This window comes from Maribacter sp. 2-571, from assembly GCF_050589625.1.
GTDB lineage: Bacteria > Bacteroidota > Bacteroidia > Flavobacteriales > Flavobacteriaceae > Pelagihabitans.
In genome coordinates, this window is sequence record NZ_JBNGOP010000004.1 from 173,014 (window position 1) to 230,684 (window position 57,671).

At 44.1% G+C, this 57,671-nt stretch carries 56 protein-coding genes and 1 tRNA gene (2 of these 57 only partly in view); 33 read left to right on the forward strand and 24 right to left on the reverse strand.

Annotated elements, in window-relative coordinates; translation table 11 throughout:
* Positions 1-172, reverse strand: partial view of a YeeE/YedE family protein gene (locus tag ACRD7P_RS04670; protein ID WP_430906345.1) — the beginning only. The gene continues 386 nt to the left of window position 1, outside the view; only the first 172 of its 558 coding nucleotides appear in the window; it begins with the start codon at positions 170-172; the stop codon falls past the left edge of the window.
* 306 nt (positions 173-478) lie between these two features.
* Between ACRD7P_RS04670 and ACRD7P_RS04675 the strand changes: the two genes are divergently transcribed.
* Complete coding sequence (locus ACRD7P_RS04675; protein WP_430906346.1) at positions 479-2,782, forward strand: T9SS type B sorting domain-containing protein; 2,304 nt, start codon at positions 479-481, stop codon at positions 2,780-2,782.
* 251 nt (positions 2,783-3,033) lie between these two features.
* Here the strand turns inward: ACRD7P_RS04675 and ACRD7P_RS04680 are convergent, their stop codons facing one another.
* The 3 genes from ACRD7P_RS04680 to ACRD7P_RS04690 all read right to left on the reverse strand — a co-directional run bounded on the left by ACRD7P_RS04680 (position 3,034) and on the right by ACRD7P_RS04690 (position 5,251).
* Entirely contained in the window at positions 3,034-3,822 is a 789-nt protein-coding gene (locus ACRD7P_RS04680) for a polysaccharide deacetylase family protein (RefSeq protein ID WP_430906347.1), read from the reverse strand.
* Positions 3,823-3,974: 152 nt separating this feature from the next.
* The gene (locus ACRD7P_RS04685; RefSeq protein ID WP_430906348.1) at positions 3,975-4,937 is read right to left on the reverse strand and encodes a sodium-dependent bicarbonate transport family permease; all 963 of its coding nucleotides are present in this window, start codon (positions 4,935-4,937) and stop codon (positions 3,975-3,977) included.
* A 20-nt stretch (positions 4,938-4,957) separates the two neighbouring features.
* Positions 4,958-5,251 carry a hypothetical protein gene (locus ACRD7P_RS04690; RefSeq protein ID WP_430906349.1) on the reverse strand — a complete coding sequence of 98 codons (294 nt, stop codon included), beginning with the start codon at positions 5,249-5,251 and terminating at the stop codon, positions 4,958-4,960.
* Between the two features lie 371 nt (positions 5,252-5,622).
* On the opposite strand from ACRD7P_RS04690, the gene ACRD7P_RS04695 reads away from it, so the two are divergent.
* A complete protein-coding gene (locus ACRD7P_RS04695; RefSeq protein WP_430906350.1) occupies positions 5,623-6,543 on the forward strand; it encodes a LysR family transcriptional regulator in 921 nt (306 codons plus the stop codon).
* Positions 6,544-6,856: 313 nt separating this feature from the next.
* Here the strand turns inward: ACRD7P_RS04695 and ACRD7P_RS04700 are convergent, their stop codons facing one another.
* Both ACRD7P_RS04700 and ACRD7P_RS04705 read right to left on the reverse strand, forming a co-directional pair.
* On the reverse strand, positions 6,857-8,050 hold the full coding sequence (locus ACRD7P_RS04700; RefSeq protein WP_430906351.1) for a hypothetical protein: 1,194 nt from the start codon (positions 8,048-8,050) through the stop codon (positions 6,857-6,859).
* A gap of 165 nt (positions 8,051-8,215) precedes the next feature.
* Positions 8,216-8,890: an NUDIX hydrolase gene (locus ACRD7P_RS04705; RefSeq protein WP_430906352.1), complete on the reverse strand. Its 675-nt coding sequence runs from the start codon at positions 8,888-8,890 to the stop codon at positions 8,216-8,218.
* Between the two features lie 148 nt (positions 8,891-9,038).
* Between ACRD7P_RS04705 and ACRD7P_RS04710 the strand changes: the two genes are divergently transcribed.
* From ACRD7P_RS04710 to ACRD7P_RS04755, 10 genes are read left to right on the forward strand one after another with little or no spacing between them, the layout of a single operon-like run.
* Complete coding sequence (locus tag ACRD7P_RS04710; RefSeq protein ID WP_430906353.1) at positions 9,039-9,857, forward strand: SDR family oxidoreductase; 819 nt, start codon at positions 9,039-9,041, stop codon at positions 9,855-9,857.
* Between the two features lie 19 nt (positions 9,858-9,876).
* Complete coding sequence (uxuA, locus tag ACRD7P_RS04715; RefSeq protein ID WP_430906354.1) at positions 9,877-11,076, forward strand: mannonate dehydratase; 1,200 nt, start codon at positions 9,877-9,879, stop codon at positions 11,074-11,076.
* Positions 11,073-12,482, forward strand: a complete 1,410-nt coding sequence (gene uxaC, locus ACRD7P_RS04720) for a glucuronate isomerase (protein WP_430906355.1) — start codon at positions 11,073-11,075, stop codon at positions 12,480-12,482. Before uxuA ends, uxaC begins: the two co-directional genes overlap by 4 nt.
* A 2-nt stretch (positions 12,483-12,484) precedes the next feature.
* A complete protein-coding gene (locus ACRD7P_RS04725; RefSeq protein WP_430906356.1) occupies positions 12,485-13,525 on the forward strand; it encodes a PfkB family carbohydrate kinase in 1,041 nt (346 codons plus the stop codon).
* A gap of 56 nt (positions 13,526-13,581) precedes the next feature.
* Complete coding sequence (locus tag ACRD7P_RS04730; RefSeq protein WP_430906357.1) at positions 13,582-14,259, forward strand: bifunctional 4-hydroxy-2-oxoglutarate aldolase/2-dehydro-3-deoxy-phosphogluconate aldolase; 678 nt, start codon at positions 13,582-13,584, stop codon at positions 14,257-14,259.
* Positions 14,256-15,224: a TRAP transporter substrate-binding protein gene (locus ACRD7P_RS04735; protein ID WP_430906358.1), complete on the forward strand. Its 969-nt coding sequence runs from the start codon at positions 14,256-14,258 to the stop codon at positions 15,222-15,224. The genes ACRD7P_RS04730 and ACRD7P_RS04735 overlap by 4 nt, the downstream gene beginning before the upstream one ends.
* A gap of 3 nt (positions 15,225-15,227) precedes the next feature.
* Entirely contained in the window at positions 15,228-15,689 is a 462-nt protein-coding gene (locus tag ACRD7P_RS04740; RefSeq protein ID WP_430906359.1) for a TRAP transporter small permease, read from the forward strand.
* 1 nt (position 15,690) lies between these two features.
* On the forward strand, positions 15,691-16,986 hold the full coding sequence (locus ACRD7P_RS04745; RefSeq protein WP_430906360.1) for a TRAP transporter large permease: 1,296 nt from the start codon (positions 15,691-15,693) through the stop codon (positions 16,984-16,986).
* A gap of 23 nt (positions 16,987-17,009) precedes the next feature.
* On the forward strand, positions 17,010-18,392 hold the full coding sequence (locus tag ACRD7P_RS04750) for a 3-keto-disaccharide hydrolase (RefSeq protein ID WP_430906361.1): 1,383 nt from the start codon (positions 17,010-17,012) through the stop codon (positions 18,390-18,392).
* 4 nt (positions 18,393-18,396) lie between these two features.
* On the forward strand, positions 18,397-19,725 hold the full coding sequence (locus ACRD7P_RS04755) for a Gfo/Idh/MocA family oxidoreductase (RefSeq protein WP_430906363.1): 1,329 nt from the start codon (positions 18,397-18,399) through the stop codon (positions 19,723-19,725).
* A gap of 410 nt (positions 19,726-20,135) precedes the next feature.
* Here the strand turns inward: ACRD7P_RS04755 and ACRD7P_RS04760 are convergent, their stop codons facing one another.
* From ACRD7P_RS04760 to ACRD7P_RS04780, 5 genes are all read right to left on the reverse strand, one after another.
* Positions 20,136-20,999, reverse strand: a complete 864-nt coding sequence (locus ACRD7P_RS04760; protein ID WP_430906364.1) for a helix-turn-helix domain-containing protein — start codon at positions 20,997-20,999, stop codon at positions 20,136-20,138.
* Positions 21,000-21,131: 132 nt separating this feature from the next.
* The gene (locus tag ACRD7P_RS04765) at positions 21,132-21,251 is read right to left on the reverse strand and encodes an SDR family NAD(P)-dependent oxidoreductase (protein ID WP_430906365.1); all 120 of its coding nucleotides are present in this window, start codon (positions 21,249-21,251) and stop codon (positions 21,132-21,134) included.
* A gap of 21 nt (positions 21,252-21,272) precedes the next feature.
* Complete coding sequence (locus ACRD7P_RS04770; RefSeq protein WP_430906366.1) at positions 21,273-21,701, reverse strand: SRPBCC family protein; 429 nt, start codon at positions 21,699-21,701, stop codon at positions 21,273-21,275.
* Positions 21,702-21,856: 155 nt separating this feature from the next.
* Positions 21,857-22,294 (reverse strand): DinB family protein, encoded by a 438-nt coding sequence (locus tag ACRD7P_RS04775; protein WP_430906367.1) that lies wholly within the window; start codon positions 22,292-22,294, stop codon positions 21,857-21,859.
* A gap of 3 nt (positions 22,295-22,297) precedes the next feature.
* On the reverse strand, positions 22,298-22,879 hold the full coding sequence (locus ACRD7P_RS04780; RefSeq protein ID WP_430906368.1) for a TetR/AcrR family transcriptional regulator: 582 nt from the start codon (positions 22,877-22,879) through the stop codon (positions 22,298-22,300).
* A gap of 186 nt (positions 22,880-23,065) precedes the next feature.
* On the opposite strand from ACRD7P_RS04780, the gene ACRD7P_RS04785 reads away from it, so the two are divergent.
* Together ACRD7P_RS04785 and ACRD7P_RS04790 are read left to right on the forward strand one after the other, a co-directional pair.
* Positions 23,066-23,434, forward strand: a complete 369-nt coding sequence (locus ACRD7P_RS04785; RefSeq protein WP_430906369.1) for a hypothetical protein — start codon at positions 23,066-23,068, stop codon at positions 23,432-23,434.
* Between the two features lie 238 nt (positions 23,435-23,672).
* Positions 23,673-24,251 (forward strand): hypothetical protein, encoded by a 579-nt coding sequence (locus ACRD7P_RS04790; RefSeq protein ID WP_430906370.1) that lies wholly within the window; start codon positions 23,673-23,675, stop codon positions 24,249-24,251.
* 577 nt (positions 24,252-24,828) lie between these two features.
* On the opposite strand, the gene ACRD7P_RS04795 is transcribed toward ACRD7P_RS04790, so the two are convergent.
* Positions 24,829-24,902, reverse strand: a tRNA-Arg gene (locus ACRD7P_RS04795).
* A 160-nt stretch (positions 24,903-25,062) separates the two neighbouring features.
* Here ACRD7P_RS04795 and ACRD7P_RS04800 point away from each other — a divergent pair.
* A complete protein-coding gene (locus ACRD7P_RS04800; RefSeq protein ID WP_430906371.1) occupies positions 25,063-25,575 on the forward strand; it encodes an adenine phosphoribosyltransferase in 513 nt (170 codons plus the stop codon).
* Here the strand turns inward: ACRD7P_RS04800 and ACRD7P_RS04805 are convergent.
* Positions 25,572-25,724 carry an SsrA-binding protein gene (locus ACRD7P_RS04805; protein ID WP_430906372.1) on the reverse strand — a complete coding sequence of 51 codons (153 nt, stop codon included), beginning with the start codon at positions 25,722-25,724 and terminating at the stop codon, positions 25,572-25,574. The genes ACRD7P_RS04800 and ACRD7P_RS04805 overlap by 4 nt on opposite strands.
* A 925-nt stretch (positions 25,725-26,649) precedes the next feature.
* Between ACRD7P_RS04805 and ACRD7P_RS04810 the strand changes: the two genes are divergently transcribed.
* Both ACRD7P_RS04810 and ACRD7P_RS04815 read left to right on the forward strand, forming a co-directional pair.
* Positions 26,650-27,588 carry a calcium/sodium antiporter gene (locus ACRD7P_RS04810; protein ID WP_430906373.1) on the forward strand — a complete coding sequence of 313 codons (939 nt, stop codon included), beginning with the start codon at positions 26,650-26,652 and terminating at the stop codon, positions 27,586-27,588.
* Positions 27,589-27,756: 168 nt separating this feature from the next.
* A complete protein-coding gene (locus tag ACRD7P_RS04815; protein WP_430906374.1) occupies positions 27,757-29,358 on the forward strand; it encodes a carboxypeptidase-like regulatory domain-containing protein in 1,602 nt (533 codons plus the stop codon).
* A 158-nt stretch (positions 29,359-29,516) separates the two neighbouring features.
* Here ACRD7P_RS04815 and ACRD7P_RS04820 read toward each other — a convergent pair whose 3' ends face one another.
* Positions 29,517-30,533, reverse strand: coding sequence for a glutamine synthetase beta-grasp domain-containing protein (locus tag ACRD7P_RS04820; protein ID WP_430906376.1), 1,017 nt, complete (start codon positions 30,531-30,533; stop codon positions 29,517-29,519).
* Positions 30,534-30,740: 207 nt separating this feature from the next.
* Between ACRD7P_RS04820 and ACRD7P_RS04825 the strand changes: the two genes are divergently transcribed.
* From ACRD7P_RS04825 to pyrF, 7 genes are all read left to right on the forward strand, one after another.
* Positions 30,741-32,927 (forward strand): glutamine synthetase III, encoded by a 2,187-nt coding sequence (locus tag ACRD7P_RS04825; protein WP_430906377.1) that lies wholly within the window; start codon positions 30,741-30,743, stop codon positions 32,925-32,927.
* Positions 32,928-33,076: 149 nt separating this feature from the next.
* Positions 33,077-34,258, forward strand: coding sequence for an AIR synthase related protein (locus ACRD7P_RS04830; RefSeq protein ID WP_430906378.1), 1,182 nt, complete (start codon positions 33,077-33,079; stop codon positions 34,256-34,258).
* Between the two features lie 122 nt (positions 34,259-34,380).
* Positions 34,381-34,827 (forward strand): ubiquinol-cytochrome c reductase iron-sulfur subunit, encoded by a 447-nt coding sequence (locus ACRD7P_RS04835; protein ID WP_430906379.1) that lies wholly within the window; start codon positions 34,381-34,383, stop codon positions 34,825-34,827.
* 18 nt (positions 34,828-34,845) lie between these two features.
* Positions 34,846-35,295: a thioredoxin family protein gene (locus ACRD7P_RS04840; protein ID WP_430906380.1), complete on the forward strand. Its 450-nt coding sequence runs from the start codon at positions 34,846-34,848 to the stop codon at positions 35,293-35,295.
* The gene (locus ACRD7P_RS04845; RefSeq protein ID WP_430906381.1) at positions 35,292-36,287 is read left to right on the forward strand and encodes an FAD:protein FMN transferase; all 996 of its coding nucleotides are present in this window, start codon (positions 35,292-35,294) and stop codon (positions 36,285-36,287) included. The genes ACRD7P_RS04840 and ACRD7P_RS04845 overlap by 4 nt, the downstream gene beginning before the upstream one ends.
* Positions 36,288-36,457: 170 nt before the next feature.
* Positions 36,458-37,534 (forward strand): peptide chain release factor 1, encoded by a 1,077-nt coding sequence (gene prfA, locus ACRD7P_RS04850; RefSeq protein WP_430906383.1) that lies wholly within the window; start codon positions 36,458-36,460, stop codon positions 37,532-37,534.
* A gap of 271 nt (positions 37,535-37,805) precedes the next feature.
* Complete coding sequence (gene pyrF, locus ACRD7P_RS04855; protein ID WP_430906384.1) at positions 37,806-38,630, forward strand: orotidine-5'-phosphate decarboxylase; 825 nt, start codon at positions 37,806-37,808, stop codon at positions 38,628-38,630.
* On the opposite strand, the gene ACRD7P_RS04860 is transcribed toward pyrF, so the two are convergent.
* The gene (locus ACRD7P_RS04860) at positions 38,627-38,824 is read right to left on the reverse strand and encodes a hypothetical protein (RefSeq protein WP_430906385.1); all 198 of its coding nucleotides are present in this window, start codon (positions 38,822-38,824) and stop codon (positions 38,627-38,629) included. The two genes, pyrF and ACRD7P_RS04860, sit on opposite strands and share 4 nt — an antisense overlap.
* Positions 38,825-39,635: 811 nt before the next feature.
* Between ACRD7P_RS04860 and ACRD7P_RS04865 the strand changes: the two genes are divergently transcribed.
* Positions 39,636-40,445 carry an alpha/beta fold hydrolase gene (locus ACRD7P_RS04865; protein WP_430906386.1) on the forward strand — a complete coding sequence of 270 codons (810 nt, stop codon included), beginning with the start codon at positions 39,636-39,638 and terminating at the stop codon, positions 40,443-40,445.
* Between the two features lie 110 nt (positions 40,446-40,555).
* Here the strand turns inward: ACRD7P_RS04865 and ACRD7P_RS04870 are convergent, their stop codons facing one another.
* Complete coding sequence (locus tag ACRD7P_RS04870; protein WP_430906387.1) at positions 40,556-42,490, reverse strand: histidine kinase; 1,935 nt, start codon at positions 42,488-42,490, stop codon at positions 40,556-40,558.
* A 209-nt stretch (positions 42,491-42,699) separates the two neighbouring features.
* On the opposite strand from ACRD7P_RS04870, the gene ACRD7P_RS04875 reads away from it, so the two are divergent.
* Positions 42,700-43,446: a LytR/AlgR family response regulator transcription factor gene (locus ACRD7P_RS04875; protein ID WP_430906388.1), complete on the forward strand. Its 747-nt coding sequence runs from the start codon at positions 42,700-42,702 to the stop codon at positions 43,444-43,446.
* A 181-nt stretch (positions 43,447-43,627) separates the two neighbouring features.
* Positions 43,628-43,936, forward strand: coding sequence for a hypothetical protein (locus ACRD7P_RS04880; protein WP_430906389.1), 309 nt, complete (start codon positions 43,628-43,630; stop codon positions 43,934-43,936).
* Positions 43,937-44,346: 410 nt separating this feature from the next.
* On the opposite strand, the gene ACRD7P_RS04885 is transcribed toward ACRD7P_RS04880, so the two are convergent.
* From ACRD7P_RS04885 to ACRD7P_RS04895, 3 genes are all read right to left on the reverse strand, one after another.
* Complete coding sequence (locus tag ACRD7P_RS04885) at positions 44,347-45,057, reverse strand: DUF4197 domain-containing protein (protein WP_430906390.1); 711 nt, start codon at positions 45,055-45,057, stop codon at positions 44,347-44,349.
* Positions 45,058-45,079: 22 nt separating this feature from the next.
* The gene (purU, locus tag ACRD7P_RS04890; RefSeq protein WP_430906391.1) at positions 45,080-45,931 is read right to left on the reverse strand and encodes a formyltetrahydrofolate deformylase; all 852 of its coding nucleotides are present in this window, start codon (positions 45,929-45,931) and stop codon (positions 45,080-45,082) included.
* Between the two features lie 196 nt (positions 45,932-46,127).
* Complete coding sequence (locus ACRD7P_RS04895; protein WP_430906392.1) at positions 46,128-46,532, reverse strand: hypothetical protein; 405 nt, start codon at positions 46,530-46,532, stop codon at positions 46,128-46,130.
* A gap of 119 nt (positions 46,533-46,651) precedes the next feature.
* Between ACRD7P_RS04895 and ACRD7P_RS04900 the strand changes: the two genes are divergently transcribed.
* The 5 genes from ACRD7P_RS04900 to ACRD7P_RS04920 all read left to right on the forward strand — a co-directional run bounded on the left by ACRD7P_RS04900 (position 46,652) and on the right by ACRD7P_RS04920 (position 52,891).
* Positions 46,652-47,110, forward strand: a complete 459-nt coding sequence (locus ACRD7P_RS04900) for an Lrp/AsnC family transcriptional regulator (protein ID WP_430906393.1) — start codon at positions 46,652-46,654, stop codon at positions 47,108-47,110.
* A gap of 352 nt (positions 47,111-47,462) precedes the next feature.
* Complete coding sequence (locus tag ACRD7P_RS04905) at positions 47,463-48,542, forward strand: hypothetical protein (RefSeq protein ID WP_430906394.1); 1,080 nt, start codon at positions 47,463-47,465, stop codon at positions 48,540-48,542.
* Positions 48,543-48,693: 151 nt separating this feature from the next.
* A complete protein-coding gene (locus ACRD7P_RS04910; RefSeq protein ID WP_430906395.1) occupies positions 48,694-50,274 on the forward strand; it encodes an alanine/glycine:cation symporter family protein in 1,581 nt (526 codons plus the stop codon).
* Between the two features lie 198 nt (positions 50,275-50,472).
* Positions 50,473-51,297, forward strand: coding sequence for a mechanosensitive ion channel family protein (locus tag ACRD7P_RS04915; protein ID WP_430906396.1), 825 nt, complete (start codon positions 50,473-50,475; stop codon positions 51,295-51,297).
* A 181-nt stretch (positions 51,298-51,478) separates the two neighbouring features.
* Positions 51,479-52,891, forward strand: coding sequence for an alpha/beta hydrolase (locus tag ACRD7P_RS04920; protein WP_430906397.1), 1,413 nt, complete (start codon positions 51,479-51,481; stop codon positions 52,889-52,891).
* Positions 52,892-52,953: 62 nt separating this feature from the next.
* Here the strand turns inward: ACRD7P_RS04920 and ACRD7P_RS04925 are convergent, their stop codons facing one another.
* Positions 52,954-53,691, reverse strand: a complete 738-nt coding sequence (locus tag ACRD7P_RS04925; RefSeq protein ID WP_430906398.1) for a DJ-1/PfpI family protein — start codon at positions 53,689-53,691, stop codon at positions 52,954-52,956.
* 97 nt (positions 53,692-53,788) lie between these two features.
* On the opposite strand from ACRD7P_RS04925, the gene ACRD7P_RS04930 reads away from it, so the two are divergent.
* Positions 53,789-54,436 carry a DUF1684 domain-containing protein gene (locus tag ACRD7P_RS04930; protein WP_430906399.1) on the forward strand — a complete coding sequence of 216 codons (648 nt, stop codon included), beginning with the start codon at positions 53,789-53,791 and terminating at the stop codon, positions 54,434-54,436.
* Positions 54,437-54,501: 65 nt separating this feature from the next.
* Here ACRD7P_RS04930 and ACRD7P_RS04935 read toward each other — a convergent pair whose 3' ends face one another.
* The 4 genes from ACRD7P_RS04935 to crcB form a co-directional block, all read right to left on the reverse strand.
* Complete coding sequence (locus ACRD7P_RS04935) at positions 54,502-55,572, reverse strand: outer membrane beta-barrel protein (RefSeq protein ID WP_430906400.1); 1,071 nt, start codon at positions 55,570-55,572, stop codon at positions 54,502-54,504.
* A 128-nt stretch (positions 55,573-55,700) separates the two neighbouring features.
* Positions 55,701-56,933, reverse strand: a complete 1,233-nt coding sequence (locus ACRD7P_RS04940) for an ammonium transporter (protein ID WP_430906401.1) — start codon at positions 56,931-56,933, stop codon at positions 55,701-55,703.
* A 31-nt stretch (positions 56,934-56,964) separates the two neighbouring features.
* A complete protein-coding gene (locus ACRD7P_RS04945; RefSeq protein ID WP_430906402.1) occupies positions 56,965-57,303 on the reverse strand; it encodes a P-II family nitrogen regulator in 339 nt (112 codons plus the stop codon).
* A 294-nt stretch (positions 57,304-57,597) separates the two neighbouring features.
* Positions 57,598-57,671 carry the 3' portion of a fluoride efflux transporter CrcB gene (gene crcB, locus ACRD7P_RS04950; RefSeq protein ID WP_430906403.1) on the reverse strand. It continues 298 nt past the right edge of the window, so only the last 74 of its 372 coding nucleotides appear in the window; its start codon lies off the right edge, out of view — the gene reads right to left on this strand; its stop codon occupies positions 57,598-57,600.

The window sequence follows — 57,671 nt, forward strand, 5'->3', positions numbered from 1 at the left end:
TCCAATCAAAGGCGAAGAAATCGGCATATTTGCCGGCACCACCCATAGCACAAAGGGTACGCAGGTTGGACGACATTCCGAATGTCTTACCAAAAAAAACCAACAGCAGCATCACTATGGCAATCAAAGGGCCGGATACATACCACGGCCAAGGGTCTAGAATGAAATCCATACTTTTTTTGATAAAGATACTCAGAATCCGCTTCGAGCTAGGTAACGAATGTTATCCTAGGGTTCAGAAGTTATGCCATTTCAAAGTTTAAATGGCACGAGCTTTCCATAACTGCGGAGCGGAACGGAAACCAAGACGGACGGAAACGGTCCGGAAAAGGCTATCAAAGGGCCGGTGACACAAAACTTTAACAGTATGATCGGTATAGAATGGAGGTATGGAATGTACTTAAACGATATTTTGTGCGTTTGGTTCTCATAGATATTGCCAATCCCAAATCGGCCCTATCATTAACCTACTAGTGTTTTGAAAAGAGTATATATCGTACTGTTCTTTACGGTGTTGTTGCAACAATTACAGGCCCAACAGCAGGCCGCCGTATGGTATTTTGGAGACAACGCAGGCTTGGATTTCAATAGTGGAAGTCCGGTCGTGCTTGAAGACGGGGCATTATCTACTGCCGAAGGTTGCGCCACAATGTCCGATGAAGAGGGAAACCTATTGTTTTATACCGATGGGGTTACCGTATGGGGGCAAGACCATTTGCCCATGCCCAACGGTAGTGATCTAAAAGGGCACTCCTCCAGTACCCAATCGGGAATTATTGTACCGGTTCCGGACAACGCTGATCGGTATATCGTGTTTACTACCTATTTTCAATTGAGGGACGGCCTCTATTACTCGGAGATCGACATGAACGCCAACAGTGGAACGGGCGATGTTGTAAAGAAAAATGTTGCGCTCCGGCCTTTGGTAACCGAAAAGTTGACCGCGGTCATGCACCGTAATGGTAGCGATATTTGGGTACTGGCGCACGATTGGGGATCGAATGCCTATCTGGCCTATTTGGTCACGGCAAGTGGTGTGAGTACCGACCCGGTGATCAGCAATGTCGGTTTCAGTTTGGATTATCCCGCTTCGGACGAAGATGTGTTTAAAAGTCGTGGTTATCTTAAAACATCGCCGGATGGGAGCAAAATAGCCGCTTGTCACTCCTTTGTCGGTCTGGAATTGCTCGACTTTGATGCGGCTACGGGAAAAGTGTCCAATCCAAAGGTATTGATGCAATCCGCTATCAAGGATTTCTACGGCCTGGAATTCTCGCCCAGAACCAACTATCTTTACGCTTCCATTATTAAGGAAGATATTTATCAATTCGATCTCAATGCCCCTGATGTGGCCGCCTCGGTCTTTCCGTTAAACGTACCCGAACAGACCACAGGTGGGCTTCAATTGGCGCTAGATGGTAAAATTTATGTTGCTGGGGCAAAACAACTCGCGGTCATCCAACGCCCCGATGCAGCTGGTGCGGATAGTGGTTTTATGGCCAATGCGGTTTCGCTCGGTACAGGGCACAGTACTTTTGGACTACCGCCGTTCATCACCTCTTACTTTAATGCCGGCATACAGGCAAACGGATTTTGTTTTGGGGATACCACTGCCTTTTCGGTAATTGGTGCTGAGCCGGAAACTCGTTTTTATTGGGATTTTGGTGATGGCGAAACATCGGACCTTGCAAATCCGGGTCATGTTTATGAAAGCCCGGGAATCTATAATGTAAGTGTAACTTTGGAACGCGATACCCGAATTCAGGATGAGCATGCCGTAATCACCATTTATGAAAATGCGGCCGCTTTTGAAGCGGAACACGCCCTGTGTGATGTTGATGGAACCGGAACATATTTTGTTGACTTGGCCCTTTTGGACAACCAAGTGTTGCAAGGGCAGGACCCTACGGTTTTTGAAGTTTCCTACCACCGCAACGAAACCGGAGCCAATACCGATGTGGGCGAGATTTTAAAAACCGAATATGCGACATCCGTGCCCAACGAACGTTTGTTCGCCAGGGTAACCAATGTGTTGTCGGAAAATTGCTATGCCGTTTCCGAGGTCGGTATCACCGTGTTTCCCATTCCCGAACCGCTTTTGGAGCAGAGGTATGTTCTCTGCCCTGATAATCCAATGTTGGAGCTGGACGGGGGTGCTTTTGCTACCTGGTCTTGGCGCGATGGTACGGACGAGGAAATTTCCAATTCGCGCGGTTTGACCATTACACGTTTTGGAATCTTCAGTTTAACCGTAACGGATACCACTGGGGATACCAACTGTTCCAATACGATTTATTTTGATGTTGTTCCGGCAACGGTTCTGGACGATTTTTCCACTACCGTCAACCATTTTACCGATGATCTGTCCATCATCGTTAATGTAGACAACCCTGAAGATTTTCAATATTCCATAGATGGTAATGTATTTCAGGACAGTCCCGTTTTAAAAGTTGAACCGGGCAAGTATCCGGTACATGTTAGGGCCAAAAATGGTTGTGGGGGAATGATGAAGGAAGTTGTTGCCTTGGGATACCAAAAGTTTTTTACGCCCAACGCCGACGGCCACAACGATTTTTGGAAAATAAGGGCAGGTGAGCATTTTCCAGAGTCGACCGTAGCGATATTCGATAGGTATGGAAAGCTGGTCGCACGGCTGCTCGCCCAAGAGCAAGGGTGGAACGGTACTTATCGGGGAACTCCGTTGCCCGATTCGGATTATTGGTTCCTTTTCGAAAATACCGATGGGGAAACCTTTAAAGGACATTTTACCTTAAAGCGTTGATGGGTTGTCCGATTTTGGTGGCTGTTATGGCTTAGTGGGCCGTAGTACCCCAAGCACAATCCTATTTTTTGACTGCCCGTTTTTAGGAGTGCGTGCGGATTTTTAAACAACCAAAAGCCATTCAGAAAAGAGTTCGATCAAGAACATTTATTCGGAAGATTTCATCAATGAGATGCAAATAGGAACGGAACTATGAGCTGGGTTTAGGACTATCTAGGTTTTTTATTGGAGCCATGTAGCGCAAACCGTGGTTACCTGTACAAATGGTCCATAATTTCTGAAAATGGTGCCACCCAATATTCCGAAGCGTTGTCCGAAAGAAATTCAAGTAATTTTTCGTGCGCTTCCCCCGATACTTTTATCCATTCCCCATCCACGCCATGGAACTGAAATACGGCGAGGCCGCCATCTTGTTTTGCCTTTTGCGCAAAGGCAATAAGGGCCGCTGCGGTTGTGCCTTCGGGAACGGCCCAAGAATACACGTGCATGCGATTTAAATTGTCAAAATCAGTAGTTACGATCGGTGTTTTGCCACCGCCTCTTGCGTATTGTATGAGCCCTGATTTTTTAAGGGGTACAATATAAGATTTTGAACCAACCTCAGTGTTATTGCAGGGATATGCATAGGAAAAGCGCTTTCGGTTCGGATCCAAGTTCTTAAGAAGATGGTTCACCGCTTCAATTTCCTTTAAAATATCCGCTACGGTATAGTTTTCGGTAGTGAGTTCTTTAGGCCAACCAAAGGAATTTGGGCACGGGTGGAAAAGACTATGGTTTCCCAATTCATGTCCAGCTCTTGCGGCTGCTTTCCAGCCAAGTATGTTATCTCTTTCTTTTACGGTGTTCAGATAAAACGTTCCCCGTAAGCCAAGACGGTCCAATTGGGGAATGGCCACGTCCAAATGTGATTGCATCCCATCATCATAGGTAAGGCATATAGCCGCCTTCCGTTGTCCCTGCCAAACTTTTGAAGAAGTAATTTTTGGACCGCATCCTACCAAAAGCAATACCGGCCAAATATGTTTAAAACCAAGCTTCATGCTGTTTTTGCGCTAATTCGTCAAAAGATAATGCGAATTTTTTAAAACGAAAGCAGCAGGAACCGTAAATGCTGTTGTGTCGAAAATTGGTTTTGGAATTTTTTTAGATCACTTTAACCAACAAACAAAAACAACGACAACCTGAACAACACTTACAAATGCTGGATAACATACAGGTATATCGGCATTCCTAAGGTGATGTTGAAAGGAAAGGTAATGGCAAGGGCCATGGGCAAGTACAAACTTGGATTTGCTTTGGGTGCCGCGATACGCATGGCCGCGGGTACGGCAATATATGAGGCACTTGCGGCCAATATGGCCAACAAAAAGCGGTCGCCGTCACCGCTCAAGAAACTACCGGAAAGTTTGGCAATGGCAATTCCGTTAATCAAGGGTACTAAAATGGCGAAAAGTAGCGCGAACCATCCTTTTTTGATAAGCGAACCGATTTTTTTACCGCTAGTGATGCCCATATCCAACAGGAACACTGCTAAAAATCCTTTAAAAATATCTGTCGTAAAAGGTTTGATACCTGCGGCCTGTTCATCGTTGGCCATAAAACCGATAACCAAACTGCCCAATATCAACAACACGCTTCCATTGGTGAGTGCGTGCTTTACTAGGCCCAAGAGTTCGCGGGTAGAGCGTTTTCCATTCGAGTAAATACGCATTAACAATACCCCTACGATTATCGAGGGCGCTTCCATTAAGGCCATTACCGCAACCATGTGGCCGCCAAAATCGATTTGCTCCATTTCCAGGAAACTAATGGCCGTAACAAAAGTGACCGCGCTTACCGAACCGTAAGCCGCGGCAATGGCGCCGGCGTTTTCCACACTGAACCGGAGCCTTAGAATGAAATAGGTGTACAATGGAACCAGTAAGGCCAGTAACAGCCCGAGTACCACGGCCCATAGAATATCGGCGTTGAAGGTACTGTGCGCCAATTCCTGACCACCTTTAAAGCCAATGGCCAGCAAGAGGTACAGGGATATGAATTTGGACGAGTTCTTAGGGATTTCCAGATCGCTCCTGAGTTGCGATGCTATTAGTCCAAGAATAAAGAACAATAGGGCAGGGTTGGTCAGGTTATCCCCTAAGAGCTGTATATCCATTGATTGTTACGTGAATGCGGTTAGTCGATGATGTCAACGGTCAGAACGCCGCTGATGCGCACTTTTTTACCAGAAAGTTTCGCCTCTTGGTACACTTCCTTAAAATTTTCTTTTTCCTGTAGCAATTGCGCTACGCGGCCATCATCGTAACTGGTGTCGCTATCGCAATCCCCTTCGCACATGGCAAGGCGCTGGATTTTGTGAAAATTGACTTTTTCGTTGATCAAGGAATTGACCACATCTTTTGCTTCCGTTGCGGTGAAAACACCATCTACCAATTGTACTTTGTGGGCTACTGCTGTTAAGGTTTTCATTTGTTGTTTGTTTTTAATATGACTGATTTGTTTGAATGAAAGGCTATAAAACCGACCAGACCGCAAATGACACCTACTTTTACCAAACTCCAAAACATTGGATTGTAGGTGATACAACTAAAAAGTAAGGCGGCGAAGTAACCGATAAAAAAAAGTACTGTCAGAAAAATGCGAAAGTTTTCGATCAGTTCCGTTCCTTCAAACTTTACAAGGGGGCTGGTCCTTGGCTCGGTCCGTACGTGTTCGGTGGTAAATTTTAGATTCCGTTGTATGTCCATGATAAAACGATTTTTAATTTAACACTGCAAAGCTGGGTATTTTAATTCATATATTTTTATTTATATTTATTATTAAATACATAAGAATTGTTTATGAAGTATACTTTGCATCAGCTTCAGGTGTTTGTCGAAATAGTGAACAAGGGCAGCGTGACCAAGGCTTCCGAAGCGTTGTTTTTGACCCAACCGGCCGTTTCCATCCAGCTCAAGAAGTTTCAAGATCAGTTTCCGCTCCCATTAACAGAGGTTATTGGTAGAAAGTTATACGTTACTCCGTTCGGTACGGAAATTGCCGTAGCGGCAAAACGAATTTTGGAGGAAGTTGCGGCCATTGAATATAAAACCAGCAGATATCAAGGGAAGTTAGCGGGCAAACTCTCCATCTCTGTGGTCTCCACGGGCAAATACGTAATGCCGTACTACCTCTCTGATTTTGTAAACGCACATCCGGATATCGATTTTTCAATGGATGTGACCAATAAACTTAAAGTAGTGCGGGACCTGGAAGAAAACAAAGTAGATTTTGCGCTGGTTTCGGTACTGCCCGATCATTTGGAACTGTCGCGAATGCCCTTGCTGCCCAACCGTTTATATTTGGTAGGTAGCGCGGTGCACGAAACGAACAGGGAGGGGAGCGAACAACTCATTTTTAAGGAACAGCCCTTATTGTACCGCGAGCAAGGTTCGGCAACACGCAATGCCATGGAAGCCTTTATTCAAGGTAAGAACTTACCGGTCAGTAAAAAAATTGAGTTGACTTCCAATGAAGCACTAAAACAGGCCGTTATTGCGGGCTTAGGGTATTCCATTATGCCGATGATCGGAATTCGGAACGCAGTGAACCAAGGGGCGATCAGCGTTATTCCTTTTGATGGACTACCGATAGAGACCCAATGGAACTTGGTTTGGCGAAAAAAGAAAAAGCTATCCCCGGTCGCCGCGTCCTTTCTCGAATATTTGGAAAGGGAAAAAACGGCCATTACCTCGAAGTTTTTTGATTGGGTGGACGAATAACCCGATGTTTTCGGCGGCCTTATACCATTTCTGTTGTTAAACTACGCAAATAAAAACCAGGAATTTTATTTTGAAGCATACACGGAAAAGATAAATTTTTAAAGGGTAATTTAACATCAAAAATGGTATTAACAGTGCCTTCCGGCAATACCGGACAGAGGCAAAACGCACTGTTATACCTGTCTGAAAAGCAAAGGAGGCGTTGGAGTGCTATCCCGGCAAGGAACTCTTGTCACTTAATGCACTCTTTTAAAAGAAGGATTTAGTTTGGTCATCTCCTTGGTAATGGTCCAATTTGCAAAGCTTGAAAGCATCAGTCCGTAATTTCCCGAAATTTTTCATGTTCCGGTATGGGCACCATCTTCATATCATTATGTTTCAGGTCGATTTCCCTTTTGAATCCCAAATGGGGGTCTCTTTCGTAATGGCCTTGGAGCATAGCACCGACCTTTCCGGTCTCCTTTTCGATATCCTGCGATGAGAACCCTCCGCCCAATTCGGGAAACCGGGTTTCGTCCGAAAAAGTAAAATAGTCGTCCTGTTCCGATATGGTAATGATTCCGGGTTGAAATCCTTTCGACATGTAGGTCGTATCGAATTTAAGGGCCTCTAAAACAAATTGAAGCTTTTCTGAATCCTCTTGGTTCAAGTTCGAATTTGTAGTGAAATCGTTGTCATAGTCTCGGGCGCCGGAAACAAAATTGTCGGGAAGTGTGACTTTAATGTCTTTATAGTAGCTATTTTCCGTGGTGCTAAAACGAAGATTAAATCCAAACTGTACTTCTATTTTGATGTGGTTCGCCATCACGCGCACAAAATGAAAATCCGTTACGGTTATAGGTTTCTTTTGGGCCTTGTTAATTTGCTGTAGCGCGAGCGCGATAATATTCGATCTCCCGGAGGCGATCAACCGGTCGACCGCCGTAGAATTATCGATTATTTCTTCAAAAACCTCCTGTTGGCCCAGAGGAGTCGGACTCTTGGTCCGGGCATAGGAGCCCTCTAGTTTGGATAGGGTTTCCCCTGTGCTCTTATCCATTACCATAATACGATACCCCCCTCCCTTTTCAGGGGTCTTCGTTTTTTCGCGGATTTCATAAGTGGCCCCTTTTTCAAAAATACAGAGCTTTGCATCATAAAAATTTCGATAACGATTGTTCAACGGATCGATGTTTAAATGTTGTAGTACAAAACCGATAGGCGCCGCATCCGAAGCCTTAGGTCGATAGAGCCCCTTATTTTGGACGGTTCCATCCCCCTCAATTCCAAATTTGTGAACTTCATTGGCGGGTAGGGTAATTTCAATATCGCTATAAAAGCTTTCGTTTTCGGGTATATAAAGGATAGTGTTCGCAAACTGGACTTTGATGCTGTGGGTACTTTTCAATACGCGAACGGCATTAAAATCCGCTACCGTATACGCACTGTTTTCAACAACGTTCAAGCGCTCCAATGCTGTTGTAATAAGCTCCGTTCTATCAAGGGCTAAAAAATCATTCAATACCATAGTGTCCGTTTTTAATTGTCCAAAGAGCAAAGGAAAAGCGAATAAAAGCAATAAGGACGATTTTTTTGACCATTTCATGACATTAGCGATACAGGGTTTGACGTTCTGACAACGAAAAGAAGAACATTTTTATTTTTCGCCAAACATGGTTTGTCTCCGGAAAGCCTAACGTTTCTTTTTGTAACGGTACAACAAAGGTCCCCCTTTCACGCCAATTTTTTTCTCGTTAGTGTTTTCAAGCAAATCCATTTGTAGAATACGTTTTCGAAAGTTTCTTTTGTCCAAGCGCGTACCGAGAATGGTCTCATAAAGGTTCTGGAGTTCCGCGAGCGTGAATTTTTGGGGCAGCAGCTCCCCAACAACAAGCTTATCTTTCAAGTTGTCCTTCATGTGGGTATGGGCGTCCCTTAGCAATTGCCCATGGTCGAATCCCAAATTTTCCGGGATACGATCCATATCGAACCAGGCAATTTCTTCAACATCGCCTTTGAGGGCCAAGGGGTGGTTTTCCGGTTTTACCAAAGCATAAAAACAGATGGTGATCACCCGTTTTATCGGGTGGCGCAATAGGGCGCTATAGGCCCGTACCTGTTCAAAATGGATATCCTTGAATCCCGTTAGGGCGAACAGTACTTTTTCGGCACAGTCTTCCAAGGTTTCTTTATCTTCCATTGCCCCACCAGGTAAAAGCCATCGGTTTTTAAAGTCGCCAACGGTTCTTTTGGTAAGCAATATTTTAAAACTGCCCTCTACGTATCCAAATACGGCAATGTCCGTTGTTACGGAGCATTCGAAGGAGTCGGACTTTACTTGAATATGTTGTAACTGCTCTTTTTCCACAAAATCGGTAACAAAGTTTATACGGTTTTATTTTTCTATTCTTCTAAAAAAACATATTTTCGATAAATGTGTGTAAAAAGTACACAGATTAAACGAAAGCGCCAAAAGTATTTCTTTTGACCGTAAAAGTATCCAAACACAATTGAAAATGAATCCCAACATATTTGATATTTCCGGTAATGTTATCGTCATTACCGGTGGGGTAGGAGTTCTCGGGAGCAATATGGCCAAATATCTTTTATCGGCGGGGGCCAAAGTGGCCTTGATCGATTTAAATCAAGAGGCCATCGACCTTAAGGTAAACTCGTTAAAAATGATAAGCGAACAGGTGGTCGGGTATGCGGGCAGCGTGCTTTCGAAGCCCGATCTGGAAAACATAAAAGAGGCTTTGCTAAACAAATGGGGTAGGATAGATGCGTTGATCAATGCTGCCGGGGGGAACATGCCGGGAGCCACCATCGGGGAAGATCAAACGATCTTTGACCTGGAAATGGATGATTTTAGAAAAGTGTCGCAACTCAATTTGGACGGATCGGTAATGCCATCCCTTGTTTTTGGGAAAGCAATGGCGGATGCCGGAGCGGGTTGTATCGTAAACATTTCTTCCATGACGGCCACGCAGGCGGTTACTAGGGTAGTCGGGTATTCGACCTCCAAAGCGGCAATCGATATTTTTACCCGTTGGCTGGCCACCGAGCTGGCTACCAAGTTTGGGGATAAGGTTCGGGTAAATGCCATAGCGCCCGGATTTTTTATCGGCAATCAAAACCGACGTTTGTTGACCAATGAGGACGGTAGTTATACCGCTCGCGGAAACACTATCGTTGCCAATACGCCGATGAAACGTTTTGGTGAAGCGGACGAACTCAACGGTACCATACACTGGCTTTTGAGCGGTGCCGCCAGTTTTGTTACCGGGGCCATTATCCCTATAGATGGTGGTTTCAGTGCCTTTAGCGGTGTTTAACAACGGAATAGCTTAAAAAATGATAGAAACTTGGAGATGGTACGGTCCCGACGACCCGGTAAGTTTGTCCGATATCAAACAGGCGGGCGCCACGGGAATCGTTACGGCCTTGCACCACATCGCCAATGGAGCGGTTTGGCCCGTAGAGGAAATTGAGAAACGCAAACAGCAGATCGCAGATGCCGGCTTGGTGTGGTCCGTGGTAGAGTCGCTTCCCATACACGAACAGATCAAAACCCGTTCGGGAGCGGTCGAACGCCATATCGACAACTACAAACAAAGTTTGGTAAACCTGGCCCGTTGTGGTATTCATGTGGTCTGTTACAATTTTATGCCGGTTTTGGATTGGACCCGGACCCGATTGGATCTGGAACTGGCCGATGGGTCAAAAGCGCTGGAATTCAACAGCGATGCCTTGCGGGCCTTTGATCTTTTTGTTTTAAAACGACCGGGTGCCCAAGATGCCTATTCCGATGCAGAGGTGATGAAGGCGAAAACCTATTTTGAAACCATGTCCGAAAAGGAAACATGGCAACTGGTGAAAACTATTATTGCGGGATTGCCGGGTTCGGAAGAAAGCTATCCGGTTCCCGAAAAAGGCTATGATCTTGCCCGTTTCCAAGAAATTTTGGATACCTATAAAGGAATCGATGAAAACAAAATGCGGGACAATTTGGTCCACTTCCTGAACGCGATTATGCCCGTCGCCGAGGCAGAAGGAGTGCGAATGTGCATTCATCCCGATGATCCGCCATTTTCGATTTTGGGACTGCCCAGAATCATGTGTAACAGTGACGATTACGCCCATATTTTTAAAGCGGTACCCGCCATTAATAATGGTATGACATTCTGCACGGGGTCACTGGGGGTTTTGGCGGATAACAATCTGCCCGAAATTTTCCGACGTTTTGCCGATCGGGTGCATTTTCTGCATTTGCGGAACACGACCAGGGACGGACAGGGCAACTTTTATGAAGCGAATCATTTGGAAGGGGATGCCGACATGTTCGAAATCGTGAAACAGGTCGTATTGGAGCAGCAACGACGCACTTCCGAGGGTAGGAAAGATGATTGCATACCTATGCGGCCCGACCACGGGCATCAGATGCTGGACGATCTCAGGAAGCAAACGAATCCCGGGTATTCCGGTATCGGACGTTTGCGGGGACTTGCGGAGTTAAGGGGATTGAAAATGGGTATCGAAAAAGCCATGGTATGAAGCAATTTATGCATGACAACTTTCTATTGGAAAGCGCTTACGCCGAGGAGCTGTACCACAACTACGCGGCTACCGTACCCATTGTCGATTACCACAACCACCTTTCGCCAGGCCATATAGCGGCCGACCATAAGTTTCAAAACCTGACCCATGCTTGGTTGGTCGGGGACCATTACAAGTGGCGCGCCATGCGAACGTTCGGTGTCGATGAAGCCTATGTTACCGGCACGGCTTCCGATCGGGAAAAGTTTGCGAAATGGGCGGAAACCGTTCCGTTTACCTTACGGAACCCCTTGTACCATTGGACGCACCTGGAACTTAAACGGTACTTCGGTATCGATGCACTGCTAACCGGAGCGAACGCAATGGAAATTTATGACCGTACCGAAGAACGATTACAGGAACCTACCCATAGTGTACAAGGGCTTTTACGGCAAATGGAAGTGGAGGTCGTATGCACGACCGACGATCCCATCGATTCCTTGGAGTATCATCAACAAATGGCGAAAAGTGATGGCCCACTTCGTATGTTCCCGTCTTTTAGGCCCGATAAGGCGTTGGCTGCGGAAAATCATACCGAATACAAAAGCTATCTTGAAAAATTGGCCGCGTCGGCAGGGCAATCCATTACTTCTTTCGAGGAGCTGATCGGCGCACTTAAAAACAGAATCGCATTTTTTGACGCCAACGGATGTCGGTCGGCCGATCACGGTATGGAGCAAATGTACTACGTCACCGAAGGTACGTACGATATTGAAACGGTATTCCAACGGATTTCATCCGGAAAGGAGCTGAAATTGGAAGCGCTGCATTATTTCAAATACCATACGTTATTGCAGCTCTGTCGGGAGTATGCACGTTTGGGTTGGGTACAGCAATTTCACCTCGGACCGTTAAGGAACGTAAACCGAAGAAAATTTGATGCCCTCGGTCCCGATATGGGTTTCGATTCCATAGGAGACCTTCATCAAGCACATGCTTTGGGCAAGTTTTTGAACGCCTTGGATGTTACGGATCAGTTGGCAAAAACAATATTATATAATTTGAACCCCTCCCAGAACGAGGTTTTCGCCACCATGGCGGGAAACTTCAACGATGGAAGTATCCGTGGAAAGGTACAGTTCGGTTCGGGTTGGTGGCATATGGATCAATTGGATGGAATGGAACGGCAAATGAACGCCCTTTCCAATATGGGATTGCTCAGCTGTTTTGTAGGCATGTTGACTGATTCCCGCAGCTTCCTATCCTTTCCAAGACACGAGTATTTTAGAAGATTGTTGTGCAACATTTTTGGAAACGATATTCAAAAGGGGCATTTGCCCAAAGACATGGCACATATTGGCCAGGTGGTTCAGGATATTTGTTACCATAATGCCAACACCTATTTCAATTTCAAGAAAAAATAAGAATGAAAAAAGTAGTCACTTTTGGAGAAATAATGCTACGGTTATCACCTCCCGGATTTTTAAGATTTTCGCAGGCAAACTCCTTTGATGTGGTATATGGTGGCGGAGAATCGAACGTTGCGGTTTCGTTGGCAAACTATGGGGTTCCGGTAAGTTTTGTTACCAGGTTGCCCGACAATGATATGGGGCAATGTGCACTCATGGAAATGCGCAAACGCGGCGTACGTACCGAAAACATCGTTTTTGGGGGCGACCGCTTGGGTATTTACTTTTTGGAGACCGGGGCGGTAAGTAGGGGGAGTAAGGTGGTGTACGATCGCGCCCATTCCGCTATGGCTGAAATTAAGGCTGGAATGATCGATTGGAAAACGGTTTTTAAGGAGGTGGAATGGTTTCATTGGACCGGTATTACCCCGGCGATATCCCAAGGTGCTGCCGATGCATGTTTGGAAGCGGTGCAGGTGGCAAGTGAAATGGGAATTACCATTTCAACCGATTTAAATTACAGGGCAAAACTATGGAAGTACGGTGGCGATCGTGAGGCCATTATGACAGCGCTGACGTCCTATTGCGATATTATTTTGGGAAATGAGGAAGATGCCGAAAAACACTTTGGAATCAAACCGGAGGGGTTGGATATTACGATGCAAGGAGACCATGTGAAGGCAGAAGCCTTTTTATCGGTATGCCAACAGATGCTAGAACGTTTTCCGAGGGCAAAAAAGGTGATCACTACTTTACGGGGATCCATTTCCGCATCGCACAACACTTGGGCAGGAGTATTGTATGATGGTACTACACTATACAAATCACCGGAATATCAAATTACGGATATCGTCGATCGCGTAGGCGGGGGCGACTCCTTTATGGGAGGATTGATCTATGGGCTGTTGACCTATCCCGACGATGATCAAAACGCCTTGAATTTTGCTGTTGCGGCCTCCTGTTTGAAACATACCATAAAGGGCGATGCGAACTTGGTCACCGTTGCCGAGGTAGAAAAATTAATGGGTGGGGATGCCTCGGGCAGGGTCGCCAGATAAAAAATGTAAAAAATGACCGAAAGCGAAACCGATATCCGCTTTCACAACTAAAATATATGGCAAAATATTCCAGATTAGAAGTGGTAGGGGTCATGCAGGACACCGGTATGGTTCCCTTGTTTTATCATAGCGATATCGCTGTGGGCAAAAAGGTGCTACGGGCATGTTATGATGGTGGTGCGCGTTTGTTGGAGTTCACGGCTAGGGGCGATTTCGCCGCCGATGTTTTTGGGGAACTCAACAAATACGCCCTTAAGGAATTACCGGGGATGATCATGGGTGTGGGGTCCATTACCGATGCGGCCGCCGCCTCCTTATTCCTGCAGTTGGGGGCCAATTTTGTGGTTACGCCCTCCCTTCGGAAGGATATTGCCATCGTTTGCAACAGAAGAAAGGTACTGTGGTCTCCCGGCTGTGGTTCCTTGACCGAAATCAACAATGCCGAAGAATTGGGCTGCGAAATCGTCAAACTTTTCCCGGGAGCCATTTATGGCCCCGATTTCGTAAAGGCCATCAAGGGGCCACAGCCCTGGACGAGCGTTATGCCCACCGGTGGGGTAAGTACCGAGGCGGAAAACCTAAAAGGATGGTTCGAAGCCGGCGTCACCTGCGTAGGTATGGGCTCAAAACTGATTTCCAAAACCCTTTTGGAGGATGAACGGTTCGATACGTTGCAGCACAATGTGGCCGCAGTACTTCAAACCATACAAAACTTAAAAAAACAACTCGGATGAACCGTATCGTTCAAATGTTTGCTTTGGTATTCGTTCTGGCATCCTGTGCCAATGTTTCCGATGTAAAAACGATTCGTTTGGCGCACGGATTGGATGTCAATCATCCCGTACATAGGGCCATGTTCGCAATTGGGGAAGATCTTGTTGAACGATCGAACGGCAGTTTGAAACTTGAAATTTATCCCAGTCAACAATTGGGGACCGAACGGGAGGTTTTGGAACTCTTGCAGATCGGAAGTTTGGACATGACCAAAGTTTCCGTGGCCACACTTGAAAATTTTGCGCCAAAAGCAAAGGCATTGGGACTTCCTTATTTGTTTCGAGATCGGGAGCACGCTTTTTCCGTTTTGGACGGGCCTATCGGACAGGAAGTGCTGGACGACGGAAAAAAGTATTGGCTGAAAGGGTTGTGTTTTTATGATGCGGGAAGCCGTAGTTTTTATACGAAGGACAAACCGGTAATGGCGCCCGCGGACCTTAATGGGAAAAAGATTCGGGTGATGGAAAGCAATACGGCCATGGATATGGTGTCCAATCTGGGAGGTTCGCCCACCCCTATCTCATGGGGGGAACTGTATACCGCGCTACAGCAAGGCGTGGTCGACGGTGCCGAAAACAATCCGCCCAGCTTTTATTTGTCCCGGCATTATGAGGTCTGTAAGTACTATGCCCTTAACGAACATACCTATTCCCCCGACGTATTGGTCGCCAGTACCCACTTTTGGGATGCGCTTACCGAAAAGGAACAGCAATGGATGCAGGAATCGGTGAAAAAATCGGTAGCGCACCAACGTTCCCTTTGGGCCGAGGCCGAGGCCGAGGCATTGGAAGCGGTAAAAAAAGCGGGCGTACAGGTGGTACGGCCGGGCAAAGAACAATTTTCGGCAAAAGTGGCGCCCATGTACGAGGCCATTAAATCCGATCCGGAGCTATATGCCCTAATTCAAAAAATAAAAGCGGAGTAACCGATGAAAGCCAGAAAAATAGTCGATCGTATTCTTGCCAATGTGCTTATCACCATTATGGGCATAATGGTATTGAACGTGCTTTGGCAAGTGTTTAGCAGATATGTTTTGAACAGTCCGAGCTCCTTTACCGACGAACTTGCCCGTTATTTAATGATTTGGGTGGGTGTACTGGGTGCGGCCTACGTTTCCGGTAAAAACGGGCATGTGGCCATCACCGTACTACCGGACCGTGCTTCCGAAAAGACCCAAAAAAAATTGCGGCAGATAGTACAGGGCGTAGTCCTGCTGTTCTGTTTTTTTGGATTGGTCGTCGGCGGTTCCAAATTGGTATACATCACCTATTTGCTCGAGCAATATTCACCGGCCCTTCGTTTGCCCTTGGCATTAGTGTATCTGGTGATACCGTTGAGTGGGCTAGTGATCATCTATTATAAAATTTCGGACATCCTAAAAAAGACGTAAAATGGAATACCTTCCGATATTGGTGCTTATTTTAAGTTTCGTCAGTCTTTTGGCCATCGGTACCCCGGTAGCCTGGAGCATTGCGATTTCGTCCTTGTTGACCATGTTGATCAGCATTCCGTCCGTAGCGGCCTTTACCACGGTATCGCAGCGCATGGCCACGGGCCTCGATAGCTTTGCGCTATTGGCGATACCCTTTTTTATCCTTTCCGGGGAATTGATGAACAAGGGCGGAATAGCCCACAGGTTGATCTCCTTTGCAAAAACCTTGGTGGGCGCGCTGCCCGGTGGTCTGGCTTTGATCAATGTAATTTCGGCAATGCTCATGGGGGCCATCGCCGGATCCGCAATGGCCTCCGCTTCCGCCATGGGAAGTATATTGGGCCCCGAAATGGAAAAGGACGGATACGATAAGGAGTTCGGGGCCGCAGTAAACATTACCTCGGCTACTACCGGGCTGATCATACCACCGAGCAACGTTCTGATCGTCTTTTCCCTTGCCAGCGGCGGCGCTTCTATCGCTGCACTGTTTTTGGCAGGGTATATTCCCGGGATATTGACGGGAATCTTCCTGATGATCGTGGCATCGATTTGGGCGAAGAAAAAAAAGTACCCCGTCGGTAAAAGAAGTTCCTTAAAATCGGTCTTTCGAACCTTTGTCGATGCGGTACCGAGCTTGTTTTTATTGGTATTGGTCATCGGGGGCATTGTAGCCGGTATTTTTACCGCTACGGAAGCATCTGCCATAGCAGTATTGTACAGCATGCTGCTTGGCTTTTTTTATAGGGAGATCTCATTGGAAAAGTTGCCGCAGATCCTTTTGGACGCTTCGGCGACCACGGCGATCGTAATGCTGTTGATCGGGGCATCGATGAGCATGTCATGGGTACTTTCGTTCGAACATATTCCCCAAGAGATCAGTTCCGGGCTCTTGGGGCTGACCGACAATAAGATTATGATCCTGTTATTGATCAATATCATTTTGTTGGTGGTGGGTATTTTTATGGACATTACACCGGCCGTATTGATTTTCACGCCCATCTTTCTGCCCGTGGTAACCAAATTGGGTCTGGATCCGGTGCATTTCGGTATCGTGATGATTCTAAATCTTTGTATCGGCTTATGTACGCCTCCGGTAGGTTCGGTCCTTTTTGTAGGGGTAGGTGTCGCGAAGACGACTATCGAAAAAGTAGTAAGGCCCTTGCTGCCACTTTTTCTGGCCATGATCGTTGCACTTTTTTTAGTAACGTATTTTCCACAGTTGAGTTTATGGTTGCCCTCGCTGTTCAATTTATAGGAATAAACAACAAATCAAGAAAAATGAAAAAACAAAAGCATTACGTCAAATTCGTGTCCCTTTTCGCCCTTCTTTTTGCTATGGGATGTACGGAAACCCCGAAAGATACCACTCCTTGGGTCGCGCTTTTTAACGGTAAGGATCTTGAAGGTTGGTCGCAAAAGGGAGGAACGGCCACCTACAGCATTCGAGATGGCGCTATCGTTGGTACCACGGTAGACAACACACCAAATTCGTTTATGACCTCGGATAAAATGTATGGGGACTTTATATTGGAATTGGAATATCTGGTCGATGCTACGATGAACTCGGGAATCCAGATCCGTAGCAACAGTTTTCCCTATTATCAAGATGGAAGGGTACATGGGTATCAGATAGAGATCGACCCCTCGGATCGGGCCTGGAGCGCGGGAATTTATGAAGAAGGCGCACGTGGATGGTTATATCCTTTGGAAAATAATACAGCGGCCCAAAAGGCCTTCAAACAGAACGAGTGGAACCACTACCGTATCGAAGCATTCGGCGACACTTTAAAAACTTGGATAAACGGAACGCCCGCGGCACATTTGATCGATGAACAAACCGCCAGGGGATTTATAGGGCTGCAGGTACACAGTATTTACGGCGATCAAAAAGCGGGAACCGAAATTCAATGGAAAAATATCAGGATCATAACGGATAGCGTAGCGAAGTACGTTAAAAAAACCTCGGTACCGCCACTGGTCACCAAAAACAAATTGACAAAAAAAGAACGTGAAGAAGGATGGGAAATGCTATGGGACGGAGCAACTTCCGATGGTTGGAGAGGTGCCCGTTTGGAGCGTTTTCCCGAAGAAGGTTGGGTAATCAGGGACGGGGTATTGTCCGTTTTGGCCACTGGTGGGGAAGAGTCTACCGCTGGGGGCGATATCGTTACCGTAAAGCGCTATGCCGGTTTTGAACTGAAAGTCGATTTTAAGTTGACCGAAACCGCAAACAGTGGTATCAAATATTACGTGGATACCGAGTTGAACAAAGGTCCAGGATCTTCCATTGGGTTGGAGTATCAAATTTTGGACGACGCCAGGCACCCCGATGCCAAGCTTGGAAGCCATGCCGGAAGCCGAACCTTGGCCTCGTTGTACGACCTTATAGAAGCCGATGCCGCAAAACCCGCAAAGCCGATCGGCGAATGGAACACCGCCCATATCGTATCCAAAGCAAACCATGTGGAGCATTGGCTCAATGGAGTAAAGGTATTGGAGTACGAACGAAAGAGCGATGCGTTCCGAAAACTGGTGGCCGAAAGCAAATACAAGGTATGGCCCAATTTTGGGGAGGGCGAAGACGGACAAATTTTATTGCAAGATCATGGAGATCTGGTACACTTTAAAAATATAAAGATCAAATCAATAGCTAAGGAATAGGAATATGGGAACGAGAAGAAGTTTTATCAAAAAAACGACGGCGGGAAGCGCTGCCGTAGCACTTGGGGGCGTGCTGATGCCATCCAAGGGTTATGCCCGTGTTTTGGGCGCTAATGACCAGGTCAATTGTGCCATAATAGGGGTGCGCAGCAGGGCAAAGGCACATGTTATCGCCATTAACAACGATGCGAACGCCAAAATTTTGTACAACTGTGACGTGGACGATGTGATCATAAAGGAGCACAACGAATGGTGCCAGAAAAATATTGGTTACGTTCCCAAAGTAGAAAAGGATTTTCGAAAAGTATTGGAGGATAAGGATGTTGATGCGGTGTTTATCGCCACTCCGGAACATTGGCACGCCCCAATGGCCATTATGGCCCTGCAAGCCGGAAAACATGTATATGTGGAGAAGCCCTGTAGCCATAACCCATACGAAAATGACCTATTGGTGGCCGCCCAAAAGAAGTATGGAAAAAAGGTGCAGATGGGCAACCAGCAACGATCGGCGAAAACATCTATTTTGGCCATGGAGGATATTAAAAAAGGCATTATTGGTGAAGTATACCGAGGGGAGGCCTTTTATTCGAACAATCGCGGCTCGATCGGGAAAGGAACGGCTATGGAAGTTCCCAAAACTTTGGATTGGGACCTTTGGCAAGGGCCTGCCCCAAAAGAGGACTACCGGGACAATATTCACCCATACAATTGGCATTGGTTCCGTACGTGGGGTACCGGCGAAATACATAACAACGGAACGCATGAAATTGATATTTGTAGATGGGCCTTGGGTGTGAACCTTCCAAAAACGGTTACCTCTTTTGGGGGCAAATACACCTACGATGATGACTGGCAATTTGTGGACAACCAACAGGTAACCTATCAGTTCGAGGGCAATAAATTCATTACTTGGAACGGGCACAGCCGGGGGGTAATGAAACCAAAACGCGATGGCAGGGGAGTAACGATATACGGATCCAAAGGGTCTATCGAGTTGAGTAGGAACGCCTATAAATTGTATGACCTTGGAGGAAATCCCCTTAAATTCGAATTTGAGGCATCACAGAGCGCAACGACCAATACGCAGGGTATCGGAGCTCTGGATGTTGATCATGTCGGTAACTTTTTTGAGGCCATCCGTAAGGACAGATCGTTAAATTCCGATATTAAGGATGCCAGTATTTCTACCATGCTATGCCATTTGGGAAATATGGCACAGGACGCCGGCCATATGTTGCAGATCGATGCCGCTACAGGTAAGGTGACCAATAACGATAAGGTCATGCAGCATTGGAAACGGGAATATGCCAAAGGCTGGGAGCCTAAGCTGTAAAAGTAGGTGTCCGTCTATCTGGAGATTTACCTCGACCGTGGTTATGCTAAGACCTTTTTTGGGAAGAATCTAATTCACTGATTTGAGTTCGGTACATGTGATTTTGTCGCCCTTTTTTAAATAGCGTTCCAGGTCCTTTATGAAGTTTTGGTTCCTGTTGTCTATTGGGTTTGATAATGATTGGATTTAGAATTTCCAATGATACCTTTTGTTCCGGAAGTTGTAGACGTAGATCGGGAGGTCTTTACGCTCCGGTATTCCAAATGTAAATATTTCCAAAATCGTCAAGAACGGTCCAAGTATCGTTTTGGGAACGGGGAATGGTACTGGGGAAATAGTCGTAGGAGTGACATTTATTTAAAACGACTATTGGAAATAGCGTGTTTAAAGGGTAATGTTTACGGTAGGTTTCAGTTGTTTTGCAGGAGTTCGGAACCGCGTTTTTCCCGATAGTCCGAAGGGGTAAAACCGTAATGTTTTGAAAAAAGTTTGGTAAAGTTGCTGAGGTCGCCAAAGCCGCAATCATAGCAAATGTCGGTTACCCTTTCTTCGGAAGTCTTTAAAAGCCTGGCAGCACGGTCTAATTTTTTCTTGGTAATATATTGTCCAGGGGTAGTATGATAGACTTCTTTAAACTTTCTTTTAAAGGTAGAAACGCTAATGTTCAATAAGGTGGCAAATTCATCTAACGAAAGGTTGTGGAACAAATGGGCCGCTACTACCTTTTTAAAGGCTGCCCTATGAGGGTTGAACATATCGCTTAAAATTGCCCGAACACCGCCACCGTCAAGTTGGTATAAAAGGCCTATGAGTTCCCTTAGTTTAAGTTTGATGCTATCTTCAGTGAACAGACTAGGGTTGTCAAAATACACCATAAGGCTATCGATATAGCTTTTGAGGATGGCATTCGCCCGAATTTTATGAAAAACGATATTGTTTTTGTTGCGAGGGGCCGATAGGTATTCTGGAATCGTAGGGTCGAAAACAGCTTTTAACACATCCGGAAAGAAATGTATGGCAATGACCTCGTACGGGACCGTCGTCTCCGTAACTTTCCAATTGCTAACAAAATTTCCACATTTCATCAATACACTCTGTTCGTTACCGATAGTTATGGAGCGGTCGCTTCCATAAATAATGCTGTTTCCGTTTAAGGCGTACATAAGACAGGCTTCGCTTTCCATTATTTCAGATCCTTTTAAGGGCGGGGTAAATTGTATGCGCCTGAAAACGGTCTTGTTTAAAAGGTCTACTTTTTGAAAATTTAAAATCATAACCGGTTTTTTGTGCCACGTCGCGCTAAGAAGGGGCAACGGTCCGTTTTATTGTAATACACTTTGCTTTCAATTTTAACCAGGTCGGGAAGTACGGTAATAAAATCACCGGATACCCTATAAATGAGTGGCCTAAAGCTTCTTACTTTTTCCGGAAACCAGAACTATTGCACCTTCTTCGATAAATCTGAGCGCGGTCGCATGGCCAATACCACCGTTAGCACCCATAACGATGATAACGTTATCGTTCAAACGTCCCCATGTCGTTAGCTGTTAAATGAGGGCCGTGGCGAGCTGTTCAAGATTAGAGGTGCTTTCGGAATAGATATGCTCGATCTGTCCTTTTAGTTGGTTAAAAACCTCCTCCGATGCAACGTTCATCTCAACGGACCAAAATAGTGCTGTGTCCGCTCCCTTTTCTTCAAGTCGGATATAGCCTACGATGTCCTCGGCAGGAAAGGATGCTTGTTTGTGTACTTGATAGACAAATGTTTTTTCTATATCGGACACCAAAAACAACTCTTCCATAACGTCTTTTCCACCGTCGGGAGTAGGGATCTCACATGTTCTTTTGTTACCATTGACCTGTGAACCGGAAAGTATCGGTAGCCATTGTTCCCATTGGGCACCGGTTTTAATGAAGTCCCAAACGGTGGTGATAGGAGCTTTAATGTGATGCTGGGTCTGTATTCCTCTTTTCATTTTTTATTGTTTTTAATTGTTATGAATTTCAATACCACAAATTTGCAAGGTACGGGGGGAGATCATTTGGTATATCGGATCAAGGATTTGGTAATTTGGTTCAATGTGTTTTTAATTGTGAAGATCGATCTGTCCAAAACAGATACAAAACGGAATTACCAACCCACATAGGAGGGTGGTTTTATATCATTCAACCTCAAATACACCACTAGTTGTCCACGATGATGCGCCAAATGATTGTCCATAACATTGGCGATTTGATAACGAGCGGTTTTTCCGTACCAAACAGGTACCGTTTCATGAAGTTGTACATCATTCATGGCCGCTAAGTGTTCCAAAAAAGTATCGAAAAATGTTTCAAGTGCCGAATTGATCTGGTCTTTGGAGGTCATTTTTTCTTTTTCAAACTCGTAATCCGTTACAAAACGACTATGGGTCCTCAGCCAACTGGTAATATGGGCCAATTGGGATTTATAGGTTTTCATGCCGATTACGGGCTTTAGATCATAGTTTTGCTCGGGCATTGCCTCCACAAATTTTAGGGTGTATCGCTTGTTTCCCTTCCATTTTTTGATAAGTGCTTCTTTTGTCATAGGTTATGGTTCCAACATTAGGTTTAATTGTTCTTGAAATGCCGCTAGGGGTTCGTGGCGCATACCGGATTTCATCAATACCAAAGCACCGTTATACATAGCCAAAATGGCAAGGGTGAGCGTCCGAGAGTCCTGTTTTTTTGAAATGCCCCCTTCTTTTTGTCCGGCTCGGACGCATGGTTCAAAAACCGCAACGAAATCCTCGAAATTACGATGACAGGCTTCGGTAAAGGATGGGTTGACTTGGCCCAGTTCTTGGGACATTCCTACAAGTAGGCAGCCCCATTTGTAATTTTCGGTCTTGTACCCCTGTACGAAAATATCGAACAAATGAACCAAGCGTTGCTTCGGATTTAGTGCTTTATCGGTCAGCACCGTTTTCATATAATCGGTAGACCAAATCCCATAAAAGTCCAAGACCTGAACACCAAAATCATCCTTGTCCTTAAAAAAATTGTAAAAGGAGCCACGGGAAATACCCGCTTCGTGAATAATCTCATTGGTTCCCGTTTTGTGATATCCATTTAAGCGAAAAAGGGCCATTCCCTTTCGCAAGATGTCTTCCTTATTGTGTTTTCTGTTCATGATAATTAAATAGACCAATCTGTTTGTTTCAAATATGGGTCATTTTTTTTTGACTGACAAGCGCTTTGACAACAATTTTTGTTTTGAGTCTATTGATCAGAAGTTGTTTGGGGGCTCCTGGAAAATGCTAAATCGTTTTTAGGTAATAGGTGAGGTGTTTCCAACATTACCTTTTATTTTTGGAGTATGATTCCCCACGATTTTGTTTTAGATTTATTGTACCCCCTGCCCGCATATACCAAGCGGCTGTTCGGGACCTCCGCCATTTATATTGGGGACAAGGTAGTCTTGGCCACGCGACAAAAAGAAGAAATTCCGCAGGATAACGGAATATGGGTCTGTACAAAGGTAGCACATCACCAAGTCCTAAAGGAGCTGTTCCCATCTTTGAGAAACCTGAAAACCTTTAAAATAAAATCATGGCTCGTACTTCCGGAAAGCGCGGACGATTTTGAAGAAACGGCTGAAAAAGTTGTGACTTTGATCAAACATAACAGTAATTTGATTGGGAGCATACCCGCAAAACGAAAACCTAAAAAAGGAAAAGGCAAATGATGTTCGATACCCCTTAAAATTCCATTTAAATTTAAAAACGATGCTACTTTTGGTGGCGAAAGTGAGCGTTTTTTTGGTTTCGCCATTCGGCCATCTACGGAAATGATCCCGACCGATACCGGAGTTGGTTCCATAAAAACACACTGCGGATATCGTCAAAATCGATGTCCGTCCGAGTTGAACAACGGGCGTATATCTCATGGTAAACATCATGATGTACCCTTAATACAAAAAGCGATTGAAAGCAAAGGAAACATATCTTATGGGAAAGTCGGTTTTTACCGTTTCCCTAGTAGTCATCGGAATCACGGTTTTGATCGTTTACTTAACCGGACAAAATGATCAGCGCACGCTAACTTCCAATATATACTTATCCTTGTCGATTATAGGAACCGCACTCTTTTTGTTTATGACATATGGGCTGTATAAAGGGATGGACTTAAGAGACGACTTTCCAAAATTCCAAAATTTAAAGAGCGGAAGCCTTATGCAAGATGTAACACCGGATTTTGATGCTCCTTCCTTTAACGTTGAAGATGGAATTGGTGGAATCATACTCTCCGTATTGCTTTGGATCGGAATGACTATTCTGATCATTGTTTTGCTCGTATTTCTCGAAGCGGTGTTTTGGTTTTCGCTTTTTATTATTCTGACCACCTTGTATTGGTTGTTTTTTAGAGCGTTAAAACTGGTGTTTTCCAAGTCTATTATTACAAAAGGGAATCTGGGAGTTGCAGCGGTTTATGCTTTGGGATACACGGCTTTATATTTAGGTTGGATATTTGGCGTAGTGTATGTGACGGAAATACTTCGTTAATGAGGCCAGTGGACTATGGCGGTAAAAGGGTAGCTAACAAAAATTGATTTTTTGGCGTTTTTTTGATGACCGAAATCACCTAGTACATGCTTGTTCCAACAAACCCATTATATTGCTGTTTTTTTCAAATAGCCCATATACTTTCCGTTTAACGAATAGCCCCGATAGTGGTCCGTAACTTCTTTGGGTAAACTCGAGGCCAAAAAGTATGGAACGGTCGACCTACTTGGTACAGATATCTGGTATGCAAAAATCTCCCACCCTGGCTCCGGTTTGATACATGGGGTTTAAAAACTTTGGCGGAGGGCCGTGTTCGGTCTTTGACATTTATTGGGATGGAAGAACAGGGTAGAAACTTCCATTGCCATTAATCGGATCATGAGCGGTATTATCGGAGGTCTCCATTGAAGGCCTAGCGTTTTCCAAATTCCGCCAAAGAAGTGTGCCATAAGTAGCGCGATACCTCTTGGCATCGTACATCGACATGTCCTAATAAAATTTCATCGTGCATTAGTGGGCAAAACAGCAATAAAAAAACGCAAATAGCTGTTTTTCAGCGTATTTGCGTTTGAAAAGGTGACCCTGACAAGATTCGAACTTGTAACCTTCTGATTCGTAGTCAGATGCGCTATCCAGTTGCGCCACAGGGCCAAAAAAAGAAGGTGTAACATTGCTATTCACCTCTTGATGCGAAACGGAATACATTCTTTTGGCACGCTTCACTAGCGCTGGGAATGCTTTTGTTTCCATTTAGCGGGCTGCAAATATATTTCTTTTTACTTTTAGGGCAAAATAACTGCCGATAAAAGAAATGAATTTCAACCATTACATCCGCGATGTCGAAAACTTCCCTTCCGAAGGGATTACCTTTAAGGATATTACCCCTTTACTTCAGCATGAAAAGGCTTTTAAAGCTTCGGCGATGGCATTGCTAAATTTAGTTCCGAAGACACCAATCGACAAAGTGATCGGTATGGAAAGCAGGGGTTTCTTTTACGGCCCTTTGTTGGCAATGGAATTGAACGCGGGATTTGTTCCCGTGCGCAAGGCCGGGAAGTTACCTTTCGAAAAGGTTTCTCAAACATACGACTTGGAATATGGCACCGACACCCTAGAAATTCACAAGGATAGTATTATCGAAGGAGAGCGTATTTTGATCCACGACGATGTGTTGGCGACCGGTGGTACGGCCGAGGCGGTCTGTGCATTGGTGGAGAAGCTGGGTGGCACAATAGTACAGTGCAACTTTTTGATCGAACTGGAATTTTTGAAAGGGAAGGAAAAATTAAAGGGTCACGAGGTACGCTCGTTGATACAATACTAGGATAGGGCCCTTGTGGTCACATAATACCGCCAGCCGATAATGGCAAGCTGTATTTTAGAGGCTTTGGAGAGGTCCAAACGTTTTTTTGTGTAAGAAGGCAACAACACACTGTTGACCTTGGCCAAAAATCGAAAAAACGCTAGTTTCATGTGGTGGTTTTTACAAATATAGGTACTTCTGAAAACAATAATAAGACCGCCTGCAGACGGTCGGGTTTTAATATAGGCCTATATGGGTTTGCTTTAGTACAGTGTCATGAACAATGAAAGCAACAGTAACATTAAAATCTTGGCGAGTGCAATCATATGAAATAAGGTTTTTAGGTTAGCCCTAAGAAGCTTTTTTAGGAGCGCTTATGGGTTGAGTAAATAGTACTCGATAATCGATTATCCAAATAAGATATATCAAAAAGTCACATATTTCCTAGCAAAATCATTGAAATTAATGCAATTGAATACGAAATTGTAAGTAAAAAGACGATTATGATATTAAAAGTATACACGACCTCTTGAGAGTTGTTTCAAACAGATAGTTATAAATCATTTTTGCCTTATAGAGTATTATGAATGAAGGGGTGTTTTAAACGACTTTTTTGATGACAAGGGCATTTCCGCTCCAAAAACACCTTTTTTTGAAGATTCCGTTCTTTTGAACCAAAAAATAATAATCAGAAAGGCGGGTGTTAGCGTTCGGTTTTGGTCAACAAAAAAATCGGTTTTGCAGCTTTTTGAAAGTTATGGGAAACCTATCTTTTGTCCGTTTTGGCAATTTACGTTGGTATCTTCTAGTAGTATTCGTTTAAACAGGTTCCTTTAAGGTGAGGTAATGGGGCAAATGGTTCCCTTGCTTGATTACCATGGTTAGTGGAGCGTATTCAATTTAGGGGAAGCCTTTCCCGGGAGTATTTGTAGCTTCAGATCTTCAACACCTTGGTAGTTGCATTTGGCGGTCAACAATTACTATGGATTAAAAACACCCCAAACCATTTCAAAGTTAGAATGGTATAACAAAGAGTTTTCGGTTTAGGTAAAAATCTTGTTCTATATTTGTCGGTAAGTTTATAAGCACTGACCAATGCTCAATCTTTTTTATATCATAGCGGGCCTAGTGCTCTTGATCGCTGGTGGAAACTGGTTGTTGAAGGCGGCCGTGGCGCTCTCCCTTAAGCTCAATATCCCAAAAATCGTAATCGGAATGACGGTGGTCTCCTTTGCTACCTCCGCCCCGGAACTTATTGTGAGCATCAAAGCGGCTTTGGACGGTTTTCCCGATTTGGCGTTGGGCAATGTAGTTGGTTCCAACATTGCGAATCTTGGTCTGGTTCTGGGAGTTACCGTTATTTTGGGCGGGATCGATGTGAACAAAAGTTTTTACACTACCGATTGGCCAGTAATGATGGTAGCTTCCCTACTGTTCTTTGGAACGATTTTTTTCGATGGCGAGATACAACAATATGAAGGTATTGTTATGGTAAGCCTATTGTTCTTGTTTTTGGTTTACCTGCTGCGCTTCCAAAAAACCGCCGTAGTAGATGAAATTCCCGAAGACGATATTCCCCAGCCCTTGTTCAAAACGGTACTTTTTTTAGGTCTCGGCGGGACTGCCCTATGGGGTGGTTCGGAATTGCTCATTACCGGAGCCGTAGGGTTGGCAGAAACCTACGGGGTAAGCGAGCGGATTATCGGGGTCACCATTGTATCCATAGGAACGAGTATTCCGGAGCTGGCGGCTTCCATTATTGCGGTGATAAAAAAGGAAAAAGCAATTTCTTTAGGGAACCTTTTAGGGTCCAATATTTTTAATATTTTGGCGGTATTGGGCATCACTTCCATCATTACGCCGATACGGGTCATGGACCAACGATTACTCGAAAACGATATCTTTTGGATGCTGGGCTTTTCCTTCCTGCTTTTGCCCCTGGTTTTTTTCCCAAAAGGATTACGTTTAGGGTGGCGAGATGGCATAATTCTTGTGTGCCTTTATTTACTTTTTGTGTACTTTACCATTAAGTAATTGGAATCGTTTTTGCACTACTGAAATCTTTTGGATTTGAAGCCTTATTAACGCCTGTACGCCATGTAAGGTGTTCGAATATTGTGACGGGCATTGGGGTAAATAGCCGCTCCGTACTTGGGTTTCGGATAGGGGACAAGGACGCACTATTGGACTAAAATGAATGTTATGCGCTTTAAAAATACCCTACTGACCCTATTTTTTTTAATAGCTATCGGAGCTAATGGCCAGGACGGCTTTGTGGAGGGGATGCTTTTTGATGAAAAGACGAAGGAGCCGATTCCTTTTGCCACCATACGGATAAAAGGATACTCCCTTGGTGTAATCTCGAACAGGGATGGTGGGTTTAAAATTCCAGAAAAATTTCAGGACTTTGGGGATGTTTTGGAGATATCATGCCTTGGGTATCTAAAAAAAGAGGTGGACATGAAGAATCTTTATCGAACTATGGTGAATCGGATACGACTCGTTCCCAGCATATTTGAGCTCGACGAAGCTATCGTTATTGCCGAAAAAAGGAAACCGTTGTCCGCCAAAAAAATTGTTAAGAAAGCGATTGAGCGTATCATAAGGAATCATCCGATAAACTCCTTTTCAACGGTGGGCTACTATAGGGACTATCAATTAAAAAATAATAAATATATAAATCTTAACGAAGCCATTTTAAATGTTTTCGATCGCGGTTTTGATGAGTTGGACTGGGAAACGTCCAAAGTGAAATTGTACGCGTACCGACAAAATGCCACCTTTGGAAGAGATACCTTGGGAGCGCAACCGTACGACTACGCTTCCAACCAAAAAATAATAGATAACAACAGTTATCTCAATAACTATGGCGGCAATGAGTTTACCATACTAAAGATTCACGATGCAATCCGCAACCACAGGATCAATTCGTATTCCTTCGTCAATCGCCTTCATTATAATTTTGTGCCCAATCATGATTTTTTTATCGGAAAAAATGTGTTTTTGGATGATGAGGTACTGTACCGCATCCACTTTAAAAAAACGATGCATCCCTACAATGCTTCGGGGACGATCTACATTTCCAAAAGAGATTTTGCCATCCATAAAATGGAATATACCGTTTTGCGTAAGGTGAAGGAAAAGGATCCTTTAAAACCAAAGCATACCATTGAGAAAGAGCGCCTGCACTATAGGGTAATTACGGAATACCGAAGAAAGGAAGGTAAAATGTACTTGAACTACATTTCGTTCAACAATAGGTTTCAAGTTCGGAAACCACCGGAGTTCAGGGTACGGGAAGTGGTGGTACTACCGGATCAAAAGGCGTTTAAACTTTCGTTTACCGGTGATGTAGCAGAAAAAAGAGCCTTTCAAAAAGGAAATTATCGGATCTTGTATAAGGGCAAAAAGTTGAAATTTGAACGGGTAGTTGTCATGGGAGATCAAGTAAAGTTGTTTCCTAAGTTGGCAAACCAACGTGAAGAACAGGCTTTTCGGGAAATTTGCGAACTGTCGCAAAACGTAGATTATGTATCCGGCGACCTGACAGTAAATGTAATGGACATTGAAGATACCTACGGGCGAAAGATAAACCATTCGGAAATAGAGGAGTATGATCAGTTTAGGGAGTTTTTTGTGCAACGGGTCAGTTGGATCACAGATGTTCCGGAGTCCGATATGTTTATGAACAAGAGTATTCCTATTTTTAAAGGACAGCCGGTTGAAAGACCCGATGATTTTGGGGATTATTGGATGAACACCCCATTGCAGAAAGTGGCGGGCGGTCTGGTATTGGAACGGTAGCCGGTTATCATTACCTAACGGGACCGTACAACCTTGTCCGTTGGACGAAAAGGGGTATTTACCACAGGGGAACGAGCTGCTGTGAAAAACCAAAAACCGCTTTCAAATACAAGATTCGAAAGCGGTTTTTCTTAACAACAATTGATATGGTAAAACGACTATACGTCTGCTGATTTTACCGTTTTAATAATTCTACTTGCAATTTTGTACGGGTCACCGTTGGAAGCAGGTCTACGATCTTCCAACCATCCTTTCCAGCCACTTTCTACGGTAGCGATCGGAATTCGGATAGAAGCGCCCCTGTCGGAGATTCCAAAACTGAATTCGTCGATAGACTGTGTTTCATGGTCTCCGGTCAAACGCTGGTCGTTAAACTCTCCATAAACCGCAATATGCTCCTTGACCACAGGTCTGAAAGCTTCACATATTTTTTCATAAGTCGCTTTGTCCCCACAGGTTCGCAACGTATTGTTGGAGAAGTTGGCATGCATACCCGAACCGTTCCAATCCATATCCTTCCCTAATGGCTTTGGATGATATTCGATATAGTATCCATAGTCCTCGGTCAAACGGTCTAAAAGATATCGTGCTATCCAAATTTCATCACCGGCAATTTTTGCGCCCTTGCCGAACAATTGAAATTCCCACTGTCCGGAAGCCACCTCTTGGTTGATTCCTTCAAAATTAAGACCCGCTGCAATACATAGATCGGCATGTTTTTCCACCAATTCCCTTCCATGGGTGTTTCTTCCACCGACGGAACAATAGTACATTCCCTGTGGAGCAGGGTAACCTCCAACGGGAAAACCTAAAGGAAGCTGTGTTTTGGTGTCCATGATAAAATACTCCTGTTCAAAACCGAACCAGAAATCATTATCATCATCGTCAATAGTGGAACGCCCGTTAGAAACGTGTGGGGTACCATCTGCATTTAAAACTTCGGTCATTACCAAGAAACCGTCTTTTCTGGCGGGGTCTGGATAAATAGCTACCGGTTTAAGCAAGCAATCTGAAGCTCCACCTTCCGCTTGTTTTGTTGAACTTCCATCAAAAGACCACATAGGGCAATCTTCTAGCTTTCCGCCAAAGTCGTTTACCACTTTGGTCTTACTTCGCATGTTCTGTGTCGGGAAATACCCATCCAACCAGATATACTCCAATTTTGATTTACTCATAATATTCGGTAGTTAATTTTAAATTAAAAGACCTACAAAAATAATTTTTTTGACGAATTGAGCTCAAAAATGAGGGGGTAAATAGTTAACATTTTAATCTTTTTTTGATTACCCCCATTTTTTTAAGGGTATTTTGTGAAATAGTTATTTTTTGATGCTAATTTTGACAAGTTTTCAACAAAATGCTCATCGAAAAGTAGAACGACCATGTCCAAACAACGTTTTAAAGCCATTTTAGAGAGTCAAAAAAGGCCGATTATCGAAGTAAAAGAGGAGGGAAGGCGCTCCGATTTTTTTGCGAAAAACGTCTTTAACGAGGATAAAATGATCCAATATCTGACAAAAGACGCGCTGAACAGCGTAAAGGGAGCGGTTTTTTCGGGATCGAAAATAGATCGGAAAATTGCCGATCAGGTAGCGGAAGCGATGAAGGCATGGGCCATATCGATAGGGGCGACCCATTACACGCATTGGTTTCAGCCGTTGACCGGTGCTACCGCCGAGAAACACGACGCTTTTTTTGATCTTTTGCCGGACGGAAAGGCTTTAGAGAAATTTGGAGGGGGGCAATTGGTGCAACAAGAGCCCGATGCCTCCAGCTTTCCGAGCGGCGGTATCCGAAATACCTTTGAGGCCAGGGGGTACACCGCATGGGATCCTACATCCCCTGCTTTTGTGTACGACACTACCCTCTGTATACCTACGATATTCGTATCCTACACCGGTGAGGCACTCGACAACAAGGCCCCGCTCTTACGGGCGTTGAATTCCATTGATGAGGCCGCCACCGCGGTTGCACGGTACTTTGATAAGAACGTTTCAAAGGTGAATGCCACTTTGGGTTGGGAACAAGAGTACTTTTTGATCGATAAGGCCTTGGCACATTCAAGGCCCGATATCAATATGACGGGCCGTACATTGATCGGAAATGCCGCGGCAAAAGGGCAGCAGTTGGACGATCATTACTTTGGCGTCATACCACAACGGGCCATCGGTTTTATGAAAGACCTCGAAAAAGAATGTACCCTACTCGGTATTCCCGTTAAAACGCGCCATAATGAAGTGGCGCCCAATCAATTTGAGTTGGCACCGGTGTACGAAGAGGCCAATTTGGCGGTCGACCATAACCTATTGTTGATGGACGTAATGGAAAAAGTGGCCGACAAACACCATTTTAAAGTACTATTTCACGAAAAACCCTTTGCCGGAATAAACGGTTCCGGAAAACACAACAACTGGTCCTTGGCCACGGATACCGGGGTCAATCTGTTGAGTCCAGGATCTACACCGATGAAAAACCTACAGTTCCTTACGTTTTTCATCAACACCATAAAGGCGGTAGATACCTACGAGGAGTTGCTACGGTCTTCCATTGCTTCCGCTAGCAACGATCATCGTTTGGGGGCCAATGAGGCGCCGCCCGCTATTCTTTCCATATTTATCGGGGAACAACTGGGCAACGTATTGGATGAATTGGAAGGGGTGTCCCAAGGAAAACTGTCGCCGGAAGAAAAAACGGAACTGAAGTTGAACGTGGTCGGTAAGATCCCGGAAATTTTATTGGACAATACCGATCGAAACCGCACTTCTCCCTTTGCCTTTACCGGCAATAAGTTTGAAATGCGCGGGGTAGGGGCCAAAACCAATTGCGCCAAGCCGATGACGGTGTTGAACACTATTGTGTCCAAACAGCTCAGGGCGTTTAAAAAAGAGGTCGATGCCCTGATCGACACAAAAAACTTAAAGAAGGACGAAGCGGTTTTCAATGTTTTGCGGGAATATATAAAAACCTCCAAGCGTATCCGTTTTGATGGCGATGGATACAGTGATGCTTGGCAGAAGGAAGCCAAGAGAAGAAAACTGAGCAATAATAAAAATTGTCCACAAGCACTTCGGGTACTTACCGCAAGCAAGACCATTGCCTTGTTTAAAGCGACCAAGGTCATGAGCGAGACCGAAATTCGTGCAAGACAGGAAGTGGAATTGGAGGCCTACATATTGCATGTTCAAATTGAAAGCCGTCTTTTTGGGGAATTGGTATATGGCTATGTGCTACCGGCGACCATAACGTATCAAAACAAACTCATCAAAAACGTTACCGGACTCAAGGATATTTTTGGTGCTGCGCACCGTCCATTGGCCGGGGGACAATTATCCTTGATCGAACAAATGGCGGAACATATCGCTACACTTAAAAAAATGATCGATGCTATGGGCGATGCCCGCAAAAAGGCAAACAAAATATCCGACACCCACAAAAAAGCCGTTTCGTATTGCGAAAACGTACTTCCCTATTTCCACACTATTCGACAGCATTGCGATTCCCTGGAAAAATTGGTAGATGACAGCGTTTGGCCCTTGACCAAATACCGAGAGCTTCTTTTTATCAAATAAGGGTCTTTTTTCATGTATGGTATCCTATCCAACACGGTGATGGTGCCCCGTGCGTTTATGTATAGAAGGCCTGGGCGTTTTCCTTAGCATTAAATGATCGAAATGACATTTTTTTAACACGATTTCCTATTTTTGCCAAAACAGATTCCATGAGTTCCTCAGCCAGTGAAAGGTACCAGCAAAGAGGCGTTTCCGCCGATAAAGAAGACGTGCACAATGCAATCAAGAATATCGATAAAGGCCTCTTCCCAAAGGCTTTTTGTAAAATTGTGCCGGATTACCTGACCGGTGACGAGGAGTACTGTTTGATAATGCATGCCGATGGCGCGGGAACAAAATCGGCCCTGGCCTACATGTATTGGAAGGAGACCGGTGACCTATCGGTCTGGAAGGGAATCGCCCAGGACGCGTTGATCATGAATATTGATGATCTTATCTGTGTTGGCGCGACCGATAATATCATGCTTTCATCTACCATCGGTAGGAATAAAAACTTGATTCCCGGCGAGGTGATCTCGGCCATTATCAATGGAACCGAATCGCTTATTTCAGACTTGAAAAAACATGGCATTACCATTCATTCCACCGGCGGGGAAACTGCGGATGTCGGCGATCTGGTGCGTACCATCATCGTAGATTCCACTGTTACCGCCAGGATCAAAAGGACCGATGTGGTCGACAACGCCAATATACGGCCAGGAGACGTTATCGTGGGCTTGGCTTCTTTTGGTCAGGCAATCTATGAAAACGAATACAATGGGGGAATGGGAAGTAATGGGCTCACCTCGGCACGGCACGATGTGTTTTCAAAATATCTGGCCGCAAAGTATCCTGAAAGTTATGATGCCGCCGTTCCCGAGGCTTTGGTATATTCCGGTGACGTGAAACTTACCGATACGGTTTCCGATGCGCCCCTGGATGCCGGTAAACTGGTATTGTCACCAACACGTACCTATGCGCCCATTGTAAAGGCTATCCTAAAAGATTTAGGAGGGCAGCAGATCCACGGTATGGTGCATTGCAGTGGAGGGGCACAGACCAAAATTCTTCATTTTATTGATAAGCTTCATGTGGTAAAGAACAATTTGTTTCCCGTTCCGCCACTGTTCAAACTGATTCAGGAACAGTCGGGAACCGATTGGCAGGAAATGTACAAGGTCTTTAATTGCGGTCATCGTTTGGAGTTTTATGTATCCCCCGAGGTAGCGCCCGAAATCATCCGTGTGTCGAAACGTTTCGGTGTGGCGGCGCAAATCGTGGGCAAGGTAACCGCTAGCGATACAAAAAAGTTGACCATTAAAAGTGCGTACGGGGTCTTTGAATATGCCTAGCTGTAAGCTTTTCCTTGGTTGCCTTGTACCATTTGTCCGTATGGTTCGTCCGTATGTCGAATTCTCCACGATTTTGATACGATTCCCACGTTTTGCACGTTCTTTTTGTAACTAGGTATGTCATGGAAAGAAAACAATTTTTAAGAAGTATGGGCGCAGGCGCGGCTTTTGCCCTGTTGTTCCCCTGTGTTCAAGGATGTTCCAAAGATGGGGACGAACCCGACGGGACGATAAAGGACGAACCCACGGGAGTCGATTTTACGGTCGATCTTAATTCGCCGGAAGCCGCTGATTTGATTGAAAACGGAGGATATATTCTCAAAAACGATGTGGTCGTCGCACGGAATTTGGAGGGGGAATTGATCGCTGCAAGCCAAATATGCAGTCACCAAGGGTACGACCAGGTTCGGTTCGTATCGCAGAACGGCGGTATTTTTTATTGCGATGTACACGGTTCCCAATTCGAACAGGACGGAACTCCGTTGAACCAAGTGGATAACAGCCCTGCCAAGGTTTTAAAGGTCTACAATACCACGCTTACGGATACTGTTTTAAGGGTGTTCGAATAAGAATGGCACCCATTTTGTATGATTAAGCTAATGATGAAGCCGATACTTGCTCTTTTTGTCTACAGTTATGCTTTCGCCGCCATAGGGCAGACTTGGGAAGTAGACTATGCCCATGCCGTAAAAATGGCGAAGGAAGATAACAAAACACTTGTTGTGGTGTTCAGTGGTTCCGATTGGTGTGCACCCTGTATCAAATTGGATCGGGAAATCTGGCAATCGGAATACGTGAAAAGTAATAATAACGAGCAATTTATTTTCTACAAGGCCGACTTTCCCAGAAAAAAGGTAAATCGGCTATCCGCGGACAAAGCGGACACCAACGCCGCACTCGCGGCGCGCTTGAATCCACGAGGTCATTTTCCGTTAGTGGTCGTATTGGACGCGGATGGGAATGCCACGGGAGCCTTGGGTTACAAAAAAATAAGCCCTCAAAACTATTTTGAACAACTAAACCGATTGGTCCCGTGAAAGGGCTCATTCCCTTTCTGTTCTTTTTATCGGTGCTGTATGGTTCGGCGCAGGATGGCGGGTACGTTACGGTCAACCGAAACGTGACCCTTATGGGGAGTCCTTTTGAGATAACCGTAGTATCCGTTAACGAGGAATTGGGATACATCAGTATTGATGAGGCAATCGCGGAGATCGAAAGAATAGAGAAAATGATTTCCGCCTGGAATCCCGACTCTGAAACGGCCTTGATCAACAAAAATGCAGGTATAAAACCGGTGAAGGTCAGTGACGAACTGTTTGCCCTGATCGAACGTGCGAACCAGGTATCCGCCATTACCAATGGGGCCTTCGACCTTACCTTTGCCTCGATCAATACCATTTGGAAATTTGACGGAACCATGGAGCGTATGCCCACGGCTTCCGAATTAAAAAAGTCGATCGCCAAAGTGGGCTACGAAAAAATTATATTGAATGCCGCCAAACGCACCGTGTATCTTAAGGAGAAAGGAATGAAAATTGGCTTTGGTGCCATAGGGAAGGGGTATGCCGCCGATAGGGCAAAACAACTTCTGGTATCGAAACAGGTGATTTCCGGCGTTATTAACGCGGGAGGCGATACCACTACCTGGGGTACAAAGGCCAGCGGCGAGAAGTGGTTGGTAGGGGTGGCCCACCTCAAAGGGCGACAACGGATTTTTTCGTGGTTACCTATTGTGGAGTCGTCCGTTGCCACCTCCGAAAACTCCGATAAATATGTCATTTTTAACGGAAAAAAATATACCCATATTATAGACCCAAGGAACGGCATGCCCGCCACTGGCATTAAAAGGGTATCGGTATTTGCTAAAAGTGCCGAAACATGTGATGCGCTTGCAACAGCTGTTTTTATTATGGGCAAAGAAGCGGGAATAGCCTTGATCGATCAATTGGGCGGTCCAGAGGTAATCTTGATAGACGACGACGACAATATGTACAAAAGCGACGGGATCTTACTTGATGGTTCCGACTAAGGGTACTTAAAAAACCACTTTGCTTTAATTCCTTTCGAAGCCTTACATTCCGTGGACCAAATTCATTAAAAAGATCTTAGAGGGGCGTAGATCCGTTCTTTATTAATGTACAATTTATCGTAAATTCGCAATTGCAGCGGCGGAACTTCTTTCGCACCGAACAGAGGAATATGATTGATAAATTGAACATTGTAAAACAGCGCTTTGATGAGGTGTCCGACCTTATTATTCAACCGGACATTATCAGCGATCAAAAGCGTTACGTACAATTGACCAAAGAGTATAAGGATTTAAAACAGCTAGTCGAAAAACGGGACCGCTATATCGAGATCACCGATAACATTTCCGAGGCCGAGGAGATCATTGCCGATGGTAGTGATGCCGAGATGGTGGAAATGGCCAAAATGCAACTGGAAGAGGGAAAGGCACAAATGCCGCTTTTGGAGGAAGAGATCAAGCTGATGCTCATTCCGAAAGACCCTGAAGACGCAAAAGATGTGGTGGTTGAAATACGTGCCGGAACCGGTGGTGATGAAGCCAGTATTTTTGCGGGCGACCTCTTCCGTATGTATACCAAGTATTGTGAATCAAAAGGATGGAGGACCAACGTTATCGATTTGAGCGAGGGTACCAGCGGAGGGTATAAAGAGATCCAGTTTGAAGTAAGCGGGGAAGACGTATACGGGACCCTGAAATTTGAGGCCGGGGTACACCGGGTACAACGTGTTCCACAGACCGAAACGCAGGGACGGGTACACACCAGTGCAGCTACCGTTATGGTACTTCCGGAAGCGGAGGATTTTGATGTGCAAATAGACCCCAAAGATGTTCGAATCGATTTTTTCTGTTCCTCGGGCCCAGGAGGACAATCGGTAAATACCACTTATTCCGCTGTTCGTTTGACGCACGTTCCCACAGGTTTGGTAGCGCAATGCCAGGATCAAAAGTCACAACATAAAAACAAGGAGAAGGCGTTTAAAGTACTTCGCTCACGACTGTACGATCTGGAACTCGCCAAAAAGCAGGAAGAAGATGCCGCCAAGCGAAATTCACAGGTGAGCAGTGGCGACCGGTCCGCCAAAATACGCACGTACAACTATCCACAAGGACGGGTAACCGACCACCGTATCGGATTGACGCTCTACGATCTGCAAAACATCATTGATGGCGATGTCCAAAAAATTATTGACGAACTAAGTTTGGTGGAAAATACCGAGAAGCTCAAAGAGGCGTCCGAAACGTTTTGATAGGGTGCAATTACCAAAAGTGTACGAAAGGATGAAAATGCATTTATGGAGGTACGGCTTACTCAAAAAATTGACAATAGTAGTTTGGTAAGCTTTTGTTCGCGACTTTGGCAATACCCTCGAGGATATCCGACCCCTCTATTGGACAACAGGCAATTTTTAAATTTTCCGTTTATAAGATTGTTCATTTTGAAGGCAGTTTTGGGTAACGAACATAGACCACTTCCTTGCCAATAAATTTTAATTCGTTGTTAAAAACCGTTAGTTTCCAATGACCATTGAAAAGTTAATCGAACAGATACATCAAAAACAATCGTTTTTAGCGGTCGGACTCGATACCGATCTTGATAAGATACCCCGGCATCTGTTGGATTCGGATGACCCGATTTTTGAGTTCAATAAAGCCATTATCGATGCTACCCATCAATACTGTGTGGCCTACAAGCCGAATATCGCTTTTTATGAAGCCTATGGATTGGAGGGCTGGAAGGCGCTAGAGCGTACCATTGGCTATTTAAATGAAAACTATCCCGATATATTTACCATTGCCGATGCAAAAAGAGGGGATATCGGCAACACCGCTTCCCGATATGCCAAAGCATTCTTTGAAAACCTGAATTTCGATTCCATTACCGTAGCGCCCTATATGGGTAAAGATGCTGTAGAACCTTTTTTGGCGTTCGAGGACAAGCACGCCATTTTGTTGGCATTGACCTCTAATAAAGGCGCTTTTGATTATCAAACACAAGATATAAATGGCCTTCCCTTATATCAAAAGGTATTGCAAACCTCCAAAGACTACCAGAATGCCCATCGGTTGATGTATGTTGTAGGGGCTACCAAAGCGGAATTTTTGACCGAAATCCGCAGTATCATACCCAATAGCTTTTTATTGGTGCCCGGTGTTGGGGCGCAGGGTGGAAGTCTGGCCGAGGTGTGTAAATATGGAATGACTGCCGATGTAGGCCTATTGGTAAATTCTTCAAGAGGCATTATCTATGCTTCCGACGGAGTAGATTTCGCTTCGGAAGCGGGCAAAAGTGCACAGCTGCTGCAGGAACAGATGGCGGTAGAACTTCAAAAAATAACGTCTTAAGCGACCAGGTTTTCTAAAATCTTTTTGATTTTTAGTGCCTTTAGTTCAAAAAACTCACCAAGCTTCGCATCGGCGTATTCTCCTTTTGAAGCTTTTTCCAAAAAGTGTTGATATTGATACTCCAAAAGAGCTATCGTTTTACTACCCGAACTGAGTGGGGTTACCGTTCCTACCTTACAATACTGCTTTTCCATAACAAAATGTTGCTTTTTACAAATATACGTTACAAACCGCCTTTTGGACTTGACAGATCGTTGTACAACCTTAAAAATCAGTTCTTTTGATGCGGTCGGTCCAAAACGACCGTTCAGGTGTATCCTTTACGGTTTAAAATGTTTGGTATAGGTTTTGGCGACAAATGGAACCAAGCCCATTATTTGGTCCGTAATGGTACCTTTATGGTAGTTGGTTGTTTAACAGGGTGTTAAATGGATGATCGTTGCCTTCTTCATGGTACCCATACTTTTCGAAATCAAGGGTCGTCCCAAATGTTTTCAAAACTATCTTTCGTAAAAACAATAGTTGTTTTAGAAGCGGTAGCAACATAATACCATTTCTATCCTAGAATTACCGATTGAAAATTGTCCTTTTCCGTTTATACATCAAGAACCCATTTAGACTTTTTTAATTGGCTAAAAAATTGCCCTTTTTCGCTCGACGCGACGGCCGGCTCCTCATCAAAAGCCAAATCATTGGCTTTTTCTTTCGGCCCTGTCTTTTTTTCCTCCCGTAGCCCTGCTATGAAACTCAAAAAAGTCTTCAACAGGCCTTAAAATGGATAATTTTCGCTTCAATCCAAAAAGTCTAAATGAGTTCCAAAATAAAGAAAAACCGTAGCTACTGCTATGCTTTATTTTTCTTTTTCGTCCAACCAAAAAATGACGGCTTTTTATTTGGGCGATTTTATAGTTAAAATGGTATAAAATGTTAAAAATAGCATCAAACCGGGCTTTACCGTTAAAAGTTTAATACATTGGTCACTTATAAACGGCCGACCGAACATTTATGCTAAACTATACTACCTACGTGCGCACCGAAGCTACCCAGTGGGTGACCTTTGTACACGGTGCGGGAGGCAGTTCTTCCATCTGGCATAAGCAACTTAGGGAGTTCAAAAAGTATTTTAACGTGCTATTGCTCGATTTGCGAGGTCATGGCAATTCAAAGCCCAATCTCAAGGATGCTTTTAGCGACAAATACACGTTCGACTCCATTACTGACGACATTGTTGAGGTAATCGATTATGAAAACATTCCCGAATCACATTTTGTGGGTATTTCTTTAGGGACCATTTTAATTCGCAATTTGGCCGAAAAATATCCGGAGAAGGTATCGAGTATGGTAATGGGCGGAGCGATCATGAAACTGGATTTTAGATCACAGGTACTCATGCGGTTGGGCGTTATCTTTAAATCGATAGTGCCGTACATTTGGTTGTATAAATTTTTCGCGTTCATCATTATGCCCAACAAAAATCATCGCGAGTCAAGATCGTTGTTCGTTAGGGAAGCCAAAAAGTTATATCAAAAAGAATTTATCCGTTGGTTTAAACTCACTTCGGAGATAAACCCTTTGTTACGCTTCTTTCGAGGGGCCGATATTGAAATCCCTACGCTATATGTAATGGGAGGAGAGGACCATCTTTTTTTACCGACCGTAGAAAACGTAGTGCAAAAACATAAGGCGAGCACTTTGGTAACCATTCAATTTTGCGGGCATGTGGTCAATGTGGAGCAACCACAACTGTTCAATGGGCTTGTGATCAATTATTTGAATAATTTACGACTTCCCGGTGCGGTCTCTCAAGTAGGATAATTCTTGTCTTCTGTTTTGTAAACCATCTGTTCCCGACCGAAACCGAGAGTGAAGAATTATGGTTAGCTAAAAGTACCATTTTAAAAAGGCCTTTGGCTTATCGTCGGATTTTACGTTTCGTTTATAAAAGGTATTTGTAACTGTACCCTGGTTCCAAGTTGGTGTTTCTCGTCGGCATATTGAATTTCGTATGTAGCATCGGTCCGTAACGAATTCGCATATAGCAAAAGGCGCTCTTCAAGAATTTTTCCCGATAATGACCGGTGCCTTTCGGTTACTTTTGTTGTTTTGTCCTTAAGGGTATTATAGTACCCTATTCCGTTGTCCACTATTGTAAATTCTAGTATGTTTTTTATTTTATCAATGTTAATATCAATAGTGAGCAGATTGCCATTGTCCGACCGGAATCCGTGGTCTATGGTGTTTTCGATAAAGGGTTGAACGAACATGGGTGGTAGAAAAATGTCATCTTGTGACAATTGATTATCGCAGTTGATGCTGAAATCAAATTTTTTCACAAATTGCGACTGGAGTTCCATATAGTTCTGAATCGTGCTGATTTCGTCTTTTAGGGAAACAAACTCTTCCCGGGAATTTTGCAACACCAAGCGCAGCAATTTAGAAAATTTCAAGATGTAGCTCGCTGCGGCCATGGCATTTTTATGGGTCAAATGATAAATACAGTTTAAGGTATTAAAAACAAAGTGTGGATCTAATTGCGTTTGCAACAGTTTCTGTTTTAAATATTCTTTGTCCAATTTGTTTTTTAAATTTTTCTGTTCCCATAAGAGATACCCTATTAGACAAATGATGAGAAGTAAAAAAAGGAGGAAGTAAATTATGGTTTTCTGCTGTTTTATACTCGATTCCTGGGTGTGGCTTATGTTTTCGAGAGCACCTATTTTTCGTTCTTTTTCGCGAACTTCAAAAATCGCTTCCAATTCTTCCAAATTCTCCCTGAGAATTCGGTCGTTAACGGTTTGGTCAAGGGCATTTTTTTTCAAGCTTGTTTCAAATGCCGCCCTAAAGTCGGCCATGGCGGTATACGCCATAATAAGTCCATCCAAGGTTTTTGTCCGCAAGTCTTGTACCGCCCTGTCTTTTTGGTCCAATTCATTCTTTTCAATAGCCTTTTGAACCGATTTTAGATTTTCTATGGCAGGCTTGTTCCTACCCTCCCAAATAGCGACATATGACCCGTAAATTATTCGATAAAGGTCTGAAATGGTATTGCGTTTGGGTAAGCGGGACGAAGGAGCGAACTCCCCGGTTTCTTTTATTAATTTGAAGTAATGTATTGCGGAATCTTTTTCTTTTTTAAGAAGAAATAAACTTCCCAAGTTTCCATAAAAGGTGGCTTTGTACTCCTCGTAATTTTTATGCTCCTTAAATTTTGTATCGATCAACGATAACCCTTTATGAAAGTGATAGTCAGCGGAATCGACCACTTTTTGGTAACTGTAAATTAATCCCAATTTATGGTGTACTTCCCATCCGGCCCGATTCATGAACCATAAATTGGTCAATAGTCCTGAATAGTACTTTTTAGCGGACGATAGATACCCCAATTTTAAATACGAATTACCAAGGTCTCTAGCGATGTACGGTAGGTAGTTACTTTTCTTTGAAAACAATTTTTCATCAAAACGAGCAATTTTAAGCCCTTTGTGGTAATGCCTTACCGCTTCTTTATATCGGTCGTCCAATCTTGCGTAGTAGCCTCGGACAAAATGTACCCTTTGAAGATTTGATGTTTGATATTCTTGATCGGCTTCAAAATTACGATGGTGCTTTATGGCTTTGTCGGCGTAAAACAAGGCCGAATCCTTTTTCATCTTTCTAAAAAAGTAGTAACAACGAAAGGCATAGTATTTGGTCCATCCTTTTAACTCCTCGTTGCCTTGCAGTTTTTTTTTGAACCCCTCCAATTTTTCAATGGTAATGGGGCGCATCTGAAAGGTGTCTATGTACTGCTGCCCATGGTCTTTTTGGCAATAGGAAGTCGACATATAAAATAGTGCCGCTAAGTAGATGATTTTTTTCATGTGCTCGTTCTGGTTTCAAAACACAAAATTGAATTAAATTTTGATAGGTAATGGACATTGGAAGTTCTAATTTTCTCTTAATTTTTTTGGTGTCATTACAATTTAGGTATCTTGAGGAAGATATAAAAAATACGTTCAGTGGCCATAGGTCGTTTTTGAGCGAAGGGCAACGAAGACAATTTATTTGATCGGTGTTTTATTTCTGATTCATGGGACCCATTAGAGCAATAATTTTGGAAGATGACGCTGCCGCTGCGGACTATATCGGTTCGGTTTTGTCGTCTTTGACAAATATCATTTTGGAAGGCCACGCCAAAACCTTGGATACGGGTGTTCACCTGATCAATACCGTAAAACCGGATTTGGTTTTCATGGATGTGGAACTGGAAGATGGTACCGGATTCGATGTATTGGAAAAAATCACCGTGAACTCTCCCGATATCATATTTGTAACTGCCCATGATGTTTATTTGCGCACCGCCATGGAGCACTACGCGTTTTATTATCTGACCAAGCCGTTTGAACCAGAGGCACTACTTGGGGTCGTACATACTTACATGTCCAATCTAGTACAACGAAAAGCAAAATTCGAAAGGGACTATGGTGACCTGGTGAAGTTTTTGAAACATGACGACTCACGGTTGTTGATAAATGTCGGAAACGAGCATGTTTTTATAGCGGTGAACGATATTGTGAAATGTACGGCCGAAGGAAATTATACCTACTTTTTTTTAAAAGACTCATTGAAGTACTTGGCGTACCATCCACTGAAATATTTTGAGGACTTGCTTACAGAGAAAGGTTTTTTTAGGGCTAGCAGACAAGCTCTGGTCAACTTAAATAATATCAAATCGATTTATAAACGAGAGGCCTTCATTCTTACCAACGGTGATCGTGTAACCATTTCCACTAGAAATAAGGGAAAACTTGGGATGCTGATCAAAAAATTCGCTTGAACTTCAAAACATCACGCTTACAACGGTAAATACAACACTCCCATAAGCGTATGAATATGCTTTTCATCCATACACTAATTTAGGGCCAGTTACTTAGAATTCGAATTCGGAAGTAGTAGTGGAGTTTACCAAAAACCACTTAAAATAATAGTCGGTGTTAATCTTATAAATTAGAAGAACTATGCGAAAATTAGTGATTTTTATAGTATTGATAAGTTGTTATCAATTTTCAAGCGCTCAAGCGAAAAAAACGAGCCAAGAAGGGTATAATACAGGTTGCGAATTGGCAACCGCCTATTCTCAGGGAGATAGCAGTATGTATCGTTTGTATACAAATACGATCACCAATCCAAATTTCCCAATAGAATATAAAAATGGGGTGGTAGAAGGCTGGACAGCTTGTAAAAAAAGAAGTGATGATCGCGGTTGTCCGGATAAAGGATGTGATGATAAGTTTACTTCTCCTGCGCGAAAGAAACGGAAAAATTGAAGCGCGCCGATAGGTCTATAAACACAGTTCGGTAAATAGGGAAATCAGAATTTTACGGAGCACGGTTATAAGAAGACAGGTTTTAACAAACCTGTCTTCTTAATTATCTACGATATAAGCCATTTTTAAGAGACCTTTGATCGCTCAACTTTATTAACAGTAGCTTAGCGAAGTGTATACGTTGATTGCTCTGCTTTATTCGGGTATCGGTATATTTTAAAAAAGCATAAAAAAACCGGTGCTCCCACCGGTTTTAAACTAACTAACTCAAAAAATTACTAACTCAAATTCTCAAACAAATATCTTTTTTTTTCACTGCAATACCGTTCGCATGATATTAGGAAATCGTTACCATTGCCGTTTTATTTTTAACGTAAAAAACCGTAAAATAGTATGGCGTTCACAAATTTTTAGCGATCCTGCAGAACGAATACTTTTCTGAGAAGATCCGTGGTTCTTGAAGCCACATTGTTGCGTATTTCTTTTTCCTCCACCGCGATCATGGTGTATACTCCGGTCAGTGCTTCTTGCGTAACATATTCCGTTAGATCGGGGTCTACATTTTTAGTAAGTGGTATGGCGTTGTATTTGCTGATCAAGCTGCTCCATACCTTATCGGCACCGACCTTGCTAAAAGAATTTTTTATAACCGGTTTGAACTTGCCGTAAAGTGCGTTTCGGGTGGCGTTGTCCAAATATGATGTGGCGGCATCGTCTTTTCCCAATAAAATGGTACGTGCGTCATTAAAGGTAATTCCCTTTACCGCGTCTACAAAAATAGGTGTTGCTTCCCCTACGGCATCCTCGGCCGCTCGGTTGAGCACTTTCAGCCCTTCATCGGCCAACTTGGAAAGGCCGATATCACGTAAGGTCTTGTCCACCTTTTGCAGTTCTGCCGGCAATACGATTTTAACAAGTTCATTTTTAAAAAAACCGTCGGTTTTGGTCAACCGGCCCACTTGCTTGTCGATGCCCTTATCCAAAGCTTCCCGAAGGCCACGGGCAATTTCGGTATTTCCGATTCCCTGCGTGCCTTGCGGCAGTTGGTTGACCACTTGTTGAAGTTCTCCACAACCCAGCAGTTGAAAAGCCATAAAAAATAGAAGGAACCGTTTTACCATTATATATCGTTTTAAGTAGTTATTACGAAAAAATCACTGTTTTATTGTTGTACACCATGGTCTTTCGTTCCACATGGAGCTTCACCGCTCGGGAAAGTACTATTTTTTCCAAGTCCCGCCCCTTGGTTATAAAGTCCTGAATGCTGTTCGAATGCGAAACCGTGGTAACATCCTGCTCAATGATCGGGCCGGCATCAAGTTCTTCAGTAACATAGTGGCTGGTGGCACCTATAATCTTTACGCCCCTTTTGTACGCGGCATGATAGGGTTTTGCCCCTGCAAAGGCAGGTAGGAAGGAATGATGGATATTAATGATCCTATCGGGAAATTCGGCAATCAAGTTACCACTTACAATCTGCATGTAGCGGGCCAACACCACAAAGTCGATTTCATGTGTCCGCAACAACTCCAGTTGTGCCGCTTCCGCTTTTGCCCGGGCGTCCTTTTGTACGGGAATATGAAAAAACGGTATATGAAACTGTTCCGCAATGTTCCGTAAGGTTTCGTGGTTGCTACAAATGAACGGGATATCCACCGCCAATTCACCGGCATGGTACCTGCTGAGCAGGTCGTACAGACAATGGTTGTATTTGGAGACGAACACGGCCATTTTTGGCCTGTTTTCGGGTGTGTGAAGTTGCCACTTTATTTTATAGGGTAACCCTACCTCCTTGTCAAAATCCTCGCGCAGTGCCTTCAGGTCAGGTGTAGGCGTTTCGAACTCACTTTCCACACGCATGAAAAAAACGTTCGCCTGTTTGTCGACATGTTGGTCTAAATAAACAATATTTCCCCCGTTGGATTGGATGAAGCCGGTCGTTGCGTGAACGATACCCGGTTGGTCGGGGCAATGGATAAGGATAATGGTCTTCAAAGTTTTGGTATTTACCATCAAAATTAAGCATTGTACCGCTTTTTACGATAAAAAAATAAGGTATACCATTTCAAAGTTAAAATGGTATTGGTGACGTAGTGTCGGGTCGTTTTGATTGCGGTGTTGAGAAGTCAAAAATTTCCAAAGAAAAGTTGCCTGGTATTGCCTAGCGTTGAAGCGTTACGAAGAGGGCGTTCTAGCCAAAATCCCGCGATAGGCCTTTTCTCCATTTTTTATAGGAGCGGTAAAAACTGAGCAATTCATTTCGCAAAAGATGCAGGTATTCCCTTTCTTTGACACCATCTTTTTCAAGTCCCGTACAATACGAATTGATGTTCCGTATCATGATTTGGATAAAGGAAACGCTTCTCATCCGTTCGGAGTGGGATTTGGAACGTTCCGCAAGCGCAATTTGTTGTGGTATCAATATCGCATCGGTCAGGATGGCATCCGCCATATGGTCCCGCAAGCTATTGGAACGGTAGAGTTGAAGAAGGTCTTTGTTGAAAGAAACATAGGATGCTATTTCCCTGCTCATATGGCAAAGGTCCATCGCTTTGCGATAAACGGGAATGCTTCCTAATTGTTTTCTCTTGGCCATGATACCTCCTACAAATTTTAGAAAAGTAAAGTTACATCGGATTCTCATTTTTTATCTTTAGTATCGAAAGTCAATTATAATTTTTACCTTTAATTCGTAAGAATAAAACTGTCGAAATTTTGAAAGTAAAGATAGATGACCTTAATTGGGCCATATTGACCTGCTTACAGGAAAATGCGCGCGATTCTTTTGCCAACATCGGGCGTAAAGTAGGGCTTACCCCGCCTGCGGTAGCGGAACGGGTAAAAAAAATGGAAGATCTGGGTATTTTGGAGGGGTATCATGCCATGGTCTCCCATGTGCTTACGGGCCATCAGCTTAGGGCCATTGTAACGCTTAAGGCATTTATGGGGAAACTCAAGCCGTTTTTGTCCATGGTCACGGGTTTGGAAGAAGTGATCAATTGTTACCGCATTACCGGGAATGAGAACATTGTAATGGAGGTGGTGCTCAAAGATCAGTTTCATTTGGAAAAATTTATAGACCAGCTGATACAGTACGGGGAGACCCGAACGCATATTATTCTGTCCAATGTGGTGCGCAATGCCCACATTCATAAAAGTGTCCGAACATCGTAGCCGTTTGTCGAAAATGGCGGTCCGAACGTCCCAAAGGATAGGTATCAGGGAAATTATACCATTTTAACTTTGAAATAGCACTAATAAATCGTTTCTTTTTCAGCTGTTCTTCGTTAAAAAATATAACCGTAGCTAAGGCTATGCTTAGATCCCCGGTCAAGCCGGGGACAGGCTTTTTGCCTCGAACAACTAAAAAATCATTCAATTTCTATACGCACGATTTCAAAGTTAAAATGGTATTAACCCTAGTTACGTACTGTTTAAGTAGCCGTACTTTACTGGTTTTAGTACCTTTAAAACAGAAATTTGTTCGCAGTTGATGTTAGAATATGCCATAACCGCTATAGTATGTATGATAACCGCCATTGTAATACAGCGGATCTACAAAAAGGAACATAATGCAGCGGGAAAAAAGGAGGGCGTAAAAGGCATCCTTTGGTTTGGTTGGGCGATTTTTGTTTGGGGCATTGGCGCGTGTATTACGCTGCTTGCCGTAAAAGGTTTAGGGGTATCGCCATCGACCAGCTGGCTGATTTATTTTGGGGTCTGTGTTTCCCTTTTAAATTCAATGTTCATTTTATTGTCCCTACCCTCCATAGAACATACGGGAAGGCCGAGTGCAGTGGTCCGCTTTGTGGCACGGTTTACCGAAAAGGAGTTTATTTTCCTGTACGGTGTGATCATGGCGATGTTGGTCTTTGTTTTTTTTGCGGCATCTTACACCAATGTTGCTATAGATAGCGCCCTGATATGGCTTATAGATATCCCCATTTCCATTCTTGTGGCACTTGCCCTGCTGCAAGCGTTGAACAAAGCTTTCTTCAATCGGCAAATGCGTTTCATGGTTTTGCCCAGTACGGTACTTTTTATACTCATCCTTATTGCCGTTACCCATCGTATCGTTCCGGTAAGCAAGGTACCTGAGGTTTTGAACAATGGAACCTGGGAATTGGTGGGTATCGTAACCGCGGTATCCTTCAAATTTCTTTTTATCCTGTTGTTTTCTATTTTACTGTACAGTTGGAAATTTTTATCGGAAAAAGAAGAAAAGGAATCGCGACTTGAATCGGTGTTGGAACAACAGCACCGACTTCGGACAAAGAATAAAGAGCTGCTTCGGTCGAATGAAGCGTTGGAAGCAACAGTAGCCCATTTGGGAAACGAGTTGCACCAACTGAGGGAATCGTCAAAAATTGAACTTTCCGAACGCCAAAAAGAAGTATTGGGCAATTTGGCACTTTTGGGCGACCAAAAATCGTATACCGAAATAGCGGAGGCCATGCATATCAGTGTGGACGGTTTTCAGGCCCACATCCATCAAATAAAAAAAGTACTAAAAGTCAGTGGTACCTCCGGAAAGCATCTGCTCATAAAATACGCCATAGAAAATGATTTGTTGCGTTATGCAACGCTAGGGCCCGGAACGCCCTGATCATTTGGCCGCATCCGTAACGGATATCCTAGTACCAATTCTTTTTTAAGCAGTGCGTAACCTTTTAAATCCATATTGAAAAAAACATGTTTGTCTTCTAATACCAATGGCCCGTTTTAATCCGCAATTGGTATCACATAAGAAAGGCACTATGGGTTTTCACTTTTTTCAACTTCCCTATCGACGGGGTTTTACCGCACAAGTATCCTTTGACCAGTCCATAAACGAGTGGTTCCGATCGGCTACGGGGTGGTTTGTGGATGCAATTTTGGCGGAAATTCCGATAAGCGAAGGGGTAGGTATTCCGTGGGTATTGATCGTATTGGTCTTGGGCGCAAGCTATTTTACCATCTACTTTAAAGGCATCAACTTCCGTGGTTTTTTCACCGCTATACGCATTGTAAGGGGCCGTTACGATCATTTAGAGGCTTCTTTTCCCGAAAAGGAAACGGCACCAAGGGGAACGAATGGGACGAAACCGGAACACGCAACGGAAGCGAAAGAAGGCGAGGTATCCCATTTTCAAGCATTGACCGCGGCACTTTCGGCCACGGTGGGTCTTGGAAATATTGCCGGTGTGGCCATAGCCTTGTCTATTGGTGGCCCCGGCGCCACGTTTTGGATGATACTCATCGGCTTTCTGGGTATGGCTTCGAAATTTGTGGAATGTACCCTGGGCGTGCGCTATCGCGAAATCGATTCCACGGGAAAGGTGTTCGGTGGGCCCATGTATTATTTGCACCAGGGACTTTTGGAAAAAGGATTTCCAAGGTTCGGTAAGGCGTTGGCGGTTCTTTTTGCGCTGATGTGCGTCGGCGGTTCTTTTGGCGGGGGCAATATGTTTCAGGTAAATCAGGCCTTTCAGTTGTTTGCCTATGTAACGGGGGGTGCCGATAGTTTTATTGCGGGGAAAGGATGGGTTTTTGGTGTGCTGATGGCCGTTCTGGTAGGTGTGGTGATTATCGGGGGAATACAAAAAATAGCGAAGGTCACCGATAAGATCGTGCCCGCAATGGTAGTGTTGTACGTTTTGGCGGTCATTACGGTTTTGTGCATCAACCATACGGCGGTACCCCGTGCCATCGTATCCATTGTAGAAGGGGCTTTCGATCCCCAGGGAGTTGCGGGTGGTTTTATGGGAGTACTTGTTCAAGGATGTAAAAGGGCGGCTTTTTCGAACGAGGCCGGAATCGGTTCTGCCTCCATAGCCCACTCGGCGGTAAAAACACGGTATGCCGCCAGTGAAGGTCTGGTAGCGCTTTTGGAACCGTTTATCGATACGGTGGTCGTGTGTACGATGACCGCTCTGGTATTGATCGTTACGGACCAATTGATCATTGGTGAACAACTGTCCGATGCCCAAGGAGTGGTACTTACTTCCAACGCCTTAGAAAGTGGCATCTCTTGGTTTCCCTACCTTCTTTCGTTCGCAGTGATTCTTTTTGCATTCTCATCCATGATTTCTTGGTCGTATTATGGATATCAAGCGTGGTCGTTCCTTTTCGGTAGGGGAAAACGAATGGAGTACACCTATAAGATCATCTTTTGCTGTTTTGTGGTGATCGGTGCAGCGGCAAGTTTGGGAGCCGTTATCGATTTTGCGGATGCCATGATCTTTGCCATGTTGGTTCCCAATATGATCGGCCTTCTTATATTGTTGCCGACCGTAGCTAGGGAACTGGAGCGCTATGGAAAAGCGATAAGATCGGCAACTGAAAACGAAGCCCGATAAATCCGCTAGGGGCATTCGCTTATACTTCGCTCACCTTTTGATAAAACGGGTTCCTACGGGTTCGGGGACAGCCACAAATTCCGGAGTTATCGATTTTCGGGGGAGCCGTAATTTGATAGCGGTATCCTTGTATTTGTTTTGGTCTATAAAAACGATGTTAAACTTGTAGGAAAGGTATTAAATCGTTTAATTTAACCTATGGAATGGGAAAAACTCGACAGCTACCTTCAAATAGCGATTGATAAAGCAGTGTTTTATCTTCCGAAGATACTTCTTGCGGGAGTCATTTTTTGGATCGGGTTCAAGATTGTCAAAAAACTGGTCTCATTAGTACGGACGGCATTGAAACGGACGGGTTTTTCGGAAACCCTCAGGCCTTTTATTTCCTCGACCGTAAGTGTATTGTTAAAGGGTACGGTACTGTTCATCATCGCTTCGGTACTGGGTGCGGACCTTACCGGATTGTTCGCTATTCTTGCAGCTGCCGGTTTTGCCATCGGCATGGCGTTACAGGGAAGTCTTGGCAATTTCGCCTCTGGGATCCTTATTTTAACATTGAAGCCATATAAAGTGGGCGATTGGATACAGGTGGAGGACAAGTTCGGGAGGGTAGAGGAAATCGGTATTTTCAGCACCGACGTTTTGACTCCCGGGAACAAGATATTGATCATACCCAATTCAATGATCACCGATTCGGTGGTAACCAATTATTCTGAAAAAGGAATGATCCGATTAGAGCTTGAAGTGACCATGCCCTATGAAGACAGTTTTCCAAGAGTACAAGAGGTAATACAGAATGCCTTAAAACCGGTCGCTAAAATACTACCGAATCCGGAGCCGGAGGTGGGAATCTTGGATTTTGATTCGCACAACATTACCTTGATCGTTCGTCCCTATGTGCTTCCAGACGATTTTTGGGAGGTAACATTTAATGCCAATTCGGCCATTAAAAACGCCTTCCACCGTCATAACGTTAAAATTGCATACTCCGAAGGTGTCGAAATCGGGGCTATTGGTGAGTAGTACCATTTTAAAGTTAAATTGGTATAACACCCAAGCTTTTCTTAACGAGGCCTTAAAACAAATCAAAAAAAAGTAATTTTAACAAATACTAGGTTTGGCCTTGTTTTTGATATTTTCAGCATATCCATTTATGGTAGCCTTAAGATCGCTATGGCCATAACAGTGTTGAACACCATATAGCATGAAATACTTTTTACTCGTACTCACCTTTGGGGTCGTTTTTTATGCCTCCGCCCAAGACCTCTACTTAAAGAGAGGTAAGATTACCGATTCCATAGTTGTCAAGGATTCGCTTTCCGAAAGTTACGCTTTATACGTGCCGACCGATTTTGATACGACCAAAACCTGGCCGATCGTGGTTGTTTTTGATTTGAAGGGAAGGGCAAAGCGGGCGGTAAAAGTGTTTCGGGAAGCGGCCGAAAAAAATGGGTATTTGGTAGCGGCATCCAATAATATTTCAGATACGCTGAGCATCACTCAAAACATTTTGGTCACCGGTCGATTGTTATCAAGTATTGCAGCCCTTTTACCAGTGGATAAACGCCGGGTATATACGGCCGGTTTTGCCAGTGGCGGTCGCTTTGCGGGCACGGTGCCGACTTTTGTCAAAGAAATTAGGGGGGTAATTTCCTGCGGGGCACCCGTTCCGAACACCGCCTTGTTAAACCGCAGAAAGCCGTTACACTTCATCGGTATTGTGGGTACCTCCGATTTCAACTACCCCGAAATGCTGTTTGTCGAAAAAGAATTGAACCGCAAAAGTTTTGAAAATCAATTGCTGGTTTTCGAAGGAGGGGAACAGTGGCCTCCATCTGAATTACTCGTAAAGGCTTTGGAAATCGCCACATTATCGTCCATGGCCAAAAAGGATGTTGCGGAAAACAAGGTGTTTGTTGATGATAGTTACCAACAAAGTCTTCAGATGGTGAACGTTGCCATGGGAAAACAAAAACAACTGTTGGCGTACGATTGGATGCAGGAAATGATCGAAATCTATACTCCGCACCGTTCAATCGACTCCCTTTTGGCAAGTGCTAAAACCGTTCGCAAAGGCAAGGGGTATCGCTTGCAGAACCGTAGTAAGAGCAACGCCCTTTTTAAAGAGTCCTTTTTAAAAGATGATTTTGATTACTATCTGGAAGAAGACATTCGCACCTATAACTACAATAATTTAGGCTGGTGGACCTATCAAATGGAAGAACTGGAGAAGTACGAGAAAAGCACGAATGTGTTCACAATGCAAATGGGACAGCGTTTGAAGGGATATGTGAACGCCTTGGTCGCCGATAACATCGATTTGATCTATGCCCAGTCCCCGGTAGATCTGGAGGCCCTCAATTTTCTATGGATGTTAAAGACTATTACCGCTCCCAAGGAGTATGAAAACTATCTTAAGGTAATTTCCAACAGTGCCTTGATCGACGATGACGGCACCGCCCTGTTCTATTTAGAGGAACTGTTGAAAGCCGGCTATACGGATGTGGATGCGCTGTACAGTTTGGAGCATACGGCCATTTTACGAATTTCACCGGAGTACAATGCCTTGATAGAAAAGTATCTTAAGGCATCGCGTTACGAGCCTATTGAAGAGTAATACCACTTTAACTTTGAAATAGCACTAAAAAATAATTCTTTTCTGTACCTGCCATTTCAAAGTTAAAGCGGTGTAATATGGGGTACTTGGTCCAGATCCCAGTCGATGACCAGCCCCTTTGCCAAAGATCGGGCTATTTCTTTCCCATACAGGGTTTCGCAGAGGTATAGTGCCGCCTCAAAACTTTTTGCACCTCCGGCGGAGGTAATGTATTTACCGTCATGCACGAAAAGCACACTGTCCTTAACCTTTAGTTGTGGAAACATGGTCCGGTATTTTTCAATATCGCTGGGAAATGTCGTTGAGGTAACCTCATTTAAAAGTCCGGCCTTGGCCAGAACAAAGGCACCATCGCAATGGCTGGTAACATAAGTAGCTTTTTCCGATACTTTTTTCACAAAATCCAACAAGCGGGTATCCTCCAGATCGGTATCCAAATGGTGTTCCGCACTCGGCACGACCAAAATATCGATATGGGGCAGAGAGTCTTTGGTATAATCAAAGTCCGGCAACACACGAACCCCTTCAAAGGTGGTGACCGGTTCCAGGGTGTTGGCCACCGTGAACGTATTCATAGCCTTAATATTTTTTCGATATCGGGTATGCTGAAAAATATCGAAAGGTGCAGTAAATTCGGTATTGAACGTGCCGTCCATGATCAGAAAGGCAACATTGTAGTTGTTGGCGTCCAGTTGTGGCAAGTTGCGATGTGCGGTGGTAATTGAAGGTTGTTTTGATGCGCTTTCTTGGCATGCCGAGCAAAAGGTGAAAACGATAAGAAAAACCAGTAGCTGTCTCATTTTGTGCTTTTATATGGGAAAGGTACAACCTTTTGTAAAATGAAAAACGCGGTATAAACCGGGTTAAATCGTACTTTTATCCCTTTATCTGTTGAAAATGCGTGTTATATCTCTCTTTTTGATCGGTGCTATGGTATTCTCCTGTAAGGGAGAAAAAAAGTATCATGATGAGCCACGGTCCGTATCGGTGACGGATTCGATAGGGGCTTTGGCGGCGATTCGAGCGTTTCAAGATGATATGAACGAAGAGTTCAAAAACCCGGAAACCTCACCCTTACCGGATCGTTATCGAAAGGATTTTGAGTCCTTGGACTTTTTTGAGGCAGATACCACGTATCAGATAAGGGCGCGTTTGGAACGTACTCCAGAGTCCATCCCTTTTTTAATGCCTACCACTACGGAACGTACCTCCAAAGAGCGGGTGTACGGTATCGTGCGTTTTCAATTAAAAGGAAAAGCTTTTGAATTGGAGGTGTATCAAAACGAAGCGCTGATGCAAGAGGAAGGGTATGCCGACTATTTGTTTCTACCTTTTACCGATATTACCAATGGGGAGCTTACCTATGGCGGTGGTCGCTATTTGGACCTTCGTATACCGGAAGGGGATGTGATCGTTTTGGATTTTAATAGGGCCTATAATCCCTATTGCGCTTATAACAAAAAGTACTCCTGCCCCCTGGTGCCAGCAAAAAATCATGTGGATCTGCCCGTTAGGGCAGGGGTAAGGGCATTTAAAGGGCAATAAAAAATCCCGGTCGAAAGACCGGGATTTTTATATACTATAAATAAAGCTGCTGCTACCTTTTGCTATTAAAATGCATATATTGCCGCTAGGTAGAAGACGGATAAATTGTCCTGTGGAGCTCCGTCACTATCGATAAAAGGCTCGTTGTTAGACCAGGAATCCAATCTGATTTCTGGTTTGATCGTTAAATTATCAACGGTATAGCTTCCGGTTAACGTAGCGGAGAAAACGCTAGCGGTATCAACATCATCCACATCGGTATGTCCTCCAAAGTACTCTCCACGAAGTCCGATGGCAAAACTATCGGAAGTGGTCAACTGAGGGTAAATGGCAACACCGTAAAAACCTTCGGTAATTTCATCTTCGGTACCATCAACCTCAAAAGAGTTGCTTTGATACGCACCGTTAAGTCCGAGGAAAAACTTTTCGGAAAGGTCAAAACCACCGGTGTAATCTACCTCAAAACCAAGTCCGCCATCATCCGCCAATAGGTTCAAGTACTGACCTGAGTATCCTAATTGGGCGCCAAAAGCGTACTTTCCGTCCGATGAGTTGAACTCGGTCAAATCCGTTGGGTTCATTACCGCCAACATCAAACTGAAATCGTCGGATAATGCAAAGTCGGCCTTAATACCGGTATGGGAGAACGGACCGTTGGTAAACAAGTGTGAGGTACTGTAGTTAAAGTTTCCGGTCGGGGAAATTACTTCATAGCCTAAAAAGGTATTGAAGTTACCAATGGTCAAGGTTACTTTATCGCTTACGTTCCAGTAGGCGTACAATTGGTTCACAATGTTTCCGGTAGCCGAATATTGTGGGGAATTAAAAATGGCATCGGTTCCCCTTGGACCGAATACAAGATCCGCGACGGCACCTACTTTTCCGGTTTCATAAGAGGCGATAACGTTGGCCATACCCAATGCAAAACCATCCAGGTTCGCAAAAGATGTTTGCGGGGCCACCAACGCATCGTTGGGAGCGTTGAGGTTCGTTTTATAATAGGCATCGATACTACCGCTTAGGGTAAACTTCTTGGTGTCCGTTTCCTCTTCGTCCTGTGCAAAGGAAAAAGTGGTGGCACATACCAAAAATACAAGCGCAAAAATATTCCTTAATAAAGTTGTATTCGTCTTCATGTTTTCAATAGGTTTAGAACGTCCTTTGGTCTGTGTTAAAGGACGCCAATTTTAAATGTGATTTTTGTTTTATAGTAAGGTGATATAACGGAGCGTTCTGAAAAACGCTCCGTATGTGATATGTAACGTTAATCGTTCGTGAAATCGGGATAGGCATCCATACCGTGTTCGTGAAGGTCGAGGCCTTCGATTTCCTCTTCTTTGGAAACGCGGATTCCAGAGATCGCTTTTAACGCTCCCAAAATAATCAAGGAGGTAATTATACAAAACGCACCTACGATCAATACGCCGTACAACTGTACTAAAAATTGTTCTCCTCCAGCTTTGCTCCCAAAGATACCGACGGCCAACGTACCCCAAATACCACAGATAAGGTGTACCGTAACCGCTCCTACCGGATCGTCCAACTTTAGTTTGTCTATAAGTGCAACCCCTAGCACAATGATGATTCCGGCAATGAAGCCAATGACAACTGCTTCGTTTGGAGACATGAGGTCAGCGCCCGCGGTTATACCTACCAAACCTCCCAATATTCCATTTAAGAACATGGTCAAATCTAGATTTTTGTATAGGATAGTAGAAAGGATAAAGGCCCCAAAACCACCAGCGGCAGCGGCCAAACTAGTAGTAACCAATACCAAAGAAGTTAATTCCGGATCTGCGGAAAGTACGGAACCACCATTAAAGCCGAACCAACCCAACCAAAGGATCAATACCCCGGCAGTGGCAAGCGGAATGCTATGGCCTGGAATTGCTTTTGGTTTTCCATCATCCCCGAACTTTCCTATTCTTGAGCCCAGTAATGCAATAGCAACCAGTGCCGCCCATCCGCCAACGGAATGGACCAATGTAGATCCTGCAAAATCATAAAATCCCCAAGAATCGAGGAATCCACCTCCCCATTTCCATGCGCCTACTATAGGATACACTAATCCTACATAAAATAGTACAAACACCATAAAGGAGGCAATTTTAATTCGTTCTGCCACGGCTCCGGAAACAATTGTTGCCGCAGTTGCCGCAAACATGCCTTGGAACAAAAAGTCGGTCCACCAAGTGTAACCACCATCGGCATATCCGGGAGTCATACCTCCCTCAGGGGCTCCAATTCCGAAACCGGCAAATTTTAAAAAGCCGGCATCGCCATCTTCGAATCCGGGATACATTAAATTAAATCCGAAAGCGTAGTAGAGTAAAAGCCCACCGGTAATGATAAAGATGTTCTTAAATAAAATATTGATCGTATTTTTTTGTCTGGTCAATCCGATTTCCAAAAAAGCAAAACCGGTATGCATGAAAAATACCAAAGCGGTACATAACATCATCCAAACATTGTTAGCTGTAAATAATCCTGCGTCCATAATCTATAATATCGTTTGTTGGTTTATTTTTTTAGTTGATTCCGGCGTGTCCGTTTTCTTTTGTACGGATACGGTATGCATCGATCACATCGGATACGAATACCTTACCATCGCCAACATTGCCCGTATATGCCGATTCTAAAATGGCATTTACCGTTTTTTCCAAAAACTCGTCGGAAACTACAATGGATAGAAATCGGCGCTGTATGTCGGAAGTACTATAAGAGATACCGCGATATACGTGTCCTTGTTTTTCGTTGCCAACGCCCGTAACGTCCCAATAACTGAAGAAGTTAACCTCAATCTGATGAAGCGCTTTCTTGACGTCATCAAACTTGGATTTTCTAATGATTGCCTCGATTTTTTTCATTTGTATCATTTTATGTTTACGGGGTAAATATATCTTAAAAAAACAATTGCCCTTGCTTTTTAGGGGTAAGTGAAATCATTTTTATATTTATTTCAATAATACCCCCTTCATTTTAGGGGTGTCATATTTTAACACCCTAAAAATTATAATATTAACGATTACTTAACATCGCGAAATGACAAAACGCTAAAAAATCCGAGGAAATGCCCTCATTTTTTGAAGTATTGGCAAAGTACAGGGGCTGTGGTTAGGTTATGTGTAAAAAAATAAGAAATACGTTTCCAAAAGTTATTTTTATAACAATTTGGCAGACCATAGGCCTAGGGCGACAGCAAGTATACCGACACCCAAACTGGCGAACAGGTATA

Coding starts and splice junctions, on each gene's coding strand:
- ACRD7P_RS04820 (WP_430906376.1), bottom strand. CDS start 30,533: ATGAGTAAATCAAAATTGGAGTATATCTGGTTGGATGGGTATTTCCCG.
- ACRD7P_RS04740 (WP_430906359.1), top strand. CDS start 15,228: ATGAAAGCCAGAAAAATAGTCGATCGTATTCTTGCCAATGTGCTTATC.
- ACRD7P_RS04905 (WP_430906394.1), top strand. CDS start 47,463: ATGATAACCGCCATTGTAATACAGCGGATCTACAAAAAGGAACATAAT.
- ACRD7P_RS04760 (WP_430906364.1), bottom strand. CDS start 20,999: ATGATTTTAAATTTTCAAAAAGTAGACCTTTTAAACAAGACCGTTTTC.
- ACRD7P_RS04750 (WP_430906361.1), top strand. CDS start 17,010: ATGAAAAAACAAAAGCATTACGTCAAATTCGTGTCCCTTTTCGCCCTT.
- ACRD7P_RS04785 (WP_430906369.1), top strand. CDS start 23,066: ATGATTCCCCACGATTTTGTTTTAGATTTATTGTACCCCCTGCCCGCA.
- ACRD7P_RS04775 (WP_430906367.1), bottom strand. CDS start 22,294: ATGACAAAAGAAGCACTTATCAAAAAATGGAAGGGAAACAAGCGATAC.
- ACRD7P_RS04935 (WP_430906400.1), bottom strand. CDS start 55,572: ATGAAGACGAATACAACTTTATTAAGGAATATTTTTGCGCTTGTATTT.
- ACRD7P_RS04810 (WP_430906373.1), top strand. CDS start 26,650: ATGCTCAATCTTTTTTATATCATAGCGGGCCTAGTGCTCTTGATCGCT.
- ACRD7P_RS04945 (WP_430906402.1), bottom strand. CDS start 57,303: ATGAAAAAAATCGAGGCAATCATTAGAAAATCCAAGTTTGATGACGTC.
- ACRD7P_RS04920 (WP_430906397.1), top strand. CDS start 51,479: ATGAAATACTTTTTACTCGTACTCACCTTTGGGGTCGTTTTTTATGCC.
- uxuA (WP_430906354.1), top strand. CDS start 9,877: ATGATAGAAACTTGGAGATGGTACGGTCCCGACGACCCGGTAAGTTTG.
- ACRD7P_RS04895 (WP_430906392.1), bottom strand. CDS start 46,532: ATGGCCAAGAGAAAACAATTAGGAAGCATTCCCGTTTATCGCAAAGCG.
- ACRD7P_RS04870 (WP_430906387.1), bottom strand. CDS start 42,490: ATGAAAAAAATCATCTACTTAGCGGCACTATTTTATATGTCGACTTCC.
- ACRD7P_RS04825 (WP_430906377.1), top strand. CDS start 30,741: ATGTCCAAACAACGTTTTAAAGCCATTTTAGAGAGTCAAAAAAGGCCG.
- ACRD7P_RS04880 (WP_430906389.1), top strand. CDS start 43,628: ATGCGAAAATTAGTGATTTTTATAGTATTGATAAGTTGTTATCAATTT.
- pyrF (WP_430906384.1), top strand. CDS start 37,806: ATGACCATTGAAAAGTTAATCGAACAGATACATCAAAAACAATCGTTT.
- ACRD7P_RS04830 (WP_430906378.1), top strand. CDS start 33,077: ATGAGTTCCTCAGCCAGTGAAAGGTACCAGCAAAGAGGCGTTTCCGCC.
- ACRD7P_RS04915 (WP_430906396.1), top strand. CDS start 50,473: ATGGAATGGGAAAAACTCGACAGCTACCTTCAAATAGCGATTGATAAA.
- ACRD7P_RS04815 (WP_430906374.1), top strand. CDS start 27,757: ATGCGCTTTAAAAATACCCTACTGACCCTATTTTTTTTAATAGCTATC.
- ACRD7P_RS04695 (WP_430906350.1), top strand. CDS start 5,623: ATGAAGTATACTTTGCATCAGCTTCAGGTGTTTGTCGAAATAGTGAAC.
- ACRD7P_RS04940 (WP_430906401.1), bottom strand. CDS start 56,933: ATGGACGCAGGATTATTTACAGCTAACAATGTTTGGATGATGTTATGT.
- ACRD7P_RS04875 (WP_430906388.1), top strand. CDS start 42,700: ATGGGACCCATTAGAGCAATAATTTTGGAAGATGACGCTGCCGCTGCG.
- ACRD7P_RS04735 (WP_430906358.1), top strand. CDS start 14,256: ATGAACCGTATCGTTCAAATGTTTGCTTTGGTATTCGTTCTGGCATCC.
- uxaC (WP_430906355.1), top strand. CDS start 11,073: ATGAAGCAATTTATGCATGACAACTTTCTATTGGAAAGCGCTTACGCC.
- ACRD7P_RS04710 (WP_430906353.1), top strand. CDS start 9,039: ATGAATCCCAACATATTTGATATTTCCGGTAATGTTATCGTCATTACC.
- ACRD7P_RS04780 (WP_430906368.1), bottom strand. CDS start 22,879: ATGAACAGAAAACACAATAAGGAAGACATCTTGCGAAAGGGAATGGCC.
- ACRD7P_RS04805 (WP_430906372.1), bottom strand. CDS start 25,724: ATGAAACTAGCGTTTTTTCGATTTTTGGCCAAGGTCAACAGTGTGTTG.
- ACRD7P_RS04680 (WP_430906347.1), bottom strand. CDS start 3,822: ATGAAGCTTGGTTTTAAACATATTTGGCCGGTATTGCTTTTGGTAGGA.
- ACRD7P_RS04860 (WP_430906385.1), bottom strand. CDS start 38,824: ATGGAAAAGCAGTATTGTAAGGTAGGAACGGTAACCCCACTCAGTTCG.
- prfA (WP_430906383.1), top strand. CDS start 36,458: ATGATTGATAAATTGAACATTGTAAAACAGCGCTTTGATGAGGTGTCC.
- ACRD7P_RS04685 (WP_430906348.1), bottom strand. CDS start 4,937: ATGGATATACAGCTCTTAGGGGATAACCTGACCAACCCTGCCCTATTG.
- ACRD7P_RS04755 (WP_430906363.1), top strand. CDS start 18,397: ATGGGAACGAGAAGAAGTTTTATCAAAAAAACGACGGCGGGAAGCGCT.
- ACRD7P_RS04730 (WP_430906357.1), top strand. CDS start 13,582: ATGGCAAAATATTCCAGATTAGAAGTGGTAGGGGTCATGCAGGACACC.
- ACRD7P_RS04840 (WP_430906380.1), top strand. CDS start 34,846: ATGATTAAGCTAATGATGAAGCCGATACTTGCTCTTTTTGTCTACAGT.
- ACRD7P_RS04835 (WP_430906379.1), top strand. CDS start 34,381: ATGGAAAGAAAACAATTTTTAAGAAGTATGGGCGCAGGCGCGGCTTTT.
- ACRD7P_RS04725 (WP_430906356.1), top strand. CDS start 12,485: ATGAAAAAAGTAGTCACTTTTGGAGAAATAATGCTACGGTTATCACCT.
- ACRD7P_RS04690 (WP_430906349.1), bottom strand. CDS start 5,251: ATGAAAACCTTAACAGCAGTAGCCCACAAAGTACAATTGGTAGATGGT.
- ACRD7P_RS04800 (WP_430906371.1), top strand. CDS start 25,063: ATGAATTTCAACCATTACATCCGCGATGTCGAAAACTTCCCTTCCGAA.
- ACRD7P_RS04885 (WP_430906390.1), bottom strand. CDS start 45,057: ATGGTAAAACGGTTCCTTCTATTTTTTATGGCTTTTCAACTGCTGGGT.
- ACRD7P_RS04930 (WP_430906399.1), top strand. CDS start 53,789: ATGCGTGTTATATCTCTCTTTTTGATCGGTGCTATGGTATTCTCCTGT.
- ACRD7P_RS04745 (WP_430906360.1), top strand. CDS start 15,691: ATGGAATACCTTCCGATATTGGTGCTTATTTTAAGTTTCGTCAGTCTT.
- ACRD7P_RS04865 (WP_430906386.1), top strand. CDS start 39,636: ATGCTAAACTATACTACCTACGTGCGCACCGAAGCTACCCAGTGGGTG.
- ACRD7P_RS04770 (WP_430906366.1), bottom strand. CDS start 21,701: ATGAAAAGAGGAATACAGACCCAGCATCACATTAAAGCTCCTATCACC.
- ACRD7P_RS04925 (WP_430906398.1), bottom strand. CDS start 53,691: ATGAGACAGCTACTGGTTTTTCTTATCGTTTTCACCTTTTGCTCGGCA.
- ACRD7P_RS04700 (WP_430906351.1), bottom strand. CDS start 8,050: ATGGTATTGAATGATTTTTTAGCCCTTGATAGAACGGAGCTTATTACA.
- ACRD7P_RS04910 (WP_430906395.1), top strand. CDS start 48,694: ATGGGTTTTCACTTTTTTCAACTTCCCTATCGACGGGGTTTTACCGCA.